The sequence below is a fragment of the Psychrobacillus sp. OK028 genome (assembly GCF_900103605.1).
Classification (GTDB): domain Bacteria; phylum Bacillota; class Bacilli; order Bacillales_A; family Planococcaceae; genus Psychrobacillus.
Genome location: NZ_FNHY01000004.1, coordinates 230687 through 288357, shown reverse-complemented (window position 1 = coordinate 288357; position 57671 = coordinate 230687). Strand labels below are relative to the sequence as shown.

Genomic DNA, 57671 nt, shown 5'->3' with positions numbered 1-57671 from the left:
CGTTATCCTTGTTGAAGATGCAAATGTAATGCCTGTAGTAACAGACGCAACTGGCAACTACTCTCTCACTGCATACGAGGGAGACTACACACTGAAAGTAATCGCTCGTGGCTATCATAGCCAAGAAGTTTCCATCACGATCGGTGCAGATGCGACTACACAAAATATTGCGCTAGAGCCTTTCTACACATATCCAGGTGGAGAAATTGGGTATGATGATGGAACTGCAGAAAATGCACGTGCTTTCAATGCAGCAGGAAACGCTTGGGCTGTGAAAATGTCACTTCCGGAAGGCAAAGAGAATGGAATTGTTACGGATGGAGTTTTCCGTTTCTGGGATACTGAATGGCCAAACCCAGGTGGTACAGCGTTTGCAGTAGAAGTTTGGGATGCGACTGGTGCAGATGGAGCGCCTGGTAAAAAACTTGCCGGTCCTATTGATGCAACAGCCCTTCGTAATGGTCAATGGACTGTAGTCGACCTTACGGAACACAATATTAGTGTGAATGGTGACTTCTTTATGGTGTATCGCCAAACTTTTGCGAATCCAAATACCCCTGGGCTTGCAACGGATGAAAACGGAGTAAACGCAAAAAGAAGTTATCAAGGAGTATCCGGAGCATGGTCGCCTTCTCCAGCAGCAGAAGGGAATTACATGATTCGTGCTCGTGTTAGTTATGAAGTAGTTGGTCCAATTATTACTTCGCCAGAGGCTGGTTTAGTAACAAATGAACCACAGTTTACTGTAGAAGGAACAGCTTCGCCTACAACTACAATTAAACTAAAACAAAATGGCGAAGATGCTGGCTCTGTGGTCGTTGACGAAAGCGGTAAATTCTCTATTGAAACTGAATTGACAGAAGGGTCCAATAAATTTGTAGCAGTTTCTGTATTGAATGACCGAGTAACAGGTCAATCCGAGCCTGTCACAGTTATCTTGGATACAGTAAAACCAGCACTAACTATCGATAGCCCAGTTAATGGAGAAAAAACAAATCGTGAAACTGTAACGGTTCAAGGGACTATTGCAGATGAAAATCTAAACTTTGTTCGTGTGAATGGAGAAGTTGCTACCGTTTCAAATGGTAAATATTCTAAACGAATTCTTTTAGATGAAGGAATCAACGAAATTGTAGTGAAGGCTAGTGATAAAGCTGGTAATAGTATATCCAAAAAAGTCACAGTTATAGCAGATTACAATGCACCTGAAATTACAAACTTGAAACCTGCAAGCGATCTTTATCTATCGACAGGTAGAAGCGTCAAAATTGAATTTGATAGTGACCCAGGATTAAAACCTTCATTTGTTATCCATATGCCATTAACAAATGTAGGGAATGTGAACAATGCAACAGAACTACCGATGATGGAACAAGGTGCAGGACATTATGTTGGGTATTGGACGGTACCTGCTGATACTGTTGCAAATGGAGCAGTTATCGAAGTAAAAGTAGTTGATGAATTTGCAAATGAAACACGTCAAAAAGCTACAGGTAAACTATTTATTAATGTACCTGCACCCGCGGGAGGAGCTACAGAAGTAAAAGAAGAAACGACACTCAAAGATTTAGCAGAATAAGTTCAATATAAAGATGCTAGAGAGGAAAATTTCCTCTTTGGCATCTTTTTGCTTGGAAAACGATACATGATCAAGGAAATAATCCGATAACAAGTATTTTTTGACTCAAGAAGAGAGATAGAATGTTTTTCCCTGTTTAAAAGAATGTAATACCCCGACATAGAACAAAACGAAAAACGCCACAACATGTGGCTTCATCTATATGGCTCACATCCTTAGGGCCGCGGCTAAAATGAGTGTTGGCCACTCGGGCATGCAGCACGACGCGGCGATATTTGACTGAGTTCAACTTTTTCATTAGTGGGGGACGAAGAAGAAAGCCCCTTGATGGAAGTTTCATTTTATTGGAGCATATGATGGTTTAAAAGGGGTGTAAACGTGAATGATTATGTGAATGTGCTATTGAATTTTCTACCTCCAACCGCATCCATCCTTGAATTAACAGGACTTCCTAATAACCCAGCGGTGTTGTTGGCTGATATCGATGATGATCAAATCAGTGAATTAATCGGAGCATACAAATATAAAGACCAAAATTACCTTGTAATTCTAAAAAAAGTTCATGACCAGTGGCTTCCTTTAATACATATAAAAGGAAGTGGATATGGCATTTCAAGCCTAATGGCGGCACCGATTACAACTAATTGGGTGAATACACTCATTGTCGGCTGGCAAATAGGTAGTGAATGGTCCGTGTTAGATTTATTACAATGGGTGGAGGGTGGAATTATACGTTTGCCTACATCCAATATAGCTTATAGTAAACTGGATGTAGAAGACATGCCTGGTCTCTACGGCCCTGATGGTCAATATGAACTCGCTTTATGGGTTCATGATACAGGAGAAGCGTATAAAGTAGATGTTTACCGTTTCGAAGAAAATAAGCTAGTTTTAGCTAAGGATGTATATCCGTATTACTTTAAGAGAGTAGAGGATTATTATGAAAGACTACTACAATCCAATGATTTCTCTTATTATTGGTACTATTTAGCAGAGGCTCAGAAGAAGGCGGGTGATTTGGAACAGTTTATGATCTCTATTGATAAGGCTTTGTCATTCAGTGAACCATACCCTTCACTTGAGTATTTACTAAATATGAGGCGGCGAGTGTTAGAGCATATGCAAAATAATGGTCCGAACAATGATGAGATTATTGTTTATTCCAGAGGTGATTTGACCGGGAATGGATTTTTGGACACTGTTTATCTTACTGGAGAAAAGATGGAAGGAAGTCCACTTTGGCAGAACATCACTTTAAATGTTTTGTATCAACATGAAAATACATTAGAGAGAATTCATCTGAACCAAAATGTTGGATATAATCCGACCATTTTTCTTGGTGATTTTACAGGTGACCAAGTAGATGACATTCTAGTTGTTATTGATACTGGAGGAAGTGGAGGTACAATTTATGCATTTGTCTTTTCCTATGCTGAGGGGAACATGCAACAAGTACTTAACATAGAAGATTTTAATGAAGCCTCCAAATATCAAGTCCATTATGAAAACTACTATAAAGTTAAAGTACGTAGCTCCAATCCAAGCAAGCAATACGTAATAGATATAACTTATAAAGGAAAAGAGTATTTATCGGAAATTTATGATGAAGACGGAATCTTAAAGGAACCGATAGAGGGCTGGGTTGACCCTGTTAGTGGGTTGTATCCTATTGATTTTGCTAGGGATGGTACCTATGAACTGATGGCATTTCAAGAGATTGCAGGAAGGTATCATGCTGATGGATTAGGGTATGTTCAAACTGTACTTAAATGGGATGGATTAAAATTTATATCTGATAGACAGAATGTTTCCATTTACGGAGAGGATATCTCTTCGGATTAGTCAAAAGAATTGCTACCAAGTTCTCAATTTGGGGCAATTCTTTTTTGTAATTAAATTATTAAACATATATTTAACCTTTTGAAAGAAATATTGCGCATATATGTCGCGACGTGATATAGTCATATCGTGACATAGTGGAGGTGGAAAGTTGGATAAAATACTCAAGAAATATATACCGATGACGGAAACTGCCTTTTATATACTGCTTTCTTTAACTGAACCTTCCCACGGCTACGGGATTATTAAACGTGTGGAAGAATTAACAAACGGAAGATTAAAACTCGGTTCAGGAACAATTTATGGGACTTTAACAAAAATGCAAAACGATGGAATGATTATCGTATTTTCTGATGAAAAGCGTAAGACCATTTATGAAATAACTAAGCTTGGCAAAAATGTAATGCAAGCAGAAATTGAACGTTTAAAAGAATTGCACAAAAATGCATTAAGTTTAGAGGAGGAATTCAGATGAAGAAGATGAGGTGGTTGTGGAGTTATCGAATCGATTCGACTGAAAAATGGCTCGAGAATCTGATGGAAAAAGGTTTTCATTTAAAAAGTTTTAACCGTTTTTCAAGAGTTTTTACTTTTGAGAAAAGGGATATTATTGAAAGAAAAGTACGAATTCATTATGGTGAAAAATCTATTGCTCCTAAGCTTGTTTCTGTTGATTGGAAAACTGCAGCGGTGTCCGGTAAGTGGCAAGTGCTTACAAATGAGAACAAGGATATTTCTGTTTTTCCTAGTAAGGATCAATTATTCAACCGTACTCGAATGCATGCTTACTTATATTTGTTACTCTCGGCCTTTTACTTATCTTCCTATTTATCGTTTATATTTTTGTTTGGCATGATTATTAATATTACTAATGAAACTTTTCAAATTGGACCACTATTAGTACCTATTATTATATATGCAGGACTAGTGGCGTTAACCATTATTGTGTTTAAAGCTTATCGTCGGTTTGAAAAGCAATTACTTGGTACTGACGTCATCAAAAAGTCTGGAACGAATAAAATTCGTAGATTTCGTCCTGGTTGGATGTATGAACCACTACGAACCAAAATTTGGCTCGATGAAATGGTAAAACAAGGTTATGAACTGGAATCCGTTTTTGCGACGATTTTTACATTCCGCCCTAAGAATAAAAATAACATTGCCTATGAGGTTACGTTTGAACCTAAAGTTAATGCCAATTACTTTCAGCTTCACAAGGATTTTGGGTGGGAGTTAAAATATACATCCAATATTACATGGTTGAATTATACAATCTGGGGTATGCCTTATGAGGAAGAGAACGAGAAGCCTGCATTTTCCTATGATGAACTAGAGAGAAAAAAAGCGGCTAAAAAGGCTTTTATGATGAACATTGGAATGACTGTCTTTCTACTATTAGTAATGGCACAGTCTATATATGTTAATATTATTGCCTTCGCGCATTCATTTTTTGAATGGTCTTTCATGGGGGGCATTCGTTTATTGCTAGTGGTAATGAGTGTATTTTGGCTTTTAATGTTTGTTCGGATTGTTATGGGATATCGAAAAGAATTGAAGTTAATAAATTTGAATTAATCTTGATAGGAGATGTAATCCTTTTTGTATTGCTTATACTGCCAGTAGTTCACAAATTAGACAAAAACAATTGACAACTTTGTGAACGTGATGGATAATATAAGCATAAAGGGGTGTTACAATATGGAGAACTACACTAAAATGTTGCACGCTACTAAATATGTCGGTGCTACTTTACTTACAATAGGAATTGCTATCTTTTTATACGGAGCATTAATCAGTGAATTTAGTACAGCTATAGGTGTTGGAATAGGCGTTGTTATGGGAGCGGTATTTATATTCCTAATCGGAATGATTCTAGTCGCTTCTGAAGAAATGCTTTTAAACTCTAGTAAATTAAAAAAAGAGAGCGTTTAAAATACGCTCTTTTTTGTATTAAAAAAGGAGGATCATGACAACAGTCGTGATCCTCCTTTATTTCCTTCCGTTTTTATTACATATCCCAAACGAGCACAAGTAGTGTACCGAAAATAGTAACTAAAGCAATGAGTAGAGCATAGTAGATATTAAGATAGATTGAACCTTTATCCTTCGTCTCTCCAGCATGCATAAATACAACTACCTGTAGTCCTGCTTGAACGAAAGCAGTTACTAGAAGCACTGTCATACCCACAGTGTAGGACATGTCAGTAAAGTAAACTAATAGTGCCACTACAGTTAGAACTAAGGAAAATGCAAAGCCCATTACTTGTTTAATAGGGAATAATTCTTTCATATTACATCATTCCTTTCAAGTAGATGAAGCTAAAGATGAAAATCCAAATAATATCTAGGAAATGCCAATAAAGTGAGAAAATAAATGACTTATTAGCTGTTTCTGGAGTTAAACCACGTTTTTTAATTTGTAGTAGGATAAAGAATCCCCAGAATAGTCCCAATGTAACGTGCAAACCATGCGTTCCTAAAGTTGTTAAGAGAGCTGCAGTAAATGCACTAACTTGAAGCCCTGCACCAACATGTACATAATGAGTAAACTCATAAATCTCTACTCCTAGGAAAGCTAATCCTAATATCAATGTGACGATAAAGAATCCCATTGTTGCTTTTTTCTTATTTAAACGCATAGCATGTATACCAAGACCAATGGTAAAGCTACTTGTCAAAAGCAAAATAGTTTCTATTAGAACTGGTGTAATTTCAAAAATCTCAGCACCAGTTGGTCCATTGCCGGTACGATTTACTAATGTAAAGTATGCGGTGAAAAGTGTTGCGAAAAGCATAATTTCAGCACCAATGAAGATCCAAAAACCTAGGATTTTCAGGTTGTTTTCTTCCGTACTGTATTCAAGTGGAAGCGAGTTATCTACCTTCATTTTTAGCACCTCGCAATCTTTTTTCTGTTTCTTTAATTTCTTCTACAGAAATATATCTTCCATGGTCTTTTTCAAATGAACGGTATGTCATACAAGCTAGTATACCGATTAAGGTGATGATTGCTAACGGCCATATACTAAAGATCATAGCAAAGCCAAATACGAAGAATATACAACTCATGATAAATGGCAAACCACTATTATTAGGCATATGAATTTTTTCTATATCGCCTTTAAATAACTCATGTCCATTTTTCTTTGAGTCCCAGAATGCTTGTGTAGAAGCAACCTGTGGTGTAATCGCAAAGTTATATTCTGGAACTGGAGTATGCGTAGCCCATTCAAGTGAACGCGCATCCCAAGGGTCACTACCGATATTTCTTGGAGAATATCGAATACTATAGTAAATGTTATAGACAAGTAGAACAAAGGCAATTGCCATAATTGCAGCACCGACAAATGAAACCATGTTCAATAAACTAAAACCAGTAGATTCAGAGTACGTATACATACGACGTGCCTGACCGTCTAAACCAGTGATATACATTGGTATAAAGGCTAATACAAAGCCGATTGAAAGTGTCCATGCAGTCCATTTACCAAGTCTTTCATTCAACATGAAACCAAAGATTTTTGGCCAATAGAAAGTTAGACCGGCAAGCATTGCATAAACAACACCTGGAATAATTACGTTATGGAAGTGAGCAACTAGGAACATCGTATTATGATACTGATAGTCAGCTGCTGACATCGCTAGCATTACACCAGTTACACCACCTAATGTAAACAGTGGTATGAAGAGCACTGAATAAAGCATAGGTGTAGTGAATTCAATTTTCCCTTTCCATAAGGTGAATAGCCAGTTAAATATTTTCACACCTGTTGGAACAGCAATCGCCATAGTTGAAATAGAGAATATACTATTTGCTAATGGACCTTGCCCCATTGTAAAGAAATGGTGAGCCCATACGAAGAATGAAAGTAAAGAAATAATGACCATTGATGCTACCATTGACGTATAACCGTACAGATTACGTCGTGCAAACGTTGGAATGATTTCACTGTAAAGACCAAAGGCAGGTAATATCAAAATATATACCTCCGGATGTCCCCATACCCAGAACAGATTAGCCCAAAGCATATCCATACCACCATTATCGGTAGTAAAGAAGTTTGTTCCAAATAGTCTATCCATTGTTCCCATTGCTAATAATACGGTTAATACAGGGAATGCAAAAACAATGATAACGTTAGCGATGAAAGCAGACCAAGTGAACATTGGCATTTTCATAAGCGTCATGCCAGGTGCTCTCATTTTTAAAATAGTTGTAATAAAGTTAATACCAGTCATTAAAGTACCGATACCAGCTATTTGAATAGCAATCATGTAATAGTTCGTCCCAACAGACGTACTAAATTCATTACCTGCTAGTGGGAAGTATGAGGTCCAGCCTGCATCAGGTGATCCACCTACTATAAACGAGATATTAAATAATCCCATACCCATAAAGAATAACCAAAAACTTAACGCATTCAAACGCGGAAATGCTACATCTCGTGCCCCAATTTGTAGTGGAACAAGATAGTTAAAGAAAAATATAATGAACGGCATAGCCATAAATAGAATCATTACTACCCCGTGAGTAGTGAAGACCTCATTATAATGTTGTGAATCTAAAAATGTATTTTCAGGCATAGAAAGTTGATAACGCATCATAATTCCATCTACACCACCGCGGAACAGCATTAGTAATGCGGATAGTAAATACATGATACCAATTCGTTTATGGTCAACAGTAGTAATCCATTCACGCCATAGATATCCCCATTTCTTAAAGTAGGTGATTCCTACAACAATCGCAAGCATAGTTAGTCCAATACCAACCATGGATGCATATATTAAAAAGCTTGGATGTGGTACTGCAAAGCGATCAAAGAAATCCATACTTCTTGTAACTCCTTTCAAAACAATAGTGTGTAGCTATCGTGCATTAGTGATTTGAGTGCTCATTTGTATCCTGTGAATCGTGTTTTTCATGATCTTCTGAATGTGAATCTTCTTCCACTTCAGTATCTGATGAACCATGATCATGTTCAGGCGGAGGAGCAAATTCTAAGTGTGTACCTGTATAAGTGGAGCGACCAAGATGTCCTGGCTCTATCAATTCTTCAAACTTTTCTTCTGTTAGACGAGGAGCAGTTTCATGTACTTCCTCCACCCACTCCTGATACTCAGCAGGTGTCATTGCAGTAACCTCAAATGTATTTTCAGCAAATCCAGCTCCACTGAAGTTAGCATTTCTACCCATGAATTCGCCAGGCTGATCTGCCGCTAAATGCAAAGTTGTGATCATATCAGACATTGCATACTTTTGCCCGCCAAGCTGTGGAATCCAGAAGCTTGTGATTGGACCATAGGAATAGAGTTTAAATTCTATCGGGCGATCCTCAGGGATATATAAATAGTTTACTGTTTCGATATTTTCCTCCGGATAACTAAAATGCCATTTCCAGTTAGATGAAGAAGCATAGATGATTAAAGGCTCTTGGTCTTCATAGCCTGCGGGAGTTGCTTCTACTTCATAGTTACTTTTCACAGAAACGATAGATAGGAAGATAACGATAAGAATAGGAATACCTACGCAAATTGCTTCAACTAGATGGTTTCCTTCAATATGTGGTGGCTCGTAATCTTTTGGTTGATTAGAAGCACGGTATTTTAATAGAACAAACACTAATATAGCTAAAACGACAACAACTATGCCCAACATCAGCCAAATAGATAACATTATATCGTCAGCTTGTGTTTTTGCTTGAGGGCCTTTCGGATCTAAAACTAATAATGGTTCACAACCGGTTAACACGGTGGAAATAGTGATAACCATCGTTAAAAGAATCCATTTCATTTTTAACTTCATCGTTTTACCCCTTCCTAAAATATTTAAGTATTAACGTCATAGACAGAAGTCATCTCTGTATGCCTCTATCTTATTACCATGGATTGAAAATACAAAATGATAAAACGCGACTTCACAAAACGTTCATGAAGATATGAACAAATTAAATAAAATTGGTAACGTAATTGTGAATTTTACTGGAAACGATGGGGATCTAGGAATAATTAGGCATGCCAAAAGGCTACAGAACAACGGTATGTTGTTCTGTAGCCTTTGGAATTAAAATATATTTTTATATCATTTTTAATAGAGCTTCTCTTCCTATCATTCCTTTGGTGATACCGAGTTCCTCTGCTTCATAGGTAATAGATTCGAGTGGAGCATCTAGAAGCTGGTGAATTGTTTTTACTCCGACAGCTCTTCCAGCAATGACCTTTCGATCTTTCAATTTCTCATTAAGTAATGCAACATCTAGAGCGCCGCACATTATATACCCTTTGTCATTAGTAACAACGAGTAAATTTGTTTTAGGCAGCTCCACAGAAATCGATAAAAAAGTATATCCCTCAATATTAATTGGTTCTAGGTTAATCATGACTAAACAGTCCTCCTTTTCCTATCTCTACAATTTATGTAATCGATTGAAAAAGCGTGTTTATTTTCGTTTTAAAGGGTTTACTTATTTAAATTGAAAGAATTCATGGAAGGGCTCTTTAGGAAGGTTCTCTAATTCCAATTCGAACTCATACCATTTCCGTTCGTCTTCTGTCATATTAGTAATTAGGAATGGGATATTATTATCCTGCGCAATTTCTTTAACTTGATTGCCTACGTGAAGGTCATGTTCGTACAAATTTTGAAACCTATAGAGTACGTCCTCATTTGAATCAGATTCTATTACCATTGTCCAGGCAATATGTGTTTCGTCATTTTTATTACTTAAACGAGCATAGTGAACATAAGGGTCTATATAAATTCGAGTGACATTCTCCCAAGGAATAGATTCTTCTACAGCGTTCCATTTATTAGTGATTAAACCTCTGTCTGCATCAATTCCTCTATAATCTTCCCATAACACATACAAAGAGGTGCAAAATGCAATTAGTGAAACTAATATTAATAAATTTGGTATCCATTTCCGACGTATATCCGTACTAAATATACGTATCCACACAAATAATATTAGAGCCAACATAAAACCAAGAGAAATACCTTCTCCATTTACTGAGGAACTAGACTCAAATAGGATGAAGTGATCATTAAAAGTCGCTGATTTTATTTCTTCATAATTTGTATAAGCGATAAATAGAAGTGGAATGAACATTGCTACGAACACATAAGCGATAGACCACTTTAGAACCCTCTCTTTGAAGATTATTAAAGTTTTACGTAATCGATGTCCCAAAAGATAGAGTGGATAGCTGACTAACAAGATGATTAGTATGTACGTTAGGATATTCTCTGGAAAATTTTCTAAATTAAAATAAGCAATAACAATACTTAATCCTATAAAAATTATTCCAATTATTTCAATTATTTTTTTCATTCAATCACCTCAACTTCTCTACGAAAAGAAGTTAAAAATAGTTTCAATTTATGTAATTAAAAAAGCCAGCCCCGATATATCCCATATCTGGCTAGCTAAAAGTGTTATAGGTATCCTTTTAATCCTAAATTATCTGCTGCCTTTATTTCTTTCTCCAGTTCTTCTATGCTTTTTGCACGTTGTTCATTTTTCTTTTCAATTCCCGCAAGGTCTTTTGCTGGGGCATATTCTCTCGCTATTTCAGCAGCTTCCATATGTCTAATTGTTTTCTTAAGTCTTTCTTCACTATTCGAACGATCATTAGGGCCGCGTCTGGTTTTGGGCATAACTTTTCCTCCTCATTATTTTCAAGCTCTTTCTATAGATAGTGTTTCCTGATACAACAAGAATATGAGTCATTATTTAACTGCCATGTTAATCCACCAGTGAATAAATATAGGCTTAAGTTGCCATAGTAATCCTAACAATAGATAAGGGGGACTTTAATATGGATCATACTCAAGTGAGTTGGAAAGAAGATAATGTTATTGCTCGATTACACAATTCTGTGGATAATGTTACACTCGCTGTTGGTCAAGCTTTAACCAATCCTACTGAAAGGTCTATCCAAAATGCTGAGGATATGATTGAACGAGCTAATCGATCCGTAGCGATGGCATTAGAAAGCAGAGGGGACTTGGAGCCTATAAGTACACTTCAGGAGCAGCTGCAACAAAATATACAGAAACTAAATACGTTACACTAGTTAGTAATGATATGGACAAACCTACTGCCAATTTAAGCAGTAGGTTTTTTTATTATTGCAGTTGCTTAGTTATTCAGAAGAACAATGGTAAAATAAATAAATGGAGTAATTTACGCAATATTCAAATATAACTATGGAGGGAAAGGAAAATGGGAAACAGTTATCCGAAAAAACTTAATGAACGAATTTATTTAATCGATGGATTTGATATGGGAGAGACGGAACGTACTGGCACGTATGTCATTGATGAGGAGTATCTTACAATAGTAGAAACAGGTCCAAGCCCGTCTGTAAAGTATGTGAAAAGTGGTCTAGAAGCTTTAGGATTCTCCCTAGACCAATTAAAATACATAATCGTTACACATATTCATTTGGATCATGCAGGAGGTGCAGGTCTCCTATTAGAGGAGTGTCCAAATGCCCAAGTGGTTGTTCATCCGAAAGGAGCAAGGCATTTGGCAGAGCCAGAAAGACTGAGAGCTGGTGCAAAAGCTGTTTATGGGACTAAGTTTGAAGAATTTTTCGATCCTATTATTCCAATTCCAACAGAGCGAATGATTATAAAAAATGATGGAGATTTATTAAAGATTGGGGAGACTTGTATCCTAAAGTTTTTTGATACTCCTGGTCATGCTAATCATCATTTTAGTATATATGATCCAATTAGTAATGGTGTGTTTACAGGTGATACGGTAGGTGTTCGCTACGAACAATTAGCAGCCGATGGCGTAAATTTCTTCTTACCATCCACATCACCAAATCAATTTAATCCAGCTGCTATGCAAAAAGCAATAGTGCTTTTTGCTTCAATGGATCTCCAATATATTTATTATGGACATTTTGGAATGACGGATACTCCCGAAGAAGCACTTTCTCAAGTATCGATGTGGTTAAATATTTTTATCTCAGAAGCAGAGGCTGTGTTCTCGGAGGAAAAGGGACACGAAGAGTTAGCAACTAGACTAGGCAAGCTAGTGAAAGAGCATTTGAGAAATCAAGGTATTCCAGAAAATCATCATGTCTTTAGATTAATCCAATTAGATTTAGCAGTAAGTGCGATGGGATTAATGGATTATTTAATAAAAAGGGAACAGGAATGAAGACAAAACGTGCCGATTTATTGTAGTCGGTGCGTTTTTTATGGAATGTCAGTGTGTATTACTTAATTTTACAAAATTTAATCATTCTTTTTTCGGTGTAATCCTTTAATCGAAGGTGATACTACAAATAACTAGACGAAGGAGGAAGATGGAATGACGATAAATAAAGAAATTGAAGCGTTGAAAGCATACACCACTATTGATCGAAGTGTTTTGAGTATTTATTTGAATACCAATCCGGCTGATCCTGAGCAACTAAATGGTGCTTGGGCGATTCATCTGAAAAGTGGTTTGAAGCGTATCGGAGAATATATAGAAGCTTCAGGTGATGAGAAGGAATTAAAAGCATTTAATCATGTGAAGGAAAAAGTAAAAAACGAAATGGAAAAAAACTCATTGGAGTTACGTAAAGGTGCCGTCATTTTTGCTAGTGGTGCAAATGATGAATTATGGTCTGTACATTATGTGCAGGTGCCAGTTAAAACTAATTTCTATTGGGAAAACCATCCTGTCACTGAGCAACTCGAGTATATGTATAAAGCATATCCAGAAGCAGGTATAATCATGCCGAGCTTTGGAGAAGTTCGTATTTTAGATACGGCATTAGGATTTGTTCGTGACGATGTAACATTCAAATATGACCCGGTTTCAGAAACGTGGAATGAAAAGGTCAAATTAGATAGTCGTGGAAAACGAGCAGCTGCTGACAGCAAAACAGCTGTGCTGGAACCACAATACAGAGTGAATGCGAGTACTTTTTACAAAGGGATGAGAACCACCATTGAGCAGCTAAAGAAAAAACGAGGCTGGCGTGAGTTTCATGTAGCAGGAGAAGCAGAAATGGCGAATGCCTTTACTGAGACACTCAGAGATTCACCAGCAAGCTGCATTTATAAAAATTTAAACAATAGTAAAGCCAATGAAGTGATTAATCAAATCCTTGAAAAGTAAATTTAAGCATACTTGAAAAATATTAACAAAATCTCCTGTTTTATATGGTGGTATAAATGATGAAAAAAAACACAATATAACGTTACAAGGAGGTGAACAACATGCCAAACAACAATCAACTTCTAGTACCAGGCGTAAAACAAGCTATTGACCAAATGAAATATGAAATCGCACAAGAATTCGGTGTTCAACTTGGAGGAGAAGCTTCAGCGCGTGCTAACGGTTCCGTTGGCGGAGAAATTACTAAGCGTTTAGTAGCTCAAGCCCAATCACAAATGAACGGAAATCAATATAGCTAATAAAAACCAGGTCGGTGGAAAATTCCACCGGCTTTTTTATGCTTTAAAAAAGCTGAGGATATTCCTCAGCTTAAGAATTGTTAGCTAGCGCTTTGGATGGATAGGCTGCGGCGAGCTATTTCGGATTTTAACAGTTCTAGAAATTCTGGATTAAGCTGTAGTTTTTTGGCCAACAAGTAAGACTCGATTAGAAGATCATCAGACATTCTATTCATAACCCTAGCACCTCCGTTCTCAATTTTATAAAGCAATATAGTCAATTAACTTTTGTAAGATTAATTTAACAAATATCACCCGTAAGAACAACTGTTCCATTATCCACAGATAAAAGTGGATAATATGTTAACAACTTGTTGATAGGAGTGAAGAAATGATATATACCAACGTGGATTTTGTGTATAAAGTTATCCACATTTTTAAAAAACTCGAATTTTGTCGAAACATTTCTCTAAAAAACTAACTATATGATGTTCTAAAAGCGTTATTCTAAGAATAAAATAGAATTTTTTTATGTTTTGTCTAAAATAATCCTAATTTAACTTCTGATTTGGCTATATCAGTTAAAGAAATGTTAATATCTTATTTCTTATCCACAATTACAGTGGATAATATGTGGATTAATATTATTTTAATGTCATTAGTATAGAAATATTCTCATTTTAGTTGTGTATAACCTTATCCACAGCGATTAATTAATTGGTGTGTCGAATAATAGGAGTAATAGGACAATCCGATACCAACATATTTTAGGTTAAATCATTAAAAGGAAGTGAATAGGATATCCAAAAAGAAATGTAAAAAATGCAATAAACTAAATGGGAAAGGAACCTGTCCATGTAAATAAAAAGCCATGACCCTTACGAAGAAAGTAAGGGTCATGCCTTTTTCTCTAAAAATTTTGGTGAACTTCTATTCAGTTGAACTTTTATTCTCCGTCTTGATCTTCTTCTTCAAGCTCTTGTTCTAATTCTTGTTCTGAATTGTCGTCTACATCCGACTCGTTTTCCCCATCACCACAAGCTGCTAATAAACCTACAGATAAGAATGCAGCTGCTCCGATTTTCCACCATTTTTGTCCTGCAACAGAATTTTTCATCATTTTGTATTCCTCCATTTATTATAATTTTATTGTTTAGTAGTGTTCTAATGAATAGGTACCCCAGAAGTATTGAGCACTAAACATTATTTAGGATAAAAAATATGCCTGTTACATTATTTACATATTTGTAACAGAAAGATAAAAAATAAAGCTACCTTTTCCGATTAGGAATTGGTAGCTACATTTTGAATATGAAATGTATCTTTTTTTAAATACATAGACATTTTTTCTACATCAATACTAAAAATACGGTCTTCTATAATGGAGGGGACAATGTCTCGTATTTCCTGCCATTTGTTTCGTAGAGCAGGGGATATGAGGTTATTCCCTCTATATTCTACTCCCTGTACTGCGCAAATGGCCTCAATTGCGATGACTCTTCGGCTATTTTGAATGATTTGATAGGCATGTCTTGCTCCGATTGTTCCCATACTTACATGATCCTCCTGATTTGCGGAGGAGGGTATAGAGTCCACAGAAGCAGGATGGGCCAAGGTTTTGTTTTCCGATACGAGACTTGCAGCTGCATATTGCAAAATCATAGCTCCAGATTGTAATCCAGGCTGTGGACTTAAAAAAGGAGGGAGTCCCTCATTTAACTGTGGATTAACTAATCGTTCTATTCTACGCTCCGATACATTTGCAAGTTCAGCCATCGCAACCTTGAGGAAATCCATGGCAAATGCAATTGGTTGACCATGGAAGTTTCCTCCTGAAATAATCACTTTTCCATCTTCAACAATTAACGGGTTATCCGTAGCTGCGTTTATCTCAATTTCTATTTTTTCTTTTACATAAGAAAGTACCTGCCAGCTTGCTCCATGAATTTGCGGTATACATCTTATAGAGTAAGCATCTTGCACACGTTTTTCCCCTTGTTTAGTAACTAATTGACTGCCTTTAAGCCAACTAAGCATTCTTTTTGCAACGTCTACTTGCTCGGGATAGCCTCGTGCTTCATGAATAGCTGGATGAAAAGCATCTGTAATGCCGTACAGGGCTTCCATTGTCAGGGCAGCAATCCATTCACTTTGATAGGCAAGTGCTTCGGATTCTAACCAATTGACAACTCCTTGAGCAGTCATCGCTTGCGTTCCATTTATCAATGCCAATCCTTCTTTAGCCTCTAATACAATGGGGGTTATATTATGTTTCTCCCAAACCAAATGAGCTGGAATTTGTTGATTACCGTCCCAAACGAATCCTTCTCCTATCAAAACTAGTGCAAGATGTGAGAGAGGAGCAAGGTCACCGGATGCTCCAAGTGACCCTTGCTGAGGGATTACTGGGTGAATATGATGGTTGACCATATATGTCAACCGCTCTAATACTTCTAAACGAATACCGGAGAAACCTTTGAGTAATGCATTTAATCGAAGTACAACCATTGCACGTGACACAATTTCATCGAATGGCTCGCCAATACCGCATGCATGGGATCTAATTAGATGTTGTTGCAGTGCATGAACATCGGATTCGTTTATACTCACATCACTAAATTTTCCAAAGCCAGTATTTATACCGTAGACGGTATGACCTTCTTCTACAACCCGTTCCACGACTTTCCGACTTTTCACCACATTTTCTTTCGCACAATCATCTATAATAATCTGTTCATCCTGATATAAAATTGCACGCATATGTTCCAGAGTCAGACCATTACCTTTTAAGCTAATCAAGATTTATCACTTTCTTTCCCAGTTGAATTAATTTCAATGTTACCCGACCACCTTAACTCCTTTTTTCCACACGCTCTTTACATGATTTACTCCAAATAAATACTGCAGTTGCTGGTAATTTGGAACATCCCAGAGCACAATGTCTGCTTGTTTTCCAATCTCTAAAGAGCCGACTTTGTCCTCCATTTTTATAGCGCAAGCTGCATTGTATGTTGCTGCACATAAGCTTTCAGCAGGAGTAAGTCTCATCAAAATACAAGCTAAATTCATCACAAGTGGCATGGACGTTGTAGGGGAGGAACCAGGGTTGCAATCGGTTGAAATCGCCACTGGTACACCAGCGTCAATCATTGCCCTGCCTCTCGCAGCAGTTTCTCGTAAATACAAAGCTGTTGCGGGTAACAAACATGCGATGACCCCTTGCTTTGCCATTGCGGCAATACCGATATCCGATGCTTTCAATAAATGCTCTGCGGAAATAGCACCCACTTCAGCTGCAAGCTCCGCTCCGCCATAAGATTCTATCTCATCTGCGTGAATTTTAGGGAGTAGACCAAAAGCTTGACCAGCCTCTAAAATTCGCTTTGATTGCTCTGGGGTAAAAACGCCTATTTCACAGAAGACGTCATTAAACTGGGCTAACTTTTCTTCAGCCACTCTAGGGAGCATTTCATTCACGATCAAATCAACGTATTGATCTTCCTTTCCTTTAAATTCCGCAGGAACAGCATGTGCACCCATAAAGGTCGGAATAATATCTATTGGATGTTCTTTCTGCAATCGCTGCATTATGTGAAGCTGTTTTAGCTCCGTTTCAACATTTAAACCGTATCCACTCTTTCCTTCAATAGTAGTTACGCCATGAGCTAAAAATGAGTCTAGTCGTTTCTCTGTCTGGAAAAAAATCTCCTCTTCGGTAGCTTCCCGAGTCATTCGGCTAGTCGCATGGATACCTCCGCCGGCATTCATAATGTCCATATACGTAGCTCCTTCTAAACGCAATTCAAATTCGCGCTCACGACTTCCTCCGTATGCGACATGAGTATGCGGATCAACAAGTCCAGGAGTAACGAGTTTACCGGATGCATCAATGATTTCGGCTTCATCTAGACGATTTGCATACTTTCTTTGTAGCTCCGCTGTTGTGCCAATAGCTTGAATTACTTCATTTTCTAACCATATACTTCCATCTTCTATAATAGAAAGCTCACTCATGGCTACTTTCGTTCGTGGACCCTTATGTTCACTAGCCATGGTAACTAATTGAGATGCATGTTTGATCCAAATAGCGTTACTCATATATTTTAGTCCTCCTTTTCCATCATTGGGATGTGAACGCCTTTCGTGCGTGCAGTTTTTTCTGCAAGCTCATAACCAGCATCGAAATGACGGACAATCCCCATACCTGGATCTGTAGTGAGCACTCGTTCTAATCTTGCTTCAGCTTCTTTTGTTCCATCAGCAACTATGACCATACCAGCATGAATAGAGTATCCCATTCCTACTCCGCCTCCATGGTGCACAGAAACCCATGTTGCTCCGCCGACAGCATTAATCATGGCGTTAAGTATTGGCCAGTCTGCCACTGCATCAGAACCGTCTTTCATCGCTTCTGTTTCACGATTAGGCGAGGCAACCGACCCTGAATCTAGATGATCTCTCCCAATTACTATAGGTGCACTCAGTTCACCAGAAGCGACCATATCATTAATAATTTTCCCGAAGCGCGCACGTTCCCCATAACCTAACCAACATATACGGGAAGGCAATCCTTGGAATTGGATTTTTTCACGAGCCATTTTAATCCAATTGCATAAATGAGTGTTATAACTAAACTCACGTAAAATTACTTCATCTGTTTTATATATGTCTTCAGGATCACCCGACAATGCAACCCATCTAAAGGGACCTTTGCCTTCACAAAATTGTGGCCGGATATAAGCAGGGACAAATCCAGGGAAGTCAAACGCTCTCTTAAAACCTTGATCTTTGGCTACTTGGCGAATATTATTCCCGTAATCGAATGTTATCGCTCCTTTATCCATTAACTCGACCATAGCACGTACGTGAGTGGACATAGAGGTCTTTGATAGCTTGACATATTCATCAGGATTTTCTTTACGCAAAGCTGCTGCATCCTCCAAAGAGGTTTGGGAAGGGATGTAGCCATTTAATGGATCGTGCGCTGAAGTTTGATCGGTCAATACATCTGGTACAAACCCACGAGCAATCATTTCAGGCAGAATATCTGCCGCATTTCCAACAAGCCCTATAGATAGAGGTTTACCCTCCGATTTTGCTTGTTCTGCAAGTTGAATTGCTTCGTCTAATGTATGCGCTTTCAAATCTGTATACCGTGTTTCAATGCGTCTATCTATTCTCGTTTCATCTACTTCAATAGCAATACATACTCCACCATTCATCGTAACTGCTAATGTCTGTGCTGCTCCCATACCACCTAAACCTGCCGTTAGCGTAATGGTGTTTTTTAATGTTCCATTGAAATGCTGTTTTGCAAGTTCAGCAAAAGTTTCGTAGGTGCCCTGAACAATTCCTTGCGAGCCAATATAAATCCAACTGCCAGCAGTCATTTGACCATACATCATTAACCCTTTTTTATCGAGTTCATGAAAAAGCTCCCATGTTGCGTAGGCTGGTACTAAATTTGAGTTTGCTATCAATACACGTGGCGCGTCGATATGAGACTTAAATACTGCTACCGGCTTTCCAGATTGAACAAGCAATGTTTCATCATTTTCTAGTTCCTTTAAAGAGCGAACTATTGCGTCAAATGCATCCCAGTTACGAGCAGCCTTTCCAATCCCTCCGTAGACAACTAACTCGTCCGGATTCTCAGCCACTTCCGCATCTAAATTGTTCATAAGCATGCGAAGTGCCGCTTCTTGTAACCAACCTTTTGTATTCAACTTGGTTCCCCTATAACGAATAACCCGATCGATTGCTTTTCCCATTTAAATACCTCCTCGGTTTCTTCTTCTATTCTATCGAAATATTAAAACTATTTAAGTGTTTTTGTGAAAAAAGTAAAAATTTCTCATCTGCTAACTGAGTACTTCATTAGCATAGTAGTGTACTGTGAAAGTGAAATGAAACTCTTTCCAATGTTTTTCGTCTGATTATTCAGATATATATATAAGGGGGAAACTATATTTTGAAGAAAGTGTGGTTATTGTTAGTCACTATAAGCCTTTTCGGGTTATTAGCAGCCTGTAGTAGTAATGAAGACTCAGCTAAAATGAGTACTGAAGAAAGTGAAAGTGCATCTGATTCAGCTGAATTTGCAACTGAAGAAGCAAAAAGTGTAGAAGCAGACGTAGAACAAGAAAGTGCAAAAGAGGATACCGCAGCACCTAACAATCGAATGATTATTCATCAGGCTAGAATAAGCACGAGTGTAAAGGACTTAGAAAAGGCTCAGCATAATATGGAGCTAAAGGTGAAGAAGTATGATGGTTATATTGTAGAATCCAATGTGTATATGGAATCTGACGAAACAAGTACTGGGAATATGGTGGTGCGAATTCCAGAGAAGCATTTTGAAACATTTTTGTCCGAAGCAGAGGAAGAAGTTGCCAAAGTCTTGGAGAAAAATGTAACAGGACAGGATGTAACTGAGCAATACGTAGATTTAAGCTCCCGAGTAAAATCTAAACGTGCAGTGGAGGAGCGCTTACTAGCGTTTATGAAGGATGCAGAAAAAACAGAGGACTTACTTAAAATTTCCACTGACTTAGCAAAGGTCCAAGAAGAAATAGAAGTATTAGTAGGTAAAATAAATTATTTAAAAAACCAAACATCCTTTTCCACAATCGAATTAACTATGAATGAAAGCCGTGTCATCATTCCTGAAATAGATAACAAAGATTTAAATACATGGGAAAAAACAAAAAAGCAATTTATAACTAGTACAAATTCACTTTTGTCGATAGGCTCAGGAATAATAGTATTTCTAGTAGGAAATTTACCCGTTTTAGTGCTTTTAGCAGTTATTGCTGCTTTAGTAGTTTGGGGAATTAAGAGAAGGAAAATAAAAGAATAAAATTCTACAATCGGTTATTCTAATGTGAACAACCCCATAAACAATGAGTAAAGCATCTCTTCTTTTGCTAAGAGATGCTTTATTCGTGTAGAGAAATTGGTATCATAATTTCTAAAACTTCATACTATGGTATAAATAACTCCCATGAATGGAGGGAAACATGGACATTTTAAACAAAGTAAGAAATTACCGAGAAGAAGAGAACCAGCTCAAGTGGGAAGGTACGTTTAGAGAATTTTTAGCGATTGTGAAGGAACGTCCAGAGGTTGCCCAAACGGCACATGCACGGGTTTATAGCATGATAAAAAATGCAGGACTAACAGAACTAGAAAACAAAAAACAATTTAATTTTTTTGAAAAAGAGATTTTTGGATTAGAGGAAGCATTAGAGCGATTAGTAGAAGAATATTTTCATCCTGCTGCTAGAAGGTTGGATGTACGAAAACGAATATTATTATTAATGGGACCAGTAAGTGGAGGAAAGTCAACAATTGTAACACTTTTAAAACGGGGATTTGAACAGTACTCTCGTACAGACGAGGGAGCGGTATATGCTATTAAAGGCTGTCCGATGCATGAAGATCCTCTGCATTTAATCCCACAGCATTTACGTCAAGACTTTTTTGATGAATATGGTATACGTATCGAGGGTAGTTTGTCTCCTTTAAACTCGATGAGGCTAGAAAAAGAATATGGTGGGCGAGTAGAAGATGTCATGGTGGAGCGTATTTTCTTTTCTGAAGACAAACGAGTTGGGATTGGTACGTTCACCCCCTCTGATCCCAAATCTCAGGATATCGCTGACTTAACAGGATCTATAGACTTTTCTACAATTGCAGAATACGGTTCGGAGTCAGATCCTCGCGCGTATCGCTTTGACGGAGAATTGAATAAGGCAAACCGAGGAATGATGGAATTTCAAGAGATGCTAAAATTGGATGAAAAATTTCTCTGGCATTTATTATCGTTGACGCAAGAAGGGAATTTTAAGGCAGGACGCTTTGCATTAATCAGTGCGGATGAGTTGATCGTAGCTCATACGAACGAAACAGAGTACCGAACATTTATAGCCAATAAAAAGAACGAAGCCTTACATTCTCGTATTATTGTCATGCCTATTCCTTATAACCTGAAGGTAAGCCAGGAAGAGCGAATATATGAAAAAATGATTAGAGAAAGTGATATGACACATGTTCATATTGCTCCACATGCATTAAGAGCTGCTGCAATTTTTTCCATACTGACAAGACTCGCGATTCCGAAAAAAACAGGGATAGATCTCGTAAAAAAAATGCGGCTATATGACGGCGAAAATGTGGAAGGTTTTAATGACATCGATGTAGAGGAATTGAAGAAGGAATCTCAAAACGAAGGGATGAACGGTATTGATCCGCGGTATGTGATCAACCGTATTTCCTCTGCTATTATTCGTAAAGAAGTGCCCTCGATTAATGCGTTAGATGTGTTGCGTGCCTTAAAGGAAGGGCTTGATCAGCACGCATCGATCTCAGATGAAGATAAAGAGAAATACATGAATTATATCGCAATTGCGCGCAAGGAATACGATGAAATAGCAAAGAAAGAAGTACAAAAAGCATTTGTTTACTCGTACGAAGAGTCAGCTATTACACTTATGAATAATTATTTGGATAACGTCGAGGCTTTCTGTAACAAGAACAAAATGAGAGATCCATTAACTGGGGAAGAGATGAACCCCGATGAAAAACTAATGCGCTCGATTGAAGAACAAATTGGTATTTCCGAAAATGCAAAAAAAGCATTCCGTGAAGAAATTCTCATTAGATTATCGGCATACGCTAGAAAAGGAAAACGTTTTGAATATAATTCGCATGAGCGATTACGTGAAGCTATCCAAAAGAAATTGTTTGCTGATTTGAAGGATGTCGTAAAAATTACAACTTCCTCCAAAACCCCTGATGAAGCACATCTAAAGAAAGTAAATGAAGTAGTGGCAAGATTAATAGATGAACATGGCTATAATTCGACATCAGCTAATGAGCTATTAAAATATGTTGGCAGTTTACTTAATCGATAGTCGTAAATGAAGGACGGATAATATAGCGAAAAGATTGGTAAAACCTGTTTCTATCGTTTTCGAAGGGCTTTGAATAGGCGTTTTGCTATAGATTACCGAGTTAATTTTTAAGGATGCTGGTTGGTTGTGACGTCTGTCACAACCAACCAGCATCCCTTTTTTCGATAATCTTATGGCGTTTGCCTATCCGTCGCCATCCTACAACTTTTTGAAACAGGTAAGTGCGTTTTTGGATAACTAGAGAAAAGATACTTTCTTATTCATATAAGAAGCTCTCGAAGATGCAATTTCGTTCGCTTTCTCGCTTCTTTATTTAGTAGACACTTACTATTTCTCTTTATTTCCACTAGATAAAAAAAATCTACTTTCTTCATCCTTCATAACAGAATAATATCCATAATTCAACAGACGGTTTTATCTCTATATTAACTTTGAATACTCTTATCATCAAAGCGATAGGCTTTGCTATATCTTATTGATCAGTACTACTTACTTAATTGATTGGAGTGAAATGTGGCGACTCCAGCGGGATAAGCGAGAAAGTCGAGACCCCGCAGGAAGCGTAGCGAACGAGGAGGCTCGGCCACGCCCGCGGAAAGCGTCTACATGAAACGGAAATCAGCAGTATTATTGAATAGATTCTATACTTCCATCACCGGTTATTCTGTATTTGGATGCTTTTTTTTATTACTTCATAATCACCCTCAACAATTTTCATTTTCATCTGCAATAACAATGACAAACGGGCATATGATAAAAAATAGGTAGGTGTTGAGAAAAATGGAGAATAAAGAAGCAAAACAATTTGTCGTTTCTCAGGAAAACTGGTCCTTGCATCGAAAAGGACATCAAGACCAACAACGCCATATGGAGAAAGTGAAAGAAGCGATTCAAAACAACTTGCCCGATTTAATCAGTGAAGAAAATATCATTATGTCTAATGGACGAGAAGTCATTAAAATTCCGATTCGTTCATTAGATGAATATAAAATTCGCTATAACTATGATTCATCTAAGCATGTTGGGCAAGGTAATGGAGATAGCCAAGTAGGGGACGTTATTGCAAAAGGCTCTGGAGATGAACAGGGTAATGCAGGTCAAGGGAAACAGGCAGGCGACCAGGCTGGTCAAGATTATTATGAAGCGGAGATATCCATTGCAGAAATAGAGTATGAGCTTTTTAACCAAATGGAGTTGCCTAACTTAGAAGAGAAAGAACAAGCGGAAATTACGACAGAACATATCACTTTCAACGATATACGGAAAAAAGGTCTTATGGGTAATATTGATAAAAAGCGAACGATTATGACAGCTATTAAGAGAAATGCAATGAAAGGGAAGGCTGAAATAATGCCTATTCATCAAGATGACTTGCGTTTTAAAACATGGGATGAAGTCGTAAAGCCAGAATCGAAGGCAGTTGTGTTAGCAATGATGGATACAAGTGGTTCAATGGGGAAATTTGAAAAGTATTGTGCCAGAAGCTTTTTTTTCTGGATGACAAGATTTTTACGCTCCCAATATGAAACGGTGGAAATTGAATTTATTGCCCATCATACGGAAGCGAAAGTTGTAACGGAGGAAGCATTTTTTTCAAAAGGAGAAAGTGGGGGGACGATTTGCTCCTCGGCATATTCAAAAGCCCTAGAGCTCATTAAGGAGAAGTATAGTCCCTCTCGATACAACATTTATCCTGTACATTTTTCTGATGGAGAGAATATGACGAGTGATAATATGAGATGTATTCAACTAGTGAACGAATTAATGGATGTTTCTAGTATTTTTGGCTACGGCGAAGTAAATGCACATAGCAGATATTCCACCTTAATGAATACCTATAAAAAAATCGAAAATCCCAAGTTTAGGTATTATGTATTGAAGGAAAACCAAGATGTTTACGAAGCGCTGAAGCGTATTTTTCAAAAGGGAGCCAAGTAATGGAAAGAAAACTACAACATGCCATTGCGGAAATTACTGAAATCGCTACTTCGTTCGGTCTTGATACGTATCCCATGAGGTATGAGATTTGCCCCGCAGATATCATTTATACTTTTGGTGCGTACGGCATGCCTACACGGTTTGCCCATTGGAGTTTTGGTAAACAATTTCATAAGATGAAAATGCAATATGATTTCGGGCTCAGTCAAATTTATGAATTAGTAATTAATTCGGATCCATGCTACGCGTTTTTATTGGATACAAATAGCCTTATACAAAATAAGCTTATTATTGCACATGTACTCGCTCATTGTGACTTTTTCAAGCATAATGTCCGTTTCTCTAATACACGAAGAGATATGGTGGAAAGTATGACCGCAACGGCGGAACGAATTGCAGCCTATGAGAGACTATATGGAAAAGACGAGGTTGAGAGTTTTTTAGACGCCGTATTAGCAATACAAGAACACATCGATCCGTCTATTATGAGACCAAAATTGCCGGTTTACGATGACGAGGAAGAAATAGAGATCGTAAGAAAAACAGATTATGATGATTTATGGAAATTGGATCATCGAGAAGATAAAACAAGATTGGTGCTTCCGTATCGAAAAAAGTTCCCTCCGAAACCCGAAAAAGACCTCCTTCTTTTTATAGAGGAATACAGCAGTGAGTTAGAGGAGTGGCAACGGGATATTTTAACTATGATGCGAGAGGAAATGCTTTACTTCTGGCCGCAATTAGAAACAAAGATAATGAATGAAGGTTGGGCTTCCTATTGGCATCAACGTATATTAAGGGAAATGGACTTAACGAGTGATGAAACAATTGAATTTGCCAAGTTAAATGCCAATGTAGTGCAGCCTTCCAAAACAGGCATCAATCCATATTATTTAGGTGTGAAAATATTCGAAGATATAGAAAAGAGATATAATAATCCAACAAAGGAAATGAAAGATTTAGGAATTGAAATTAATTCTGGTAGGGAGAAAATGTTTGAAGTACGTGAAATAGAATCAGACATATCATTTATTAGAAATTACTTAACTAAGGACTTAGTCAAACAGGAAGATTTATATCTATTTGAGAAGAAGAATGGCAACTATGAAATAACGGATAAGGATTATGAAAACGTCCGTGACCAACTTGTGTCTATGAGAGTGAATGGAAGCTTTCCTTATATTGTAGTAGAAAACGGGGATTATATGAGGCTTGGTGAGTTATATTTGCATCACGGATATGAAGGAACGGAACTAGATCCTCATTATTTGGAAAATGTTCTACCGTATATTCGTCAATTATGGGGGCGGACCGTCCATTTGGAAACGGTCGTTGACGGGAAACAGGTGTTATATTCGTTTGATGGTAAAAAAGTTTCAAAAATGAATATATAAAACAAAAACGAGATTCTACAAAAAGAGAATCTCGTTTTTCTTTATAGAAAATAATTCATCATCTCATTTGAGATTTGCAACATTCAACTTGCGGTTTTCCAGGTTGGATTTGCGATTCGCACCAGTCAACTTGCTATTCACATTTTAATAACCGTAGTCACCATAGCCACTCATAAAAGAGGCACCTACAATAATAAGCAAAATGAATAAAACAACAATCAGCGTAAAGCTTGAACCATACCCACCAGTACCTTCGTAACCTTTATTACCTGACATACTAATCATCCCTACTTTCCTTGTGATAATAATAGAGTATTAACAAAACCAAAAATCATCAGGGCTACGAGGTAAAAAGATATTAAAAACATAAAAAAAATGCGCAGAGGAAAATTCACTCACTCTGGGCATTTTTTCAAATTAAGAACCAACAAAATCTCCACCATTAACATGAATCGTTTGACCAGTCATATAACTGGAATCAGTAGATGCTAAAAATACATAGGCTGGTGCATTCTCAGCAGGCTGCCCACGACGTCCAATTGGCGTACTGGAACCATGCTGTTTTACTTTCTCTTTATCGAAGGTAGCGGGGATGAGTGGCGTCCAAATCGGACCCGGTGCTACTGCGTTTACCCTAATTCCTTTCTCGATTAGGTTTAGTGCCAACGAACGAGTAAAGGTGGTTATAGCTCCCTTAGTGGCAGAGTAATCGATAAGTTCTGGTGAACCATTATAGGCAGTGATGGAGGAAGTGTTGATGATTGTATCACCTTTTTTCAAATGAGAAAGTGCGGCTTGCGATAAATAAAACATTGAATAAATATTCGTAGAGAAAGTTTCCTGCAATTGATCTGGCGTTATTGCTAGAAAGTCCTCGGTAGGGAATTGCTTACCAGCATTATTAACTAAGATGTTAAGCTGTCCGAATTCCTCTATTACTTGCTCTATTGCTTGCTGACAGTTTTCATCATCACTTAAATCAGTTTTAATCGCTAAGGCTTTTCCACCATATTGTTCTATAAGCTTTGCAGTCTTATCCGCATCTTGTTGCTCGTTCTCATCTAAATAGACAATTGCGACATTCGCACCTTCCTTAGCAAAGGCGATAGACACTGCTCGTCCTATTCCACTATCTCCACCTGTAACTAAGGCGACCTTTCCTGTTAGTTTTCCAGATCCTTTGTAGTTTGGGTCATCAAAAATTGGCTCAGGATTCATTTCCTCTTCAATACCTGGTTGCTGCTGCTGAGTTTGACCAGCAATTTTATTATCTATTTTCTCGTATTTATCAGCCATTATGAATTCCTCCTTTAACTTAGTTGTTTCAATTATTCCCTTCAAAAATAAAAACAAACGTAAAAGAAAGGATTTGTTCGAATAGTCCGTTACGTTTTTTATCGTGAACAAGCGGGTATATATAGACAGAATATACTTATGAGAGAGAAGAGAGAATATATATGAAACCAATAATAGGAATTACAACAGAAGTTCTACCAGATGGCTGCTATTTTATGCCTCCAGTTTACGCAAATGCTATTGTTCAAGCAGGGGGAATACCTATCTTAATACCTTTAGTCCCTGAGGAAGACCTAGATGAGCTAAGTAAACGGCTAGATGGTCTTTTTGTAACAGGAGGAGAAGATATTGATCCGAGTTATTATGATGAAGTTCCACATGTACATTTAAAGCAGATTACTCCCCAATTAGATGAAATGGAATACAAACTTATTCAAAAAATGCTGGAATTAGATAAACCTTATATCGGTGTATGTCGTGGATTACATATGTTAAATATTGTTCAAGGTGGATCTCTGTATCAATCCATTCATTCGCAACGGGAAGAACCAGTAATGCAACATCTTCAAAAGGCTATTAGGACGCATAGATCGCATCCGGTAAAACTAGAAAAGGGTAATCGAATTTATGATTTTCTGCAAGAGGAAGAATTTAAAGTGAATTCATTTCATCATCAAGCGGTCAACAAAATTGGTGAAGGATTGAAAATAATTGCAAAAGCTACGGATGGCATTGTAGAGTGTTTGGAAAGTAAGGAACATAGCTTTGTTTATGGCTTCCAGTGGCATCCAGAGGAATTTGCAGTAGATGGAGATGAACCATCCAAACGTATATTTAAAGCTTATATAGACGCAGCTATTGAACGTAAAAGTAAATAATAATTCACACCTGAGTAATGGGCGAATAAAACCGAATAACTTACACACATTATTCTTCATGGAGGTGAATTTACATGCCGAAGAAAAACAATAAAAACAAAAGTAATTCATTAGACCGTGAAGAATATGGTTTCGGATATGATGTCAGTCCGGATGACTTAGATGTATACGTGCAAAACAATGATAATCAAAAAAAGAAAAATGATGCAGTTAAAGAAAAGGCTAATTCCAATAAACAAAAACATTAATAACAAAGACAATAATTAAAATCCCATTCACAAGACAGTATTAGTTTTGGAATGGGCTTTTTTTAATGTGCCCAAACTTTAAGGTTCTATTTCTTCCTATTTTTTCTTACAGTGTATCAACAGCTAGAAAAAAGGGGATGTTCAATTGTTAATAGATGGTGTTTTTTCAGGAGGTGGATTAAAAGGCTTTGCGTTAGTAGGAGCCTATCAGGTGCTAGAAGAAAAAGGATATCGTTTTAAAAGAGTAGCAGGAACTAGTGCAGGAGCTATACTTGCCTGCTTTATTGCTGCTGGATTTACGAGTAAAGAAATAGAGGAATTATTAAACGAACTTGATACTTTAACCCTTTTAGATCCACGCAAAACAATCCTCCCATTGCCTTTGATGAAATGGATTAATCTTTATTGGCGCTTAGGGTTATATCAGGGAAAGACGCTCGAAAATTGGTTTTTAGAAAAGCTGGCTTTAAAAGGGGTATATACTTTTTCAGATATTGAACCAGGTTCGCTGAAATTAGTTGCTTCTGATCTTACAAACGGTAAAATGATGGTTCTTCCAGATGACCTAGAGCGATACGGTATATCAGCAGCAAGTTTCCCAATTGCACGTGCTCTTCGTATGAGCTGTGGTATTCCTTTTTTCTTTGAACCAGTCAAATTGAAGGTTACGTCAGCTGATACGATTATTGTGGATGGCGGTGTGTTAAGTAATTTTCCAATGTGGATTTTTGACAATGGAAATAAAGAGAGACCGATATTAGGCTTAAAGCTAAGTAGTAAATCAGAAGAGATGGAACCTCGGAAAATAAGAAATGGCTTACATTTATTTGAAGCATTATTTTCCACTATGAAAAATGCACATGATGAAAGATACATTTCAAGGAAAATTGAAAAGAACATTATATTTATACCTGTGGAGGATTACGGAGCTACGCAGTTTGATTTGAGCGAAGAAACGAAACAGGAATTACTCGAAAAGGGTAGAAGCCGTGCCATTCAATTTTTAAAATTTTGGTAAGTAAGATGTTTAATACGAGCAGACAAAGGAATAATACAAAAGAGGATATATGAAAAGGAGAGTGTTATACATGGCAAAGACCGCAAAAGAAGAAGCGCTAAAAATCCTAGATAAGAATATGATTGGTACAATGGCGACAGTTCAGGGAAATAAACCACATTCTCGTTATATGACGTTCTTTAACGATAACTTTACACTCTATACAGCGACAAGTAAAAAGACACATAAAGCGGAAGAGCTGAAGCAAAATCCAAATACACATATTCTTTTAGGCTATGATGGGCATGGATTTGGGGACAGTTTTTTAGAAATTGAAGGGACAGTTATTGAATCCGATGACGAAGCTATGAAAGAAAAAGTGTGGAATAAGGCTTTGAAAGGCTGGTTCGACGGTCCAGAAGATCCTGATCTTTTAATCTTAAAAGTAACTCCGACACAAATGCGATTAATGAATACAAAAGGAGAAGAACCCCAAGTAATTGAACTTTAAGATTCCTCTCTCTATATTAATGCGAGACCTATTTGATTTTCAAATAGGTCTTTTTTAAAAAGAAAGTATATAAAAATGTTCCATGAACACGGGGTTAAAATGACTTGTAAGAATGAATAATCCTATGATTTTCGTTCCAGGTGGACGCTTTCCGCGGGCGAGGCCGAGCCTCCTCGTTCGCTTCGCTCCCTGCGGGGTCTCGACTTTCTCGCTTATCCCGCCGGAGTCGCCACCTTACACTCCAATCAATTGATGTGTAATACTACACAAAGAGATTTGGCATAGCTTATTGCTAAAATAAAAAAATTGGGCAAATTTTATGGATCAAATCATATTCTATCTTTTTTGAATTAAAATTTCTGTATAATGATAGAGGTAGAAAGTAGACTTAATATTCTAGGATGAAGATAGAGCTAGACTGCTTATTTATGTGATATAGTATTTTTACTTCCTAAATATAAAGTGGTTTTGTTGATTGTAGCGCAGGTCGGCGACTCCTGTGGGACAGCACGAGGGAGAGACTACAGGCTCGAGCCGTGCCCACGGAAAGCGTCCGACCGGAGCGGAAATCAATTTTTTTTAGGACCGGGTGTCATTAGACCCGTTTTTTCTTATTGAGAGGTTTTGCGTGCTATCTTCGCTCAATCTTTCCACAATTCTTCTCTTTCGATAAAGCATCATACCAGCTTCTGCAATATCATTAATAGCGGAACGATTAATAAATGCACCAAATACAAGCCCTGCAATTGGAACCATTTGAAATAGCTTTTTCCAACCAAATTGATCTCGGTAAGAAAATACCACTTCACGCCAGCCTTGAATTTCCGATAAAACCTCACGTTTTGTCTCTTCGTCTTGTTTATCAAACTTAGATAACTGAGACAAAATAGCTTGTTTACCGACAATATCAGAAGAAACAAATTGAAGCGATTTTATAATGAACAAGCGCTCTTTCTTATCATTGGGATCATAACCATAGCAAATGGCAATATCCTGTAACGTTTTCAGTTGTAAACCTAACAAGAATGGAATATCAATCGATAACGTAAAGATTCCCCCAATACCTGTTCCGGCGCCTTGGACAGTAGCGATATTTTTTCTGTTTTTAGTAATTCCTTCAACAGCCTTGTCCATTGTTGAAATAGACAATCCTTTTACATCGTCTATATTTTCCATTCCCATGTTTGGATAATAGGATTTAATCTTAGTTGTTGAACTTAAATAGCTGCCACCCGTTTGTATATATTGACCAAGTTCATCAATTAACGAACCCATTTTTGTTTGAACAAATTTTGGAGTCCATTTATCCATAATTTTAAACGGCAATCGCCCTAGCTTTTCCCAAAACCATAGGTCCCCTTGATTCTTCTCCCAAGCCTCTATTTTTACCAACTCAGTCTGTAACCAATCCTGTGAATCTGTCATAATTTCAATCACCTCTACACCAAATACGTTTTATCAAAGAAATAGTTTCATTTCAAAATAGTTAGGAAACACAGGCAACTAAAAAGATCGATTTCTTTACCTAGTTATCATATTAGTAGAAATTTCTAGCTAGATTCCTTTATACTTAGTAATATAAGGAATGACATTAAGAAAGAATAAAAAAAAATCTAAAGGAGTAGTTTAATATGACTAATCACACATATACAGTAGTAGCAGAATCAGGAATTCACGCAAGACCAGCAACGGGGCTAGTCCAAATAGCTTCCAAGTATGTTTCAGATATTTTCATGGAGTATAAAGGGAAAAAAGTTAATCTAAAATCGATTCTAGGTGTTATGTCATTAGGAGTTGGTCAAGGAGGGGATATTTCTATATCCGCTGAGGGAACAGACCAACAGGAAGCATTAGAGGCTATTGAAAGCTTCCTTAAATCTGAAGGGATTATTTAGTCATGACCGTAAATGTAAAAGGAATTGCTGCATCCAGTGGAATAGCCATTGGTAAAGCATTTTTAATGACAGAACCCGATTTAACAATCTCAAGAAACACTGTATCTAATAAAGAAGAGGAAGTCGCTCGATTTCATGAAGCAGTTGATGCTGCAAAACAGGAGCTTCAAAAAATACGCGAGCGTGCGGAAATTGACTTAGGAGCAGAAAATGCTGCAATTTTTGATGCACATTTGCTCGTTCTTAGTGACCCTGAGTTATTAGGTACCGTTGAAAGTAAAATAAATGACGAAGCATTAAATGCAGAGGCCGCTTTACAAGAAACTGCCGATACATTAATTGTTATGTTTGAACAGCTTGATAACGAGTATATGCGTGAGCGTGCAGCTGATATAAGAGATGTAACAAAACGAGTAATTGCAAGACTGTTAGCTGTAGAAATTCCGAATATCGGTCTAATAGATGAAGAGGTAATTATTATCTCCAACGATTTAGCCCCTTCAGATACAGCTCAATTAAATAGAGCTTTTGCTAAAGGCTTTACAACGGATATGGGTGGCCGCACTTCTCATTCTGCTATTATGGCTCGCTCTTTAGAGATACCAGCAGTTGTTGGTACCAAAAGTGCTACCACTGCTATTAAACAGGGCGATTTAATCATTGTGGACGGAGATAATGGGGAAGTAATTATTAATCCTCCCAATGATGTTATCGAAAGCTATGTTGAAAAAAGAAATGAACAGGATGCGGAGAAAAAAGAACTTGCATTATTGAAAAATAAGCAAACGATTACTTTAGATGGTATCCATGTAGAAGTTGCTGCAAACATTGGAACTCCAAAGGATGTATCAAGTGTTCTTGAAAACGGTGGAGAAGGAATAGGACTTTACCGCACTGAGTTTCTGTATATGGAAAGAGATTCATTACCTACAGAGGAAGAGCAGTTTCAAGCTTATAAAGAGGTACTTGAGCAAATGGGCGATAAGCCTGTAGTAGTTCGAACATTGGATATTGGTGGAGACAAACAGCTTCCGTATTTAAATCTTCCAGAAGAGATGAATCCATTTCTTGGTTTCCGTGCAATTAGACTTTGCTTAGAGGAACAAACTATTTTCAGAACTCAGCTTCGTGCTTTACTACGTGCAAGTAATTTCGGTAATCTTAAAATAATGTTCCCTATGATTGCGACACTAGAAGAATTTAGAGAAGCAAAAAAACTACTCCTTGAGGAGAAAGAACTGCTTCAACAGGAAGGTACATTAGTATCGGATAATATAGAAATTGGTATTATGGTAGAAATTCCATCCACCGCAATACTGGCTGACCAATTTGCCAAAGAAGTAGATTTCTTCAGTATTGGGACAAATGATTTAATCCAATATACGATGGCTGCAGATCGAATGAACGAATCAGTAGCTTATTTATATCAGCCTTATCATCCGTCTATTTTACGCTTAGTTAAAATGGTCATCGATGCCTCTCATGCTGAAGGAAAGTGGACAGGTATGTGTGGAGAAATGGCAGGGGATTCAATCGCCATCCCATTATTACTTGGTTTAGGATTAGACGAGTTCTCCATGAGTGCCCCTTCTATGCTAAAAGCAAGAAATCAGATAAACCAACTGACTCAACTAGAAATGAAACAGCTTGCTGAAAAGGCTCTGGCTATGCAAACGTCCGAGCAAGTGAAGCAATATGTGAAAGAGGCATTAAAAGCTTAATAGATTAAGATTAAAGCTTCATGAAAACCCACTCAATATAAGTGGGTTACTCATGAAGCTTATTTTCTTTTTGCTTTTGGTTTACTTTTTTCTAATTCTTCAAATTCCTTAGCGAATTCTTCTCGGATATCGCTTGGTTTGATTTTTAGATTTTTTGGTGTTTGAGGTAGTGTATCCTTGTTATTACTTTGTCCTTGCTTATTATCTCTCCCCATACAAATCTCCTTCCCATCATTCGTTCCATTTTAATATGGCTAATTTCAATCCATTTAAACAGGATGAGATAATAAAAAAAACCCAAGTACATGGCTTAAACTTTCCAAGTACTTGAGTATGTTTAATTTTTATTGAAAAAAGAGATAAGTTGTTTCTTAGTAGGGGCTTGTATTTTGTAGGTTAACTCTCGGTCACCACTATTTTCTATACGTGGAATGATGGACTCAATTACATTAAATTTCCAAAAAGACGGTTTACTTTTTGTACTCTTTTCTGTGTCCTTTGTCATCATTTTACGTTGAAATGGGTGTAGCTTAGCCATTAAAAACTTTTCTTTTATCCGAATAAGTAAATAACCTTCGTCTGTTTCGGGATTGTATTTTTTCATTAGGGATTCACCTAACTCGAACGTATTCGATTTGTTTTGAACAGATGGTGATAGAACTAAAATATTTCCTTTACGGAACAAAGCTGTATTCGACACTTGCTTGAGACCTAAATCATTTATAAGAAAATCTAAGTTCACTTGAGACGCTTCACTAGCGACTGACATATTCCATACCTCCTCAACATTTACAGACTCCTATGTTTAGTATACCCTATTTTCGTGAGGAAATCTTAGTTACAGTAAGATTTGATTGTTATTTTTTGAAATTTTATAAAATGGTTGTGTATATTTTTATCTATTTTTGACTAAATCTTAAATTTTTCTTACTTTCATGTTAAAATAAGCACTTACCAAAAGAGAAGGAAGTGTTATAAATGGTAGGTCGAAATGATCCTTGTCCATGTGGTAGTGGGAAAAAATACAAAAAGTGCTGCGAGTCAAAGCAGAATGATTCTATAGAAGAGGTAAAAACAGAAGAACTGGAACGTATATTGCAATCTTTTTATGAATGTTATCCCGAGCGTAAGGACATGGAAGAATACGCCGATTTGGTGCGTAATTGGAGCAAAGCAACAGGTGACTATTTAGACTTGGAAATGCTTGAAGCGATTGTTATGGATGAATTCTTTTTCCATTATAAGCAGGAAATCTGGTTAAACTATCTGGAAAAGCAAAAGAAACTTATGGTAAGGCCTTCTACGCAAAATGTATTGAGTCAGTGGAACGAGCCACAGGTTTTTGTTGGAAAAGTAGAAAAAGTAGACGAGCATTATATGACTGTTACGCATATTCTAACGAAAGAAAGCATTTTACTTAGAAGAGAAAGCGATAAGCCCGTACCTATCGGAGTTCACGTATACTGCTTCATCTTGCCAGACGGCACAAACAAAGAAAATCATTATTTAGCAATTTCTAGCTTGGTCTTTTTCCCAGTCGATCATCAGGAAGTATTTGATAAATTGGAAAAAGAATTTGAAAAACAAGAGACATTATCCGCTTCAGCCTTTCTAAAGGAAACAGGAGCGAATTTATGGAAATTACTTGGAGAAAATGGCTATGAGGGTGGAGAATATACACGCTTTGAAGTCGGAGTATTACAGGTAGCGATAGATTTCTTAGAGAAAAACAATCGTGAATATGGCAAGTTTATAGAAATAATAGAGGATTATTTAGTAGAGCAACAGCCAAATGCCCGGAAGGAAGTTGCAATTGCTGCTGGTGCCATCCGATTTGGTCAAGAAAATGGGTTATTTGAACCGTTTGATATGACGATAAAAGAAATCGCAGAGACTTTTGAAGTTTCTACATCTTCTTTAAATAAGTACTACAATGAGTTAACTGAGTACTACAAAGCAAAATAATTTAAATATAAAAGGGCTCTGCTTATTAAAATTTAATAAGCAGAGCCCTTTTTATAAAGAAAGTATATAAAAACTTTTTAGACTAAAATATACTACTGATTTCCGTTTCAGGTGGACACTTTCCGATGGCGTTGCCTTAGCCTCCTCGCACTCCAATCAAATGAGCGAGTGGTACTCCTTAATAAGAGTGGGCAGAGTATATGCTCAGATGATAATAGTGGTCATAGATATGAAGGATGAAAAAGTAGCTTTCCCTTACAAGTGGAAATAAAGAAAAATAGTAAGCTTTGAACAGATAAAGAAGGAGAGAAGCGAACGAAATTGCATCTTCAAGAGCTCCCCTTATCTAAAGGAAAGTTATCTATTCTTTAGTTAAACAAAAACGCACTAACCTGTTTCTAAGAGTTGTAGTAAGGCGACGGAGAGGCTGACTCCAAAAGATTACTGGGAAAAGAGGCTAGTCGTTACGGTAGTCACGACTAGCCTCTCAAAAAACAATCGGTAATTATTATATAGTACCTGTCCAAAGCACTTCGAAAACGATAGTAACAGGTTTTTCTTATGCACACTTAATTAAACAGTCCTCCTAAAATTCCCTTGTTATTAGATGAGTTAGTGGATGTATTTCCCGTTTTCGTTCCGCGAATAGGAGTATTAGTAAAACTATCAAATTGCTTTGCTATTTTATCACGTGACTCTTTATTTCTCATTAAATATGCAGCTCCAAGTCCTAATGCAGTCAGTGCCATTTTGTTTCTTTTCATAATAGTTTCCTCCTCCAATTATTTGGTTATCAGTTGTTTTCCCACTTTTATAGATATTAAACAATCGATATGTCGATGTTTAGTAATCGGAAAAAAGGATAAACAATTTAGAATATAATAAAAAGAGGAGTGAATGTAATGACGAAAAACCATCCAGAAGATAAAGAAAAACAAGATATCTCAGGACGCATTATGGATAATCCTGATCTATTAAAAACTGAAAAAGAAAGTATTTTTGATACGGACGAAGATATGAAGACGGTGGATCCTATACCTGTGGAAGAGTTAAACGAAAAGGTGAAGGATGAGAAAGACAAACGAAATACAAAGTCTACTTCCTCGAGTGAAGAACGTTATCCAGGATAATTTGTTCCGTAGTTGTTTATTATCGCTAAATAATGGTGATAATTAAAATGAAAATACGACACGAGGGAGTTCTTTAAAATGAAAATTAAAAAGTACCCGTTATTTGCAAGTGCCATTATGTCTTCCTTCTTATTGTTAGCAGCATGTGGAGATAAGGAGGAAGTAAGTGATGCACCAGACAAAGATACAGCTCAAAGCGAGTTTGGATTTCAGTCATTTGAATTGGATGTAGATACGGCAGATCAAAAGGATGTAATTGAGGCTTCATTTGATATTGATGTTTCAGACACGGAAGCTGAATACGTTAATAAGTTAGAGTCCAAAAATCTTGCGGGTAACGAGGCTTATAAAGAGCTTGAACCAATTTTTAAAGAAATGAGTTTAACAAAAGATATGAGCAAAGACGAAGTAATTGAAAAGGTTACTAAAGCTTTTGGAGTAGATGAGTATACCGAGTTCGAGTTAGAGATTGAGTTTGCTGATGGAGATACACAGGAATTTAATGATAAAAAATAGGCAAAAAACCTCGAGAGCCGATGAAAATCGGTCCTCGAGGTTTTTTAATAGGCATTATTAAAGTTAGCAGCAGTCAGTTGAAGTGCAATCTATCGTACATTTTATACAATATGAAAAACCTTCTTTTTATTTTGTAAAGGTTTTTCGATTGTCTCTATTAAAAGACACATCTGTCATCAGTAATAATATACAACCAACTAAAATTAAGCTAGCAATGATTGTTCCTCGCGTATCTTCGCCCCATTTAGTCAAAATTGTAAAGATTTGAAAGAAACCCAAGAGAATTAGTCCGGCCTTTAAGGGTAATGTTTTCATTTTTACCACCATTCTTCGTATTTATCTCTAATTCAGGATTTTGCTAAATCATCCGTTTTACTTACACAAATCGAATTTCGATTTTTTGCTTTCACAATCTTATGTTTATTTTAACATAAAAATCCAGTAGTAATCTTCCCATTTATAGTACTTATTAACGCTTAATCACCTTTTACTTTTAAAAGAACCTTCTTTTATTACAAAGATATTAATAATAGTCAAATTGTGTTTAGGAGTTATCTTAAGGAGGGTACGTATGAATTAAGACTAAATTTTGAGGAGGCAATACCATGAACATGGAATCAAACAGACGAATTGAAATCGCTCGTACGGAAGAAGAAATGTATGAAAGATTGGAAGGCCTACAAAATCAAGGTTATGCAGAAAGCGATATACATGTAATTTCAACAGAAAATGCACATTTAAATGCGCTTAGTCGCCATTCAGACGTTTCAACACATGAGGCCGGAACTTTCATGGACAAGTTTAAATCTTGGTTTACTGGAGAGGATGCAATAGCAGAAGGCTTGCGTAAATTAGATTTAACGGAAGAAGAAAGAGCGAGATACGCGGAGGAAGTTGCAAGAGGAAGTATTGTCCTCTACACAGATGTCCTTACGCATAAGGATGAACCATTGCATGGTACTCATGAAAATGAATTGGATCAAGAGTATACAGATACAATTGGAACTGATATGGTTCAAAATCGTTTTATGGAAAACGAAGAACCAATAAGTGATTATTCTAAAGAGCAAGGATTCACACCATCAAATAATGAGTTTGTAAATGAAACGGATGGACGTTTCGATGAACCTCAGGATCGCTTTGAACGTGGGGAGACTTTTGCAACCGACCCGTATCTAGCAAGAGAAGAGAATCATATTGGGCACTCAATGCAGGAAGATAGAGAGGTTAGAGATTCTCGTCCTACGATAGGTGAAAGTGTAACGATGGAAGAAAAGTCATATGGTATGCAATCTCCTGGTGCTGATCCAAATTTAGGTCCAGCAGCATATGGTAGCGAAAGCGAAGTGGTTGAAGAGGAAGAAGAGGAAAAACTTTCTCACGAACAATATGAGGAAAAATTGGAATTTCAAAAGAAACTAGACGATATCCCTCCAACTAATCGTCTATATTAAAATTCATTACAATAGAACCTCTCTAAGTAGAGAGGTTCTTCTTTGTATTCTATTATGAGATAATGAGAGTCAATCTAACATAATGAGGTGACTTAATAGTGGACTTTGTAGCAATCGATTTTGAAACAGCTAATAGCCTTCGTTCAAGTGTTTGTTCCGTTGGAATGGTACAAGTGAAGAATGGGAAAATATATAGAGAAGTCCAATCCTTGATAAATCCTTTAAGTGAATTTCATTATTATAATACTAAAATCCACGGAATTTCTGAATACATGGTGCATGATGCGCCAACCTTTGAAGAATTTTGGCCAGACTTAAAAAATATGATTGAAGGTCAAATAATTATAGCTCATAATGCTAGTTTCGACATGGGAGTTTTACAGGAATCCCTACGTCAATTTCATGAGCCCTCCCCAATTTTTGAATATGGATGTTCTTATCGAATCGCCAAAAAGGTTTGGCCACAGCTATACAATCATAAACTGTCCACTGTAGCCAACTACTTAGGTATTAGCTTAAGACATCATGATGCTCTAGAGGATGCTCGTGCCGCTGCGATCATTACAATAGAAGCGATGCAGAACACCCAAACAAATTCAGTTAAACAACTGGCCAAACTACATAATGTAAAAATAAATTCATCCATTCAAACGAAGAAACAAATACCATCCGCTCGTAAAAGTAAAGCTGACATTGCGATTGAATTTTTAGAACCAGTTAATACCGAGCTAAATTCCAAGCATCCATTTTATGGAGCTCAAATTGTTTTCACAGGAAGAATGCAATCTATGACTAGGCCAAAAGCTGCGCAACTTGCAGTAAATTGCGGAGCAGTTTGCAAGGGGACTGTAGACTATCAAACAAATTACCTCGTAGTAGGAGATAATGACTTAGCCAAATATATACAGGGCATTAAAAGTACTAAAATGCAAAAGGTAGAAGGTATGATTAAACAAGGACTTCCAATTGAAATAGTTGGAGAGCAAGACTTTTTAAGGTTAGTTCGGTACTATCCTTAAACAATATGGTGCTACGTTTAAAAATATAATATTTAAAAGACATCCTATGAGTAGTAATACTGGTAGGATGTCTTTTTTAAACACAACTTTTATTTCAACTTTATGAAACTAATAATAGGGTCGGATTTTTTTCAAAAAAAGAAGCAATCCAGGTTTAAATTCCACCTATTATTGACTCTCATTCACATTTCCTTCTGCCGGAATCGGATACTCTTTCAGCAACCGGGCAAAATGCAGTAGATTGTAAGCAGTTATTTTAGCATGTTGCATCGTAAAATCGTTCTCTCTACCATTTGCCTCAATAAAGGATGGACCAGGGCCCGCTTCCCCCACCCAGTAGGTATCCACATTTGGAGGAATCGTAAACCCAATATGCGATAATGCGTAAATTAGGTAGCTTGAGACGTTTTTTGCACCGTCTTCATTTCCAGTAACAACCACTCCACCCACTTTGTTATAGTAAATGTACTGGCCTTTTTCGTTCGTAAGGCTGCTTCCACCATACAATCTTTCTACAACCAAAGTGGCCAGGCTGCTCTGTTCGCCAAGCCAAATCGGCGAACCAATTAAAAGGATATCGGCCTGCTTCACTTTTTCAAAAATCTCTGGCCATTGATCCTTATCATTCACTGCCTCATGGGTAATTCCATAGCCGATATTATAATCTGACATCCTGAGTACTTCCGTCTCTGCTTTGTTTTCATCAAAAATCTTTACAATCTCGTTAATCAGCGCACGAGTATTGGATTGCTGTGTGCTATCTTTCAAACTGCAATTTAAAACTAGCGCTTTAATGCTCATTACTACATCTCCTTAATTCATGGTAATAGTATTTCTTTACCCTAAGAAATTTTTATAAAACTAGAAATTCGATTCGTGGTATTTTATCAACATTAATCAAAATAGAAGGTTTAGTGAATTAGTGAATAATTACCCTTAAACAGACGAAGTGCTTTAGAAAAAAGACATCAAAGTACAATGAGCTTGGAGTTACATTTTTATAAGTTTTAACAAATTTATATTAGTTGTATAAAAATATTATTAGGGTGAAATGCTAATGGCAGTTTGAAGAAGGAGTGAATCATCTTGGACCATTCAATCTCTTACGGCGATGATTATAAGTATATACCAGCTACTTCAGTAGGAAGTGGTATTGGAACAGAGATTCTGCCTGATATTTATTGCCACACAATTCAAATCGTCAATATCTGTTTAATAGGCAATCCTAATTCGGATGATTTTGTATTAGTAGATGCAGGTATGCCATACTCTGCAGATGAAATTATTTCTGTAGTAGAAAATCGATATGGTGTGAACAAGCAGCCCAAAGCCATTATCTTAACCCATGGACATTTTGATCATGTTGGGGCAATAATCGAATTAATAAAAAAGTGGGAAATTCCTGTCTATGCTCACGAGTTGGAATTACCATTTTTAACAGGTAAAGAAAACTACCCAAAGCCAGATCCTACTGTTGAAGGAGGATCTGTGGCAAAAATGTCCTTCATATTCCCGATTGATGCTATAAATCTAGGTGACCATGTAAAAGCACTTCCTTCCGATGGAACAGTTCCTTTTATGTCTGGTTTTCAATGGATTCATACTCCAGGTCACACTCCTGGGCATATTTCATTGTATAGAGAAGAAGACGGGGTATTAATAGTCGGAGATGCATTTGTTACAGTAAAACAAGAATACTTATATAAGGTGTTCACGCAGAAACAGGAAATAAGTGGTCCCCCAAGATATCTTACTCCTGATTGGGAAACAGCAAGGGAATCTATCGGTAAACTTGCCCGTTTAAAACCAAAAGTAGCTATAACAGGACATGGCTTACCTATGACAGGTGATTTACTAACAAGTAATCTACATTTATTAGTCACTGACTTTAACTCAATCGCAATGCCGCACTATGGAAAATATGTAAATAATAAATTGCAGTAAATTTCAAGATCTCATTCATAAAAATGATGAGATCTTCTTTTAATTGTCTGAATAAAAAGTTAAAATAAATATAGAAGAGTAAAGGGGGATGCAGATGACATTTTCTATCGTCGGTTTCGATCCGCAAACAAAAGAATTAGGTATAGCTGTTGCATCCAAGTTTTTAAGTGTTGGAGCAGTTGTTCCGTTCGCCAAAGCTGGAGTTGGAGCAATCGCGACTCAGTCCTGGGCAAATCTAGATTATGGGATTAATGGATTGGAAATGCTACAAAAAGGTCTGTCTCCGGAAGAGGTTCTAAAGGAATTAGTTGCAAGTGATGACAAATCTGGTGCCAGGCAAGTTGGTATTGTAGATGCAAGTGGTCGTAGTGCTGTATTTACTGGGGAAGATTGCTTCGAATGGGCGGGAGGATTCTCGGAAGAAAATTTTGCGGTTCAAGGAAATTTATTGGTCAGTGAGGATACAGTCAATGCCATGAAGGAGGTATTTTTACAAAACGAAGGATCCTTGGCAGAACGGCTTTTATCAGCATTGCAAGCTGGTGATATTGCAGGTGGAGACAAACGGGGCAAACAATCTGCAGCAATATTAGTAGTTAAAGAAAATGGTAGTTATGGTGGTTATACCGATCGTTACATCGATCTTCGAGTGGATGATCACGCTGACCCGGTAAAAGAGTTAGCTAGACTGTTAAAACTCCATCAGCTCTATTTTACAGAAACTACTCTAGAGGACATTGTGGCAATAGAAGGAGATCTAGCGGATGAGATTCAGACTATGCTCTATGAAAATGGTTTTTTAGATCGAGATCTCACAGAAATGGATGACCTCCTTGATGCTATTAAGTCTTATCATCTAATTGAAAATTTTGATGAACGTGTGCAGGAAAGAGGTTTCATCGATCAAAAAGTGGTAGAGTTTATGCGTATTAATAAGTAGTAATAAAGAGAAAACGAGAGTATGACGTTAGTCACGACTCTCGTTTTTTTACGTTCAATTAATCTTCTTGAACTTCCACTTTTTCGATTTTTGATCGTAATAAGCGGCTTCCTGTGATACTTTTTTACCTTCAGTAGTAATGACGAAGTACTCGGAAAAGCCTTCTTTAATTGATTTGTTATTGCTATCCAGGAAAGCTATGTCCTTTAATTTCAACTCGTCTTTAATCTTATGCTTGTTCTTTTCTTTCAGTAACCCTGGAGGAATATGATAATCCAAGTGCAATGTGAACTGTCCGCTAGCTGCAAGTACATCAAAGTTTTTAGCTGGGATCAGGAATGTTCCATTGAGAAGCTCGATCATCACATCTTTGTTAGCCGCATCGATTTTACTTGTAGCCGCTTTAGTAAAATGGATTTTAACGTCTCCTGCATTATGCATTATAGAGCCGTCGACTGTGATTACCTCGCTAGAAGTATCCACTTCATCTTCTGTAATGATAGTCTCCCCATCCTTTACAGAATGGACATTGACAGTGATAGATACAGAGTTATCACCATATGCAGCGTTAATAGTTGTAGTACCAACTGCCTTGGCAGTGATTATACCTTTATCTACAGTAATAATTTCACTATCAAAGCCACTATAAGTTGCTTCCGAAGTAACATCTTTTGTTGTAGCAGCGCCATCTTGTTTCGTAGTTGTTTCGATAAGCTTAATGTTAGACTTTTGATCTTTTTCTAGCTCAACTGCTGTTTTATCAGCTACTAGTGTTTTTGTATCTGGTTCATTTAAATCTAATTGAATCAGAATTGGGTCATGGTCTGATGCACGACCGTGAATATCCATATAGTTAGCATTAATGTGAATCATATCCACAGCAGTTTTACTAGCTAAGTTATTTGTTACAAGAATATGGTCTAGTACTTGGTTGTTCCCTTGATAATAATAAGAGAAACGTTCGCCAGCAGGTACTTTTTCTACCATGTTAGTTAAGATGCCACCTTTAAGTGCAGCAAGTGTTGGAGTGAATTCGAAATCATTCATATCCCCAGCAACGACTACATTTAAATTAGGATCTTTTTCTAGTCCTTTTTGAATGAAGTTGTTAATCATCGTAGCTAGTTCAATTCTTTCAGCTTCTGAGCCAAGCAATGGAGGCTGATTTTTACCGAATAGTGGCTGATCTCCACCTTTAGAATTTAAATGAGCACCAATTACGACTACTTTTTCTCCTTGGAACTCAAATTGTGCAGCTAATGGTTTACGAGTGTTTTCTTGTGGCAGATCAAGTATTCTACCCGGATTCAACGTAAGATTTCCATCCTCGTCCCAAGCGACTTTTTCCGTTGAGCTTCCTTTTGTTCCTTCAGAAAGTGTTACACGTTCAGGGTTATAAAGGTAACCAACACGAATGTTACCACCTGGCTGTCCGCCGTCCTGGTTATACTCTGGTGCAATGTCTGTCCAAGCATATATTGGTCCACCGGCTTTCACAATCGCTGCGATTAACCGTTCATAGCTAGCGGAAGCATCTGTAGTTCCAGAAGCAGTAGGTCCATCATTATCTTGTACTTCTACTAGTGTAATAATATCTGGGGATTTCATATTTTCCACGAAAGATTTTGCGATTTTTTCTACTTTCTCATCTGGCGTGTTAGTTGTATTTGTTGAGAAATTTTCCACATTATAAGCTGCTACAGTGAATTTATCTTCAGTAGGTTCAATATCTGTAACTACAGTCGGCTTTTCAATACGAGTGATTGGAGGAAGAGTAGACTCCTTTGTCCAAAGCTTGAAGTTACCAAAGCCAAAGCCTAAAACTCCAACGATATCACCTGTATAATAATCGCCTGATTTAGCATCATAGGATTCGTTACCTGTTAATACTAATATCTTTTCAGGGTTATAGTCATTCGCAGATATATTAATTCCACCTAGAACATTGAACTCAGTGTTCGTTGAGTTACCTGCAACTACTGGTATTTCTCCATATTCCTGTGGTCCAATTACTTTTGCGTTCGGTATAGCTATACGCATTAATTCAACAGATTCCCAAAAGTCAATTCCATCTTCTAATGGATCGAATGTTGTTAAACTATCATTATCAATGATTTCAGTTGGAGGGAAAATATCTTCTCCAATTACTAAAGGTTCAGGTAATTCAGCTGTTCCAGATTTAGTAGCGGTCGTTGCACGAATTCTAGTAATTGGAAGATCATTAGCTTTCATATCAGAGTAGCCTTCGTAATACCATTCTTCTACTGTTCCAGCTACTGTAACTAAGTCACCTATAGCTAAACCATTGGAAGCTTTGTTGACAATTATTGCTTCAGAAGTAGTATTGTCGTCGTCCGGATTAATATCTTGGATAACAAAGTTTGCTGAATTGTATAAATGAGTTACGACTCCAGTAATCTCTTGAACTGTTGCTCCTTCATAGTCAGAGAAGTGGGATTGTCCTTGGATATCTCGTATTGCTAGATTAGTCGTTTTTAACACATTATACGTAAAAGTGAATACGTCTGATGTAGTATCGCTAACTGCGATTGCTTTAATCGTTGTATCTGCTGTTAGTGTAATTGGTGAAGTATATACTGTGCTATCCATAGAAGGTGTTGAACCGTCTAATGTGTAATAGATTTCTGCATTTTCAATAGGAGAGATTAAGGAAATTTTTGTTCCCTCCGACACTGTCCCAGGGAAAATATCCGTATAAACTGCAGGTTTATTTACTAAGTCAAAGCTCTCTAAACCAATTGTTTTTAATTGAAAAGTCGTGTTGAAGATTGAAGCGATACCGGATACATGTATTAAGTCGCCTTCTTTATAGCGCTGGGCAAATGTATTATAATCTAGGCCATTTCGATTGTCGTTTCTAACGATAACGGCCTCACCGTTTTCATTTGTTGCAGTAAATTCAAATGTACCAAAATCGTTTGTTTTCTTTAAATCCGTAATAGTTACATTGTTTAAAGATACACGTTCACCTTGGGTTTCCTCATTTACTCCAGAAGGTGTAATGATTTGCTCAAGTGGCAGTTCATTGCCCGACGAGATTTTCGTTATCTTGGTAGGTTGAATTTGTAATTCACCGCTGTAGGGACTAACTTTTCCCTCTAGTTCAACGACATCGCCAGGGCTCACATCTGAAGTAGTTGTATATGCATAAATCCCTGCTGTAGTATCTTGAATATAGAACGCTTTACCGCCCCAGAATCCTGTGCCAGTTGTCACAGTTCCTGTTATTTTGATTAATTTTTCTGGATCTGTTATTACACGAGCAGCTGCAATATTTTCCAATGCCTCTGCTTTAGGAGCTTCAGGAGGAGTTTCCCCATCAGCAATTATCGTAAAAGCTGTAGGGCTTTTTAAACCAGGAACAGAAAAGTATGCCTCTAGTGAACCTGTCACGGTAACTTTTGCTTTAAAGTTTTCTGGATGATCTTTTAGATTTAGTGCCGTACGGATTGCACCAGTTGGCAATTGTACAGGTAAAATATTTGCTGGATTTGTTTCATCTGGTGAATCTGCTAAACCAATATTAGTAGCTCCAGTAAATGGTGCTTCCTGATCGTAGGAAGTCCCAGAGCTAGCTACACCAACAATATAACCTTGAACAGTTGCTGTTCCTGAGTTATTAGTAATTGCGTCTGACACGCTGATTGGTTCAGCTGCCTGAACATTAGGGGCAATAATAAATGGTACAAACATGGAAACTACTAATATAAAGGAAATGATAACTTTATTATAAGCATGATTCCAAATACCCTTTTTCGTCATTTTATTCACTCCTTGTACAATTTTGTATTTCGCATAGATTATAGCAAAACAAAATGACAAGATTGCGTGAAATTTGTAAAAATTTAAATTTTCCAATAAAAACAGGTGAGAAGTAGTTATGTAGAAAAAAATATTGTTAGTAAATAACTATTCGCTGCTGATTCTAAAGCCCTGAAAGTTTTACAGTTTGCAAATTTTCAGAGTTCATCATTTTGGAGGAAGGTTTTGTTCTTCTTACTATATAGTTACTTATTCAACTTCCAAACTGCATAATTCAGACCCAATGCAAATGCAACCCAACCTACGTATGGAATCATTAGAGCTCCTGCTGTTTTATCCACTTGTTGAAACTCGTATGCCGTTAACGCAATGCATGCTAGCATAAGGCTAATTTCTACAAGTGCAGTTCCACGTAATCCCCAACGGAAAAATAGAAAAGACCATAAAAAATTCAAACCTAATTGTAAGTCATATAAGGGAATAGCAGGTGAAGAGTCTTTCTCTGTACTTTTCGTCTTTTGGTCTACACGGTATTTAGCAACTCCCATCGTTGTATAAAGAGCGGTCCAAACAATTGGAAAAACAATACCAGGTGGTGAGAATGGCGGCTGCTGTAGTTTTTTGTATTTCTCTTGTGCATTTTTATTGGCAATCCATCCAGAAATAGAGCCACCTATTACTGGTATAAGAATACTAAGTGCTAAATTTCGTTTGTTTAAATGACCATTTACTTTTAGCAATTCCATTTTAAAACCTCCAAGTGATATTTATTAATTCATTCCCTAACTCTTTAGAAGTAATCTATTTTGTTTAAAAAAATAGAAAAATTAGAATATGATATAATTGTCAAGTTAAAATATAGAATAGCGGCGTATAAAAGAATCTCTAAAAAAGGAGTAGAAAGCATGGTTCCTAAAAAGATTAGACAACGGGGTATTGTGGTGGGGGAATTACCTGTTGGTAAAAAGAACTGTATAACAGATGTAGAAGGTGTGAAAGTGGGGCATATTACAATAGATAGTTCCCTTGGTGGAGAAGAATATGCATGTACTGGAGTAACCGCCATCCTCCCACATGGGGGTAATTTGTTTCGAGATAAAGTAGTAGGAGCAAGCTACGTTCTAAACGGTTTCGGAAAAACGACGGGGCTTGTTCAAGTAAATGAACTAGGGCTAATTGAATCACCAATCATGCTGACGAATACATTTGGTATTCCAGCAGTAATGCAAGGGACTCTCGAGTATATGTTAGAAAGAAATCCAGAAATAGGGGAATCTACGGGTACTATTAATATAGTGGTAGGGGAATGCAATGATAGTCGGTTAAATTCGATTCGAAAGCTACCAGTTCAAACGAAAGATGCGATTGCCTGTATTCAAGGTGCTTCGTCTGAAACCTCACCGGAGGGAGCAGTTGGTGCAGGGAAAGGTATGATTTGCTTTGGATATAAAGGAGGCATAGGTTCCTCTTCACGTATTATTCATAATAAGGATAAGATCTATAAGATTGGATGTATGGTGCTTAGTAACTTTGGAAGAAAAGAGGAATTCCAAGCTTCCCGGTATAAGGTGAATGAAAATGAAAATGTTCCTAACTTTCCAAAGCCCGCAGATGGATCAATTATGATTGTATTAGCGACAGATGCACCTTTAAGTAATAGACAGCTTATGCGACTTGCTAAACGATGCGGGATAGGATTAGGAAGGACCGGTAGTCATTTTAGTAATGGAAGTGGGGACGTTGTCATTGCATTCTCAACTGCTCATAAAATTCAGCATAATTCTGAAGAAATTGCGGAAACAAGACTGCAATTAAGAGATGATCATCCAATTATGAATGAGTTTTTCCAAGGAGTGGCAGAGGTTACGGAAGAAGCCATATTAAATTCTTTATCGCAGGCAGTAGTTACAACAGGACGAAATGGAACAATTGTTTATCCCTATCCTTTTGAATGAAATAAAGGCTGATCTTCGCTAAAGAGATCAGCCTATTAGATGTATAATGCTTTAATAAATGGCTTGAGCTGAACAGTTTTTGATAAAATCGATCGATGATGACCTATTATCGATTGACCACCATCAAATATCGATCGGCGAGCGTCGATAATCGATCAATCATCACCAAAAATGGATCGACTCTCTCCGATAATCGCTCGATCACAAAAAATTATTCTTTTTTAAACTCTAGTTTTATTTTACCTTCAACAAATGCTAAGCTCGCATCAAACTTCTGACCGTTTTCTGCTTCAAATCCTTTGATGACATTTGTTTTCCCCTTTGTACAAAGCAGCTTTATTTGGCTAGGTGTTATTTTTTTCTTTAAAAAGTATCCGTTAAACGTCTGTGTACAACCATTTTTATACTCAGTGCAACCATAAAAGTTTTTATGGGCAATGATCGATCCTTTTTGACATTTAGGACAGGCTACAATAGGATCTCTTTTGAACTTATCAAACTTTGAGGCACGAGGTGCTAGCTTAATATTAATTTGTTTAGTATTTAATTGATTGGGAACCTCATCCATCAAGCTTTGGATAAACTTAGCGATACTACCTAGAAAACGATCCATCGAGCCTTCCCCATTACCGATTTTTCGTAAATAGGTTTCCCATTTAGCTGTCATAGATGGACTAGCAAGAAGATTACCCTCTATTGCCTGACAGAGTACACGGCCTTTATCTGTTATGGAAACAATGTTCTTCGATACGCTTATATAGCCGTGTCGTTTAATCGTTTCAATAATTCCACTACGTGTTGCTTCTGTACCGAGACCTTCTACTTCTTTTAAAATTTCAGTTTCTAGTTTATCCTCCACAAGCTTTCCGCAAGTTTTCATCATAGCGATAAGCTGTCCTTCCGTATATGGTTTCGGAGGCAATGTTTTTCCTTCTTTAATATTAATATCACTTTCTACTTTTTCATGCATATGTAGGGGAGGAAGAGGTTGTTCTTCCTTATCCTTAGATGAGCGGACAAATAGTGCTTTCCAGCCCTGATCTCGCTCTGTTTTTCCAGTTGTGAAAAAGGGGAGACCATTCACATCTGTTGTAACCTTGGTCTCGGTGTATAGATAATCCGTATGAAACATTGCCAAAGTAGTGCGCACAATTTCTTCATAAAGATTTCGCTCAAGATTTGAAAGTCCCGCCAATTTTGCAGGTGTTGGGAGCTTCTTCGTTGGAATGATGGCATAATGCTCCTGTACTTTCGAGCCATCGACATATCGTTTTTTCGGAACGAGTGAAGCAACTTCAAAAGGATGACCAATAATTTGCTGATAAGCCGAAACCTGAGCCGATATATAGGAAAACTCGTTTGGTGTAATATGTCTTGCATCCGTTCTCGGGTAAGAAACTAATTTTTTTTCATAAAGTCCCTGCATCGTTTTTAGCACATCCGCTGGACTTGTTTTCCATAATCGATTGGCAGTGGCCTGTAATGTCGACAAAGAATGGAGCTGCGGGGGAGGAGTTCGCTTATCCACTTTTTCTACAGAAGTAATAACACCCGGTGAATTAGGTTGAATATAATGGTTAGAAAGAAGCTCTTGAATTTTTTCTCTTTTGTTTTCCTTCGCTTTCGCTTTTCCCTTGTATGCTCCTTTTTCTGCATGGAAGGTAGCTTCTATCTCAAAAAAAGGCTCAGATACAAATTGTTCAATTTCAAGTTGACGTTGATATATCAAGAATATGGTCGGTGATTGAACTCTACCAATCGGAAATACTTCTTTAATGCCTTGTTTCTGTAACAACAGAGAATATAATCTAGAACCATTCATGCCAACTAACCAGTCACTAATTTGACGAGCTTTGGCTTCGTCGTATAATAAAAGATCCTTGCGATTATCCTGTAAATTACTAAAGCCCTTTAGCACTTCATCAACCTCTAAGGAATTAATCCATAAGCGTTTAATCGTTTGACTGCGTGCACCACTTTGGTTGTATATACTATAGAAGATATTCGATCCTTCTCGGTCTACGTCACACGCATTAATAACCGTATCCGTAGCTTTAAGCAGATTTTTCACGACAGAAAATTGCTTGAATTTCCCTTTGGCAATTTGGAATTCATATTTCTCTGGTAAGATGGGTAAACTTGCGAGTGACCATTTGCCCCACTTCGGATCATATGCTTTTGGTTCTTTTAGTTCTACAAGATGCCCGATTCCCCAAGTAATATAGGCTCCCTCTGGAAAAATAGGGCATGGTTGGATTTCTAAATAACCCTCATGACGTTTCACTTTAAAAGCATCTGCGTATGCCTTTGCCTGACTTGGTTTTTCGGCTAGGATAACCGGCTTCATGATAGCACCTCTTTCGTTCAAAGAAACATTATTTCTTTTAATTATGTATGAACTAGTAAACAAAATCTAGATTACAGTTGAGTTTGAGGGCCTCTGAATCTAAAACTTCAATGCAACTTCGAGATGTTTGAATGATTCCTTGGTCGCGAAGTTTTTTAAGGGAACGGGCTACCTCCAACCTTGTTTCTCCAATAATCTCTCCTATTTCTGCTTGGGTAAGGTTAATACCCATCTTGTTCAGATAGTGGTTGTACATGTAAACGATGTTGCAGGTTTTAACAAATGCGGAATCATAGCTGAGCGTTACCGATTCATGCATGAATAGATTGGAGTGCATTATGACATAATCCAACATTGTAATGCTTAAATCAGGATTCTTCTTCAATGCCTGATAGAAATCTTTCGGTCGGATGCGGATTGTCTGAATATCGGTAATAGCAGTTATTCGGAAGAAATCGACATCAATATGGAATTTACCTTTGATTGGTCTGCTTAAGGAGTAAGGACAAATAGAACCTTCCCCATGGAAGCAAATCGTCTTGATTTCACCTTCAACATGGTTTACCGATAATTTAAAGATACCACTTTCTACATAGTACAAGTATAAGGTGTCGTGGTTATTAGTTATGACACTGCCTTTTTTAAGCAGGTATCTCTCCCCGATTTCTAATAAAAAAGGTTTAAATTCTGTAAACTGATTTTCAAAAAAAAGATTGTTTTTCCCCACGTTGTTCAATCCTCTCTCTATAAAGGTACCTATATAAAGTACTCTTAGTTCAATTCATGACAATGACTTTGAATAAAAATTAAAATAATCCCAAAAGAATTTATATAACTAATTTGTTCCTTGGGAGTAAGCAATTGTATTGTATTTTGAATTGTTGCTTCATAGTAGTTAAAAAACTCTCTTATTCTATTAATTATACTAATGTTTCTCATCAATATCTCTTTTTAATCTAAATTTATAGAATTGATAAATAATGGATGTATCAAATGATATAGAAACCGCTTACATTGTTTTGTTAATCTATTATTACATAAACAGCTAGATTTAATAACTGAGTTTACTTCAATTGCTTTGCATGCTGGCTAAAAAAGTATAGGAAGAAGGGGTTAAATGGCAGTAATTTCTTTATTATCCCTAATCTTTGTAATCGCAGTGGGTGTCTACACGAAAAAAAATATAGGAATTATATCACTTGCGGTAGCAATAGTACTAGGAATGATTGGCGGATTATCCAGTAACGATGTGATAAGTGGTTTTCCAACGAGCCTATTTCTGAATTTGTTTGGAATGTTTTTCTTCTTTGCAATTGCACAAAATAATGGATCCTTGGAACTTTTATCCAAGAAACTGTTTGTATCATTTGACCGTTTGGCTATATTGTATCCCCTAATAGTTTTTGTAGTAAGCGCTCTTATAACAATTGTTGATCCAGGTGGATTGACGGGTTACGTGGTCTTACCAGCAATTACTATGAGTGTTGGTTACCAGATGGGCTACAATCCAATTATGATAGGCGTTCTTACTATCTTTGGAGCGAACGCTACACTGATGACACCGGTAGGCGTGTTTGGAAATACAGCTAACTTGATTGTCACTGATGCTGGCTTTCCAAATTATGCAACACAAATCCTACTAAATGGTGTAATCCTGTTCTCTATCGCAGGAATTTTAGTTTATATTGCTTTTCGCGGATGGAAGAGAAAACAACAGGCTGAAGGTGCATTGTCTATAGAAGGTAGTGCAGGGGTAATCAGCCTTCCAGCTTTTAGTAGTCAACAGAAGCTGACACTGTTGATGCTAGTATTGATGATTTTTGCGATTATGTTTTTAAAAACACATGCAGGACTCACTGCCCTAGTTTTCAGTATAATCCTGCTGTTGGCTAAGGCTGCCGATGAAAAGGATGCCTTTCTCGGAGTGCCATGGGAAACAATATTCCTATGTATAGGGATTGGGAATCTTCTTAGTGTTATTGATACGATGGGCGGATTAACTCTTTTAGATAGTATGTTATCTTCCATTACTACAAAGGCGACGTTGGCTCCTTTACTTGGTATCACTTCGTCTATTATGTCCTTCTTCTCACTAGCAATTGCGGGACCTATCCCTACTTTGATTCCATCAATTGAGGTGTTGAATGTTTCCAACGGTAATCCGTTTATGAATATTGAATTGATCAGCACAGTTATAAATGGAGGATTCACGGCTGCTATTAGTCCATTGTCTTTAGGTGGTGCGATGGTTCTAGCTGCTTACGGAACACTATTTAAACCTAGCGTTGAGGAAAGAACGAAAGTCTTTAATAAGTTGTTTCTAGTAGCAATTGTAGTTTCCATCATCGCAGGCTTATTAGCGAATACTGGTATATACAGTATTACTGCAGGTTTTTAATTCTGCTTATTCTATTTCTAAAAACTATCAATCTTAAAGACATGCTAATTTTAGTTGCTTAACAAAAAAAGGTTTTGTTCTTAACTATTAAATACTAGGAGGAATTAGAATGAATAGAAGTATTTTAAAAGGAATGTACGATGTGCATGTGCACTGTGGACCCTCTACCGCAAACAGAGCAGTGGATGCTGCCGAAATGCTGAAGCTGGCAGAAGAAGTCGGGTATGCAGGATTCGTTGTAAAGGACCACTATATTCCAGCTCTCTTGGGAACGAAAATGGTGGAGAAGCATTTAGGAAACGGTACCTGTAAGGTTTATGGATGCCTTGTTCTGAATAATGCAGTTGGTGGTCTTAATGTCGATGCAGTGGACAAAGCTAGACAACTGGGCACAGCGATGGTTTACCTTCCGACTGTCTCTTCAAAAACTCATATCGACGGTCACAAAGAATCTGGTTTTGTTGGTGGAGCAGGCACCTCTGACGTAGAGGAAGAGCCAATCGTAATCGCCGATGAAAATGGAAATCTTAATCCTAAAGCTGTGGAAGTAATTGAGTACTTAGCCAAGCATGATATGGTATTGGCAACCGGACATGGCAATGAAATTGAAGTAGATGCTACAGTTAAGAAGGCCTTTGAAATAGGGATGAAACGTGTCTTAGTAACACACCCACATTATCAGGTAGGAGCAACTATTGAAGATATGAAGAGATGGGCAGAAATGGGTGCCTATATTGAGATTAACGCTTGTGTATTTAAAGACAGCGGTTCAAAAGTAGAGGCAGTGATAGATCTGTCAGTAGCGAAAGAGATGATAGATGCTTGTGGTGTGGACCGCATCATTATCGATACAGACTATGGTCAGGCAGCTAATGGCTCGCCTGTAGAAGGAATGTATAATTTTGTGAATGCACTAGAAAAACATTTTGGAATTACTGAAGAAGAAATTAACATCATGACTAAGAAGAATCCAAAAGAGTTGTTCAATTTCCAATAATATCAAGTAATAAGCGAATAAAATAATGATATAAAATAGGAGGAAATTAAAATGACAAACATCGATTATGGCAACTTGGAGAACCTACCTTGGCAATTTGTAAGAGAAGGAATTACGCGTAAAGTATTCGGTATGGGTGCAGAAAATATCAACGTCACAATCAATAAAATTGAAAATGGCAATGAGAAGAATCCGCATAGCCATGAAGAGAATGAGCAAATTGCACTGATCTTGGAAGGCGAATGTGACTATTATGTAGACGGCGTTCCATATCGTATGACGAAAGGATCTTGGATTACTGTACCAGCTGGTGTGGAGCATTATATTGAAGTTTACGACAGTCCTTTACCAGTACTTAATATGGATATCTTCTATCCTCTTAGAGAAGAATACAATGAATCCTATGGTAAATTTATTGAAAATTATCGTAAATAGAACGAACTGTTTAGCCAGTTGGGCTGTATAGTTCAGAAATTCAAACATGTTTTTACAGTAGGTCGAAGGAGAGGGTATTTAATGAAGATGCGTAATTTGGTCAAAGAGAAGCTAGAGGAAAACGGGCATGTTTTAGGTGCGTTCGTTGCTTCTGGATCACCGACTAATGTTGAGATATTAGGTCTTAATGATTTCGATTTTGTCCTTATTGACATGGAGCATGCCCAAACCGATATGGAAACAATGGTGAATATGATACGTGCCGCGGAACTATATGATATGGCACCACTTGCACGCGTTTATCATCCAAAAGATGGTCCAATGATGTCCAGAATGCTGGATGTTGGAATTCATGGTTTAATGATCCCCATGGTGGAAACTAAAGAGCATGCCCAATATATTATTGAAAATATGAAGCTTGCACCTCTGGGGAAAAGAGGCATAGGAGCAGGGCGAGGACCAAGATGGGGCTGGTATGAAAATTACAATAAAGGCGAAGCAAACGATAACACATATGTAATCATGCAGTGTGAAACTAGTATGGGTGTGGAAAATATAGAAGAGATTTGCCAGACTCAAGGTCTCGACTGTATCTTTATTGGAACAGCTGATTTATCACAGGATATGGGCTGTCTTGGCGACAATAACAACAATGAGTTACAAGCTGCGATTAGTAAAGTACTGGACGCCTGTAAAAAGTATAATATCGTACCAGGTATCGTTACCGCAACAGCGGAAGAAGCAACAAAAAGAATTCAACAAGGCTTCCAATTTGTTACTATCATGAATGACCTCGGATTCTTCAGAAGCCAGACAAAGCACCAAATTAATGCTGTTAGAAATAACCTGTCTGAATAAAAAAATAGTTAGAAGTAGTACCAAGGTCAATCACTTTTGTACCGAAAGAGATCGTTAGGGTCGATTAAGTAGTGGACTGACTGAGTGAAATATTTCCTGAATCAGGACAAGTTGCATTGGAAATCGGTATCACGGACTACTACAACAACATATACAGTTTGTGGGAAAGGGAGGAGAGACACAAGAAGTTAAGGTGTTTTTCTTCCTTTATTTATCCCAAAGATAAAAAGGGGACGAATAATAAATTAATGAAAAAAGAAGGAACTTGATTTCTTTTGTCTTATTTATCATATCCCTTGTAAAAGTCTAACGAACATATTTATCTATCCTGATTGGAAAAAAAGCTACTGGATTTTTAAATTCAACGAATGCCTTATAACGCATATAATATAATTGAACCTTTGAAAAATAATTCATGATGATTAACTAACTATAAACAAACTGCATATTCTAGTGGCTTTTCAGCTAGAATTGCGTAACTCAATTAATTATTCAAATAAACGGGTATGAGGTAGTGAAAAAATCCCATTCCTAAAAAGGAATGGGAAGTGCTTCTATTATTTAGTTGTGTGCAATAATAACTAATTTACCTTGGTCTAGTTCTTTTTCTGCACTTTCTGCCTCTTGTTTAGAAATACCAGCTGCTTCCATTTTAGCACGAAGTTCATCTCCGCGAGAGGTAAACATATTTTTAAATGATTGTAAAAAGCCTTGCTCTTTCATACCGACATCGGATGTGTCGAGCGCATCGTTGATATCGTCTGCTCTTTCTTTAAAATGGGCGAAAATATGAATATTGTCTCGAACGTATCCTTGTGTTTCAAGTTTTTCAATTTCTTGTTTAGCTTGAACTGCATTTTCAACTGTTAGTTTGACTGTCATGTAAATTCCTCCATTTTGTTAGTAATGTGTTCTAGTATATATTTACCCGGTAGTAGCAACTTTAAACAAATAGGAACGGATGAATCCAAATGTGTGAAAGAACGGGTTGGTTTTGATATGCTTAAAAGAAAAAAGAATGGATGTTATTTAGATGGAAAATAAATTAGATCAAGTTGCCAGCTTTAAAGCTGCTATGGGAAATTATCCTACAGGGGTCACTGTAGTAACTGCTTATAATAGTGCAGGTAAACCAATGGGATTGACTGTAAATTCCTTTGCCTCTGTTTCGTTGGATCCATTATTAATATTATGGTCTATTGATAAAAGAGTATATTCCTATGAGGAATTTTTGAAAGTAGATAAATTTACGGTAAATATTCTAGCAGCAGATCAAGGAGATATTTGTAATTTATTTGCTAGTAGAGTGGAGGATAGATTTGCTCAGTGTGAATGGAACAAATCAGAGTTGGATTTGCCGGTGCTTTCAAACGCTTTAGCAACGTTAGAATGTAAAGTATTTAACAAAGTGGAAGCTGGCGATCACACAATTATGATTGGGGAAGTACTGCACATTCAAAATGCGGCAAAAGAGCCTTTACTCTATCACCGTAGAAATATCGGTGCTATACCAACAGAATTTTATAAATGATTACTAAGTGAAAGGATATCCTGATGGATATCCTTTTTTATATGAGAACAAAGTAAATATTTTTACTCATCGTTTATTATTTGAATCTATATAGAATATTATTTCATTTCTTCCTCAAAGCAAAATAAGCATCCTTTGTATTAAAAATAAACGGCAAATGAATTTAAGGGAATATCTTAAATTAAAAAGGGTATGTATACTGTACATATAAATGACATTGAAAAAGGGAGGAAGAATATGGTCTATTCTAATGCTCTAGATACCACAGAAGCTAAAGGTCTTTTAGCTACTGAAGATAAAATGCACGCTATTTTCCAATTATTAAAGGCAAATGTTTTCCGTTCAAGATCAACTTTGTCAGTTATTCTTCTTCAATTAGATAACTATCCAACTACATTTAAAAAGACTGTAGAGAAGGATATTACTCAATTTCTACAATCCAGAATTAGAGAATCAGATATTCTAATTAAGCTATCAACTCCATCTGAATGGTGTATTTTCTTGTCCCCAAGTGGAGAGGAAGAAGCTACAGCATTTATTCAAAGACTATTTAATAGTAGAGAAGATAAAGAAACCATATTATTCCAGTGTAATGAAATTTCGTTTTCAGCAGGAATAGCGGAGATTGGTAACAGTCAAGCAGCTTTAGATGAGATTTTCCACAGTGCTAGAAAATTATTTTCCAAACAAAAAGAATCTTGGACTATAGAGTTTGTGAATACATATAAAGTAAAAGAAGTAGAGAAGATTCGTGTAAGTATTATAGAGGACGATAATATATTT

General features: G+C 37.1%; 58 protein-coding genes (2 of these 58 running past the window's edge). 33 read left to right on the top strand and 25 right to left on the bottom strand.

What is annotated here, in order from left to right; genetic code table 11:
* The 5 genes from BLR36_RS09580 to BLR36_RS09560 all read left to right on the top strand — a co-directional run.
* Nucleotides 1–1579, top strand: partial view of a S8 family peptidase gene (locus BLR36_RS09580; RefSeq protein ID WP_093061522.1) — the 3' end only. Its footprint begins 2822 nt before the window's first position; only the last 1579 of its 4401 coding nucleotides appear in the window; its start codon lies off the left edge, out of view; the stop codon is at nucleotides 1577–1579.
* Between the two features lie 378 nt (nucleotides 1580–1957).
* The gene (locus BLR36_RS18810) at nucleotides 1958–3421 is read left to right on the top strand and encodes a hypothetical protein (protein ID WP_175454031.1); all 1464 of its coding nucleotides are present in this window, start codon (nucleotides 1958–1960) and stop codon (nucleotides 3419–3421) included.
* Between the two features lie 178 nt (nucleotides 3422–3599).
* Nucleotides 3600–3893 carry a PadR family transcriptional regulator gene (locus BLR36_RS09570; protein ID WP_093061543.1) on the top strand — a complete coding sequence of 98 codons (294 nt, stop codon included), beginning with the start codon at nucleotides 3600–3602 and terminating at the stop codon, nucleotides 3891–3893.
* On the top strand, nucleotides 3890–4993 hold the full coding sequence (locus tag BLR36_RS09565) for a DUF2812 domain-containing protein (RefSeq protein WP_093061521.1): 1104 nt from the start codon (nucleotides 3890–3892) through the stop codon (nucleotides 4991–4993). The genes BLR36_RS09570 and BLR36_RS09565 overlap by 4 nt, the downstream gene beginning before the upstream one ends.
* A gap of 123 nt (nucleotides 4994–5116) precedes the next feature.
* A complete protein-coding gene (locus BLR36_RS09560; RefSeq protein WP_093061520.1) occupies nucleotides 5117–5350 on the top strand; it encodes a hypothetical protein in 234 nt (77 codons plus the stop codon).
* Nucleotides 5351–5426: 76 nt separating this feature from the next.
* On the opposite strand, the gene qoxD is transcribed toward BLR36_RS09560, so the two are convergent.
* The 7 genes from qoxD to BLR36_RS09525 all read right to left on the bottom strand — a co-directional run bounded on the left by qoxD (nucleotide 5427) and on the right by BLR36_RS09525 (nucleotide 11075).
* Nucleotides 5427–5708, bottom strand: coding sequence for a cytochrome aa3 quinol oxidase subunit IV (qoxD, locus tag BLR36_RS09555; protein ID WP_093061519.1), 282 nt, complete (start codon nucleotides 5706–5708; stop codon nucleotides 5427–5429).
* A 1-nt stretch (nucleotide 5709) separates the two neighbouring features.
* On the bottom strand, nucleotides 5710–6306 hold the full coding sequence (gene qoxC / locus BLR36_RS09550; RefSeq protein ID WP_093061518.1) for a cytochrome aa3 quinol oxidase subunit III: 597 nt from the start codon (nucleotides 6304–6306) through the stop codon (nucleotides 5710–5712).
* The gene (qoxB, locus tag BLR36_RS09545) at nucleotides 6293–8251 is read right to left on the bottom strand and encodes a cytochrome aa3 quinol oxidase subunit I (protein WP_093061517.1); all 1959 of its coding nucleotides are present in this window, start codon (nucleotides 8249–8251) and stop codon (nucleotides 6293–6295) included. The genes qoxC and qoxB overlap by 14 nt, the downstream gene beginning before the upstream one ends.
* Before the next feature lie 46 nt (nucleotides 8252–8297).
* Entirely contained in the window at nucleotides 8298–9224 is a 927-nt protein-coding gene (gene qoxA / locus BLR36_RS09540) for a cytochrome aa3 quinol oxidase subunit II (protein ID WP_093061516.1), read from the bottom strand.
* 271 nt (nucleotides 9225–9495) lie between these two features.
* Nucleotides 9496–9798 carry a YunC family protein gene (locus tag BLR36_RS09535; RefSeq protein WP_093061515.1) on the bottom strand — a complete coding sequence of 101 codons (303 nt, stop codon included), beginning with the start codon at nucleotides 9796–9798 and terminating at the stop codon, nucleotides 9496–9498.
* A gap of 84 nt (nucleotides 9799–9882) precedes the next feature.
* A complete protein-coding gene (locus BLR36_RS09530) occupies nucleotides 9883–10749 on the bottom strand; it encodes a hypothetical protein (RefSeq protein ID WP_093061514.1) in 867 nt (288 codons plus the stop codon).
* A 104-nt stretch (nucleotides 10750–10853) separates the two neighbouring features.
* A complete protein-coding gene (locus tag BLR36_RS09525) occupies nucleotides 10854–11075 on the bottom strand; it encodes a hypothetical protein (RefSeq protein WP_093061513.1) in 222 nt (73 codons plus the stop codon).
* Nucleotides 11076–11236: 161 nt separating this feature from the next.
* Between BLR36_RS09525 and BLR36_RS09520 the strand changes: the two genes are divergently transcribed.
* The 4 genes from BLR36_RS09520 to BLR36_RS09505 all read left to right on the top strand — a co-directional run bounded on the left by BLR36_RS09520 (nucleotide 11237) and on the right by BLR36_RS09505 (nucleotide 13844).
* Nucleotides 11237–11494: a hypothetical protein gene (locus BLR36_RS09520; protein ID WP_093061512.1), complete on the top strand. Its 258-nt coding sequence runs from the start codon at nucleotides 11237–11239 to the stop codon at nucleotides 11492–11494.
* 149 nt (nucleotides 11495–11643) lie between these two features.
* A complete protein-coding gene (locus BLR36_RS09515; protein ID WP_093061511.1) occupies nucleotides 11644–12594 on the top strand; it encodes an MBL fold metallo-hydrolase in 951 nt (316 codons plus the stop codon).
* Between the two features lie 153 nt (nucleotides 12595–12747).
* On the top strand, nucleotides 12748–13545 hold the full coding sequence (locus BLR36_RS09510) for a VLRF1 family aeRF1-type release factor (RefSeq protein ID WP_093061510.1): 798 nt from the start codon (nucleotides 12748–12750) through the stop codon (nucleotides 13543–13545).
* Between the two features lie 101 nt (nucleotides 13546–13646).
* A complete protein-coding gene (locus BLR36_RS09505) occupies nucleotides 13647–13844 on the top strand; it encodes an alpha/beta-type small acid-soluble spore protein (protein WP_093061509.1) in 198 nt (65 codons plus the stop codon).
* Between the two features lie 80 nt (nucleotides 13845–13924).
* On the opposite strand, the gene BLR36_RS09500 is transcribed toward BLR36_RS09505, so the two are convergent.
* The 5 genes from BLR36_RS09500 to hutU form a co-directional block, all read right to left on the bottom strand.
* Nucleotides 13925–14059, bottom strand: coding sequence for a sporulation histidine kinase inhibitor Sda (locus tag BLR36_RS09500; protein WP_093061508.1), 135 nt, complete (start codon nucleotides 14057–14059; stop codon nucleotides 13925–13927).
* A 710-nt stretch (nucleotides 14060–14769) separates the two neighbouring features.
* A complete protein-coding gene (locus BLR36_RS18805; protein ID WP_175454030.1) occupies nucleotides 14770–14943 on the bottom strand; it encodes a hypothetical protein in 174 nt (57 codons plus the stop codon).
* Nucleotides 14944–15107: 164 nt separating this feature from the next.
* Nucleotides 15108–16622 carry a histidine ammonia-lyase gene (gene hutH, locus BLR36_RS09495; protein WP_093061507.1) on the bottom strand — a complete coding sequence of 505 codons (1515 nt, stop codon included), beginning with the start codon at nucleotides 16620–16622 and terminating at the stop codon, nucleotides 15108–15110.
* 39 nt (nucleotides 16623–16661) lie between these two features.
* Nucleotides 16662–17921, bottom strand: coding sequence for an imidazolonepropionase (gene hutI / locus BLR36_RS09490; RefSeq protein WP_093061506.1), 1260 nt, complete (start codon nucleotides 17919–17921; stop codon nucleotides 16662–16664).
* Between the two features lie 5 nt (nucleotides 17922–17926).
* Nucleotides 17927–19594 (bottom strand): urocanate hydratase, encoded by a 1668-nt coding sequence (gene hutU, locus BLR36_RS09485; protein ID WP_093061505.1) that lies wholly within the window; start codon nucleotides 19592–19594, stop codon nucleotides 17927–17929.
* Nucleotides 19595–19803: 209 nt separating this feature from the next.
* Between hutU and BLR36_RS09480 the strand changes: the two genes are divergently transcribed.
* From BLR36_RS09480 to BLR36_RS09465, 4 genes are all read left to right on the top strand, one after another.
* Nucleotides 19804–20682, top strand: a complete 879-nt coding sequence (locus BLR36_RS09480; RefSeq protein WP_254771365.1) for a DUF4349 domain-containing protein — start codon at nucleotides 19804–19806, stop codon at nucleotides 20680–20682.
* 160 nt (nucleotides 20683–20842) lie between these two features.
* Complete coding sequence (locus BLR36_RS09475) at nucleotides 20843–22738, top strand: PrkA family serine protein kinase (protein WP_093061503.1); 1896 nt, start codon at nucleotides 20843–20845, stop codon at nucleotides 22736–22738.
* A 780-nt stretch (nucleotides 22739–23518) separates the two neighbouring features.
* Nucleotides 23519–24676 (top strand): sporulation protein YhbH, encoded by a 1158-nt coding sequence (yhbH, locus tag BLR36_RS09470; RefSeq protein WP_093061502.1) that lies wholly within the window; start codon nucleotides 23519–23521, stop codon nucleotides 24674–24676.
* On the top strand, nucleotides 24676–26070 hold the full coding sequence (locus BLR36_RS09465) for a SpoVR family protein (protein ID WP_093061501.1): 1395 nt from the start codon (nucleotides 24676–24678) through the stop codon (nucleotides 26068–26070). The genes yhbH and BLR36_RS09465 overlap by 1 nt, the downstream gene beginning before the upstream one ends.
* 144 nt (nucleotides 26071–26214) lie before the next feature.
* Here the strand turns inward: BLR36_RS09465 and BLR36_RS09460 are convergent, their stop codons facing one another.
* The gene (locus tag BLR36_RS09460) at nucleotides 26215–26355 is read right to left on the bottom strand and encodes a YjcZ family sporulation protein (RefSeq protein ID WP_139185082.1); all 141 of its coding nucleotides are present in this window, start codon (nucleotides 26353–26355) and stop codon (nucleotides 26215–26217) included.
* Between the two features lie 132 nt (nucleotides 26356–26487).
* Nucleotides 26488–27366, bottom strand: a complete 879-nt coding sequence (locus BLR36_RS09455; protein ID WP_371326710.1) for an SDR family oxidoreductase — start codon at nucleotides 27364–27366, stop codon at nucleotides 26488–26490.
* A 161-nt stretch (nucleotides 27367–27527) separates the two neighbouring features.
* On the opposite strand from BLR36_RS09455, the gene BLR36_RS09450 reads away from it, so the two are divergent.
* The 4 genes from BLR36_RS09450 to BLR36_RS09440 all read left to right on the top strand — a co-directional run bounded on the left by BLR36_RS09450 (nucleotide 27528) and on the right by BLR36_RS09440 (nucleotide 30000).
* On the top strand, nucleotides 27528–28244 hold the full coding sequence (locus BLR36_RS09450; RefSeq protein WP_093061499.1) for a gamma-glutamyl-gamma-aminobutyrate hydrolase family protein: 717 nt from the start codon (nucleotides 27528–27530) through the stop codon (nucleotides 28242–28244).
* 74 nt (nucleotides 28245–28318) lie between these two features.
* Entirely contained in the window at nucleotides 28319–28492 is a 174-nt protein-coding gene (locus tag BLR36_RS18800) for a hypothetical protein (RefSeq protein ID WP_175454029.1), read from the top strand.
* Between the two features lie 145 nt (nucleotides 28493–28637).
* Nucleotides 28638–29510 (top strand): patatin-like phospholipase family protein, encoded by an 873-nt coding sequence (locus tag BLR36_RS09445; protein WP_093061498.1) that lies wholly within the window; start codon nucleotides 28638–28640, stop codon nucleotides 29508–29510.
* 70 nt (nucleotides 29511–29580) lie between these two features.
* Nucleotides 29581–30000, top strand: coding sequence for a pyridoxamine 5'-phosphate oxidase family protein (locus tag BLR36_RS09440; RefSeq protein WP_093061497.1), 420 nt, complete (start codon nucleotides 29581–29583; stop codon nucleotides 29998–30000).
* Nucleotides 30001–30579: 579 nt separating this feature from the next.
* On the opposite strand, the gene BLR36_RS09435 is transcribed toward BLR36_RS09440, so the two are convergent.
* Nucleotides 30580–31425 carry an EcsC family protein gene (locus BLR36_RS09435; RefSeq protein ID WP_093061496.1) on the bottom strand — a complete coding sequence of 282 codons (846 nt, stop codon included), beginning with the start codon at nucleotides 31423–31425 and terminating at the stop codon, nucleotides 30580–30582.
* A gap of 206 nt (nucleotides 31426–31631) precedes the next feature.
* On the opposite strand from BLR36_RS09435, the gene BLR36_RS09430 reads away from it, so the two are divergent.
* Both BLR36_RS09430 and ptsP read left to right on the top strand, forming a co-directional pair.
* Complete coding sequence (locus BLR36_RS09430) at nucleotides 31632–31895, top strand: phosphocarrier protein HPr (RefSeq protein ID WP_093061495.1); 264 nt, start codon at nucleotides 31632–31634, stop codon at nucleotides 31893–31895.
* Nucleotides 31896–31897: 2 nt separating this feature from the next.
* On the top strand, nucleotides 31898–33616 hold the full coding sequence (gene ptsP, locus BLR36_RS09425) for a phosphoenolpyruvate--protein phosphotransferase (protein WP_093061494.1): 1719 nt from the start codon (nucleotides 31898–31900) through the stop codon (nucleotides 33614–33616).
* A 59-nt stretch (nucleotides 33617–33675) separates the two neighbouring features.
* On the opposite strand, the gene BLR36_RS18575 is transcribed toward ptsP, so the two are convergent.
* The gene (locus BLR36_RS18575) at nucleotides 33676–33831 is read right to left on the bottom strand and encodes a YfhD family protein (RefSeq protein ID WP_139185081.1); all 156 of its coding nucleotides are present in this window, start codon (nucleotides 33829–33831) and stop codon (nucleotides 33676–33678) included.
* 122 nt (nucleotides 33832–33953) lie between these two features.
* Nucleotides 33954–34385, bottom strand: coding sequence for a hypothetical protein (locus BLR36_RS09420; RefSeq protein WP_093061493.1), 432 nt, complete (start codon nucleotides 34383–34385; stop codon nucleotides 33954–33956).
* Between the two features lie 209 nt (nucleotides 34386–34594).
* On the opposite strand from BLR36_RS09420, the gene BLR36_RS09415 reads away from it, so the two are divergent.
* Nucleotides 34595–35581: a YecA family protein gene (locus BLR36_RS09415; protein WP_093061492.1), complete on the top strand. Its 987-nt coding sequence runs from the start codon at nucleotides 34595–34597 to the stop codon at nucleotides 35579–35581.
* 569 nt (nucleotides 35582–36150) lie between these two features.
* On the opposite strand, the gene BLR36_RS09410 is transcribed toward BLR36_RS09415, so the two are convergent.
* Complete coding sequence (locus tag BLR36_RS09410; RefSeq protein WP_093061491.1) at nucleotides 36151–36345, bottom strand: hypothetical protein; 195 nt, start codon at nucleotides 36343–36345, stop codon at nucleotides 36151–36153.
* A gap of 138 nt (nucleotides 36346–36483) precedes the next feature.
* Here BLR36_RS09410 and BLR36_RS09405 point away from each other — a divergent pair, with 138 nt between their 5' ends.
* Together BLR36_RS09405 and BLR36_RS09400 are read left to right on the top strand one after the other, a co-directional pair.
* Nucleotides 36484–36711, top strand: coding sequence for a hypothetical protein (locus BLR36_RS09405; RefSeq protein WP_093061490.1), 228 nt, complete (start codon nucleotides 36484–36486; stop codon nucleotides 36709–36711).
* Between the two features lie 78 nt (nucleotides 36712–36789).
* Nucleotides 36790–37227 carry a YusW family protein gene (locus tag BLR36_RS09400; protein ID WP_093061489.1) on the top strand — a complete coding sequence of 146 codons (438 nt, stop codon included), beginning with the start codon at nucleotides 36790–36792 and terminating at the stop codon, nucleotides 37225–37227.
* 126 nt (nucleotides 37228–37353) lie between these two features.
* Here BLR36_RS09400 and BLR36_RS09395 read toward each other — a convergent pair whose 3' ends face one another.
* A complete protein-coding gene (locus BLR36_RS09395; RefSeq protein ID WP_093061488.1) occupies nucleotides 37354–37542 on the bottom strand; it encodes a hypothetical protein in 189 nt (62 codons plus the stop codon).
* Nucleotides 37543–37832: 290 nt separating this feature from the next.
* Between BLR36_RS09395 and BLR36_RS09390 the strand changes: the two genes are divergently transcribed.
* Together BLR36_RS09390 and BLR36_RS09385 are read left to right on the top strand one after the other, a co-directional pair.
* Entirely contained in the window at nucleotides 37833–38681 is an 849-nt protein-coding gene (locus BLR36_RS09390) for a general stress protein (RefSeq protein WP_093061487.1), read from the top strand.
* Between the two features lie 98 nt (nucleotides 38682–38779).
* The gene (locus BLR36_RS09385) at nucleotides 38780–39700 is read left to right on the top strand and encodes an exonuclease domain-containing protein (RefSeq protein WP_093061486.1); all 921 of its coding nucleotides are present in this window, start codon (nucleotides 38780–38782) and stop codon (nucleotides 39698–39700) included.
* A gap of 168 nt (nucleotides 39701–39868) precedes the next feature.
* Here the strand turns inward: BLR36_RS09385 and BLR36_RS09380 are convergent, their stop codons facing one another.
* Nucleotides 39869–40501: a flavodoxin family protein gene (locus tag BLR36_RS09380; RefSeq protein ID WP_093061485.1), complete on the bottom strand. Its 633-nt coding sequence runs from the start codon at nucleotides 40499–40501 to the stop codon at nucleotides 39869–39871.
* 285 nt (nucleotides 40502–40786) lie between these two features.
* On the opposite strand from BLR36_RS09380, the gene BLR36_RS09375 reads away from it, so the two are divergent.
* Together BLR36_RS09375 and BLR36_RS09370 are read left to right on the top strand one after the other, a co-directional pair.
* Nucleotides 40787–41644, top strand: coding sequence for an MBL fold metallo-hydrolase (locus tag BLR36_RS09375; protein WP_093061484.1), 858 nt, complete (start codon nucleotides 40787–40789; stop codon nucleotides 41642–41644).
* 94 nt (nucleotides 41645–41738) lie between these two features.
* A complete protein-coding gene (locus BLR36_RS09370) occupies nucleotides 41739–42584 on the top strand; it encodes a DUF1028 domain-containing protein (RefSeq protein WP_093061483.1) in 846 nt (281 codons plus the stop codon).
* A gap of 54 nt (nucleotides 42585–42638) precedes the next feature.
* Here BLR36_RS09370 and BLR36_RS09365 read toward each other — a convergent pair whose 3' ends face one another.
* Together BLR36_RS09365 and BLR36_RS09360 are read right to left on the bottom strand one after the other, a co-directional pair.
* Nucleotides 42639–46367 carry a DUF6359 domain-containing protein gene (locus tag BLR36_RS09365; RefSeq protein WP_093061482.1) on the bottom strand — a complete coding sequence of 1243 codons (3729 nt, stop codon included), beginning with the start codon at nucleotides 46365–46367 and terminating at the stop codon, nucleotides 42639–42641.
* Between the two features lie 245 nt (nucleotides 46368–46612).
* Nucleotides 46613–47113: a TspO/MBR family protein gene (locus BLR36_RS09360; protein WP_093061481.1), complete on the bottom strand. Its 501-nt coding sequence runs from the start codon at nucleotides 47111–47113 to the stop codon at nucleotides 46613–46615.
* A gap of 159 nt (nucleotides 47114–47272) precedes the next feature.
* Between BLR36_RS09360 and BLR36_RS09355 the strand changes: the two genes are divergently transcribed.
* Nucleotides 47273–48322 (top strand): DmpA family aminopeptidase, encoded by a 1050-nt coding sequence (locus BLR36_RS09355; protein WP_093061541.1) that lies wholly within the window; start codon nucleotides 47273–47275, stop codon nucleotides 48320–48322.
* Nucleotides 48323–48533: 211 nt separating this feature from the next.
* On the opposite strand, the gene topB is transcribed toward BLR36_RS09355, so the two are convergent.
* Together topB and BLR36_RS09345 are read right to left on the bottom strand one after the other, a co-directional pair.
* The gene (gene topB / locus BLR36_RS09350; protein WP_093061480.1) at nucleotides 48534–50669 is read right to left on the bottom strand and encodes a type IA DNA topoisomerase; all 2136 of its coding nucleotides are present in this window, start codon (nucleotides 50667–50669) and stop codon (nucleotides 48534–48536) included.
* Between the two features lie 52 nt (nucleotides 50670–50721).
* Nucleotides 50722–51396 carry a Crp/Fnr family transcriptional regulator gene (locus BLR36_RS09345; protein ID WP_093061479.1) on the bottom strand — a complete coding sequence of 225 codons (675 nt, stop codon included), beginning with the start codon at nucleotides 51394–51396 and terminating at the stop codon, nucleotides 50722–50724.
* 390 nt (nucleotides 51397–51786) lie between these two features.
* Between BLR36_RS09345 and BLR36_RS09340 the strand changes: the two genes are divergently transcribed.
* The 4 genes from BLR36_RS09340 to BLR36_RS09325 all read left to right on the top strand — a co-directional run bounded on the left by BLR36_RS09340 (nucleotide 51787) and on the right by BLR36_RS09325 (nucleotide 55357).
* Entirely contained in the window at nucleotides 51787–53067 is a 1281-nt protein-coding gene (locus tag BLR36_RS09340; protein WP_093061478.1) for an SLC13 family permease, read from the top strand.
* A gap of 109 nt (nucleotides 53068–53176) precedes the next feature.
* Entirely contained in the window at nucleotides 53177–54064 is an 888-nt protein-coding gene (locus BLR36_RS09335) for a DUF6282 family protein (protein ID WP_093061477.1), read from the top strand.
* Between the two features lie 51 nt (nucleotides 54065–54115).
* Nucleotides 54116–54499: a cupin domain-containing protein gene (locus BLR36_RS09330; RefSeq protein ID WP_217631736.1), complete on the top strand. Its 384-nt coding sequence runs from the start codon at nucleotides 54116–54118 to the stop codon at nucleotides 54497–54499.
* 81 nt (nucleotides 54500–54580) lie between these two features.
* The gene (locus BLR36_RS09325) at nucleotides 54581–55357 is read left to right on the top strand and encodes an HpcH/HpaI aldolase family protein (protein WP_093061475.1); all 777 of its coding nucleotides are present in this window, start codon (nucleotides 54581–54583) and stop codon (nucleotides 55355–55357) included.
* A gap of 561 nt (nucleotides 55358–55918) precedes the next feature.
* On the opposite strand, the gene BLR36_RS09320 is transcribed toward BLR36_RS09325, so the two are convergent.
* Nucleotides 55919–56239 carry a YflT domain-containing protein gene (locus tag BLR36_RS09320; protein ID WP_093061474.1) on the bottom strand — a complete coding sequence of 107 codons (321 nt, stop codon included), beginning with the start codon at nucleotides 56237–56239 and terminating at the stop codon, nucleotides 55919–55921.
* 151 nt (nucleotides 56240–56390) lie between these two features.
* On the opposite strand from BLR36_RS09320, the gene BLR36_RS09315 reads away from it, so the two are divergent.
* Both BLR36_RS09315 and BLR36_RS09310 read left to right on the top strand, forming a co-directional pair.
* The gene (locus tag BLR36_RS09315; RefSeq protein ID WP_093061473.1) at nucleotides 56391–56888 is read left to right on the top strand and encodes a flavin reductase family protein; all 498 of its coding nucleotides are present in this window, start codon (nucleotides 56391–56393) and stop codon (nucleotides 56886–56888) included.
* Nucleotides 56889–57125: 237 nt separating this feature from the next.
* A protein-coding gene (locus tag BLR36_RS09310; protein ID WP_175454028.1) for a response regulator crosses the window boundary here: on the top strand, nucleotides 57126–57671 show its 5' portion. 357 nt of this gene lie beyond the right edge of the window; only the first 546 of its 903 coding nucleotides appear in the window; the start codon lies at nucleotides 57126–57128; the stop codon falls past the right edge of the window.

Excerpts from the sequence above, each read along its gene's own strand:
- BLR36_RS09570 (WP_093061543.1), top strand. The coding sequence starts at position 3,600 with ATGACGGAAACTGCCTTTTATATACTGCTTTCTTTAACTGAACCTTCC.
- BLR36_RS09565 (WP_093061521.1), top strand. The coding sequence starts at position 3,890 with ATGAAGAAGATGAGGTGGTTGTGGAGTTATCGAATCGATTCGACTGAA.
- BLR36_RS09560 (WP_093061520.1), top strand. The coding sequence starts at position 5,117 with ATGGAGAACTACACTAAAATGTTGCACGCTACTAAATATGTCGGTGCT.
- qoxD (WP_093061519.1), bottom strand. The coding sequence starts at position 5,708 with ATGAAAGAATTATTCCCTATTAAACAAGTAATGGGCTTTGCATTTTCC.
- qoxC (WP_093061518.1), bottom strand. The coding sequence starts at position 6,306 with ATGAAGGTAGATAACTCGCTTCCACTTGAATACAGTACGGAAGAAAAC.
- qoxB (WP_093061517.1), bottom strand. The coding sequence starts at position 8,251 with ATGGATTTCTTTGATCGCTTTGCAGTACCACATCCAAGCTTTTTAATA.
- qoxA (WP_093061516.1), bottom strand. The coding sequence starts at position 9,224 with ATGAAGTTAAAAATGAAATGGATTCTTTTAACGATGGTTATCACTATT.
- BLR36_RS09535 (WP_093061515.1), bottom strand. The coding sequence starts at position 9,798 with ATGATTAACCTAGAACCAATTAATATTGAGGGATATACTTTTTTATCG.
- BLR36_RS09530 (WP_093061514.1), bottom strand. The coding sequence starts at position 10,749 with ATGAAAAAAATAATTGAAATAATTGGAATAATTTTTATAGGATTAAGT.
- BLR36_RS09525 (WP_093061513.1), bottom strand. The coding sequence starts at position 11,075 with ATGCCCAAAACCAGACGCGGCCCTAATGATCGTTCGAATAGTGAAGAA.
- BLR36_RS09520 (WP_093061512.1), top strand. The coding sequence starts at position 11,237 with ATGGATCATACTCAAGTGAGTTGGAAAGAAGATAATGTTATTGCTCGA.
- BLR36_RS09515 (WP_093061511.1), top strand. The coding sequence starts at position 11,644 with ATGGGAAACAGTTATCCGAAAAAACTTAATGAACGAATTTATTTAATC.
- BLR36_RS09510 (WP_093061510.1), top strand. The coding sequence starts at position 12,748 with ATGACGATAAATAAAGAAATTGAAGCGTTGAAAGCATACACCACTATT.
- BLR36_RS09505 (WP_093061509.1), top strand. The coding sequence starts at position 13,647 with ATGCCAAACAACAATCAACTTCTAGTACCAGGCGTAAAACAAGCTATT.
- BLR36_RS09500 (WP_093061508.1), bottom strand. The coding sequence starts at position 14,059 with ATGAATAGAATGTCTGATGATCTTCTAATCGAGTCTTACTTGTTGGCC.
- BLR36_RS18805 (WP_175454030.1), bottom strand. The coding sequence starts at position 14,943 with ATGATGAAAAATTCTGTTGCAGGACAAAAATGGTGGAAAATCGGAGCA.
- hutI (WP_093061506.1), bottom strand. The coding sequence starts at position 17,921 with ATGAGTAACGCTATTTGGATCAAACATGCATCTCAATTAGTTACCATG.
- hutU (WP_093061505.1), bottom strand. The coding sequence starts at position 19,594 with ATGGGAAAAGCAATCGATCGGGTTATTCGTTATAGGGGAACCAAGTTG.
- BLR36_RS09475 (WP_093061503.1), top strand. The coding sequence starts at position 20,843 with ATGGACATTTTAAACAAAGTAAGAAATTACCGAGAAGAAGAGAACCAG.
- yhbH (WP_093061502.1), top strand. The coding sequence starts at position 23,519 with ATGGAGAATAAAGAAGCAAAACAATTTGTCGTTTCTCAGGAAAACTGG.
- BLR36_RS09465 (WP_093061501.1), top strand. The coding sequence starts at position 24,676 with ATGGAAAGAAAACTACAACATGCCATTGCGGAAATTACTGAAATCGCT.
- BLR36_RS09460 (WP_139185082.1), bottom strand. The coding sequence starts at position 26,355 with ATGATTAGTATGTCAGGTAATAAAGGTTACGAAGGTACTGGTGGGTAT.
- BLR36_RS09455 (WP_371326710.1), bottom strand. The coding sequence starts at position 27,366 with ATGGCTGATAAATACGAGAAAATAGATAATAAAATTGCTGGTCAAACT.
- BLR36_RS09450 (WP_093061499.1), top strand. The coding sequence starts at position 27,528 with ATGAAACCAATAATAGGAATTACAACAGAAGTTCTACCAGATGGCTGC.
- BLR36_RS18800 (WP_175454029.1), top strand. The coding sequence starts at position 28,319 with ATGCCGAAGAAAAACAATAAAAACAAAAGTAATTCATTAGACCGTGAA.
- BLR36_RS09440 (WP_093061497.1), top strand. The coding sequence starts at position 29,581 with ATGGCAAAGACCGCAAAAGAAGAAGCGCTAAAAATCCTAGATAAGAAT.
- BLR36_RS09435 (WP_093061496.1), bottom strand. The coding sequence starts at position 31,425 with ATGACAGATTCACAGGATTGGTTACAGACTGAGTTGGTAAAAATAGAG.
- BLR36_RS09430 (WP_093061495.1), top strand. The coding sequence starts at position 31,632 with ATGACTAATCACACATATACAGTAGTAGCAGAATCAGGAATTCACGCA.
- ptsP (WP_093061494.1), top strand. The coding sequence starts at position 31,898 with ATGACCGTAAATGTAAAAGGAATTGCTGCATCCAGTGGAATAGCCATT.
- BLR36_RS18575 (WP_139185081.1), bottom strand. The coding sequence starts at position 33,831 with ATGGGGAGAGATAATAAGCAAGGACAAAGTAATAACAAGGATACACTA.
- BLR36_RS09420 (WP_093061493.1), bottom strand. The coding sequence starts at position 34,385 with ATGTCAGTCGCTAGTGAAGCGTCTCAAGTGAACTTAGATTTTCTTATA.
- BLR36_RS09415 (WP_093061492.1), top strand. The coding sequence starts at position 34,595 with ATGGTAGGTCGAAATGATCCTTGTCCATGTGGTAGTGGGAAAAAATAC.
- BLR36_RS09410 (WP_093061491.1), bottom strand. The coding sequence starts at position 36,345 with ATGAAAAGAAACAAAATGGCACTGACTGCATTAGGACTTGGAGCTGCA.
- BLR36_RS09405 (WP_093061490.1), top strand. The coding sequence starts at position 36,484 with ATGACGAAAAACCATCCAGAAGATAAAGAAAAACAAGATATCTCAGGA.
- BLR36_RS09400 (WP_093061489.1), top strand. The coding sequence starts at position 36,790 with ATGAAAATTAAAAAGTACCCGTTATTTGCAAGTGCCATTATGTCTTCC.
- BLR36_RS09395 (WP_093061488.1), bottom strand. The coding sequence starts at position 37,542 with ATGAAAACATTACCCTTAAAGGCCGGACTAATTCTCTTGGGTTTCTTT.
- BLR36_RS09390 (WP_093061487.1), top strand. The coding sequence starts at position 37,833 with ATGAACATGGAATCAAACAGACGAATTGAAATCGCTCGTACGGAAGAA.
- BLR36_RS09380 (WP_093061485.1), bottom strand. The coding sequence starts at position 40,501 with ATGAGCATTAAAGCGCTAGTTTTAAATTGCAGTTTGAAAGATAGCACA.
- BLR36_RS09370 (WP_093061483.1), top strand. The coding sequence starts at position 41,739 with ATGACATTTTCTATCGTCGGTTTCGATCCGCAAACAAAAGAATTAGGT.
- BLR36_RS09365 (WP_093061482.1), bottom strand. The coding sequence starts at position 46,367 with ATGACGAAAAAGGGTATTTGGAATCATGCTTATAATAAAGTTATCATT.
- BLR36_RS09360 (WP_093061481.1), bottom strand. The coding sequence starts at position 47,113 with ATGGAATTGCTAAAAGTAAATGGTCATTTAAACAAACGAAATTTAGCA.
- BLR36_RS09355 (WP_093061541.1), top strand. The coding sequence starts at position 47,273 with ATGGTTCCTAAAAAGATTAGACAACGGGGTATTGTGGTGGGGGAATTA.
- topB (WP_093061480.1), bottom strand. The coding sequence starts at position 50,669 with ATGAAGCCGGTTATCCTAGCCGAAAAACCAAGTCAGGCAAAGGCATAC.
- BLR36_RS09340 (WP_093061478.1), top strand. The coding sequence starts at position 51,787 with ATGGCAGTAATTTCTTTATTATCCCTAATCTTTGTAATCGCAGTGGGT.
- BLR36_RS09335 (WP_093061477.1), top strand. The coding sequence starts at position 53,177 with ATGAATAGAAGTATTTTAAAAGGAATGTACGATGTGCATGTGCACTGT.
- BLR36_RS09330 (WP_217631736.1), top strand. The coding sequence starts at position 54,116 with ATGACAAACATCGATTATGGCAACTTGGAGAACCTACCTTGGCAATTT.
- BLR36_RS09325 (WP_093061475.1), top strand. The coding sequence starts at position 54,581 with ATGAAGATGCGTAATTTGGTCAAAGAGAAGCTAGAGGAAAACGGGCAT.
- BLR36_RS09320 (WP_093061474.1), bottom strand. The coding sequence starts at position 56,239 with ATGACAGTCAAACTAACAGTTGAAAATGCAGTTCAAGCTAAACAAGAA.
- BLR36_RS09315 (WP_093061473.1), top strand. The coding sequence starts at position 56,391 with ATGGAAAATAAATTAGATCAAGTTGCCAGCTTTAAAGCTGCTATGGGA.